This window comes from Pontibacter chitinilyticus, assembly GCF_039748935.1.
Classification (GTDB): Bacteria; Bacteroidota; Bacteroidia; order Cytophagales; family Hymenobacteraceae; genus Pontibacter; species Pontibacter chitinilyticus.
The window spans coordinates 173,015-230,685 of sequence record NZ_JBDIZJ010000004.1 but is presented as its reverse complement, the minus strand read 5'-3'; the positions used below and the strand labels follow the sequence as shown (position 1 = coordinate 230,685).

Here is a 57,671-nt window from a genome sequence, read left to right as displayed (position 1 = left end):
TCTTCTGGGTGGCCCGCATGATCATGGCCGGTTACGAGTTCCGCAACGAGATGCCGTTCCGCAACGTGTACCTGACAGGCATTGTGCGCGACACGCAGGGTCGTAAGATGTCAAAGCAGTTGGGTAACTCGCCAGACCCGCTGGACCTGATCGAGCAGTATGGCGCCGACGGGGTGCGTACGGGCATGCTCTTCAGTTCGCCGGCTGGCAACGACCTGCTGTTTGATGAGAAACTGGTGGAACAGGGCCGTAACTTCAGCAACAAGATATGGAACGCCTTCCGGTTGATAAAAGGATGGGAAGTTGACGAAAACCTGCCTTGCCCGAATGCAACAGCGATCAAGTGGTTTGAGTCGCGCTTTAATGAGGCGTTTGTGCAGCTGGAAGATCATTTCAGTAAGTTCCGTATCTCGGATGCCTTGCTGTCAATTTATAAGTTGGTATGGGATGATTTCTGCTCCAATTACCTGGAAATGATAAAACCTGCTTACCAGCAGCCGGTTGACCAGCAGACGCTGACCGCTACTATCGGTCTGCTGGAGAATGTGCTGAAAGTGCTGCATCCGTTTATGCCGTTCATTACCGAGGAGATCTGGCATGAGTTGAAGGAGCGCAAACCAAAAGAATACCTAATCGTGGCGCCATGGCCCAAAAAAGACAAGTATGATAAGGTAATTGTAGCGGAAATGGAGCGCATGCTCAATGTTGTGGGAGCGATCCGGAACATACGCAACAGCAAGAATATTCCGAACAGCAAGCAACTTGACCTGGCTATTAAGGCTGCAAACGAGGCAAATTACCAACCGTTCCTAGTCATTATTGCCAAACTGGCTAGTGTGGCAAACATTACGTTTGTAACCGAGAACCTGGAAGGTGCCATCAGCTTTGTGGAAGCCGGCGATGAGTTCTTCATCCCGCTGGAAGGCAACATTGACCTGAAGGCAGAGCGGGAGCGCCTGCAGAAAGAGCTGGAGTATACCAAAGGCTTTCTGGTATCGGTGCAGAAGAAGCTGAGCAACGAACGTTTTGTAAGCGGTGCGCCAGAGGCAGTGATCAGCAACGAGCGCAAAAAACAGGCGGATGCGGAGGCAAAGATCTATGCCATTGAGCAGAGCCTTGCATCTTTGTAAGCCATACTATACCTCTAAATGACAAAGCGGCCGCATCTCTGAGGAGCGGCCGCTTTGTCATTTAGAGGTATTTGAAACCTGAATTGCTTCAATATGAGCTAAAAAGACAGCTCATTATCTTGGATACTTGCTTTGTTTCTGAGCTCTTTTTTCAGCGTAAGCTCCGGCTACTGATTAGAGGTTTGCTGCACCAGATCGGCAACCTCCTGCTTTAGCTGCGGCAGGTAATCTGCCAAACCTGCTTTGTTGTTAGCATACCCAATCTGTACCTGTCGGTTATCGATGCGGTACTCTAGTAGCCCCTGCGTTGCTTCTGTCAGATAGTAGAGCTTCAGCGGTGATGTGGCAGTAGACACTGCATAGGTGCGGAAAACAAAGTCGTTGGTGATGCGGTGCTGCGTGGGAGCACGATTATCCAGGTAGCGTTGCGTAACCACGGTATCGAGGTGCACGTTGCTTTGTATCTGGTAAATAGTTTTAATATTCCCCTCCGGAAATTCCCACTTCTCCACCTGGTGGTTCCCGAACCGGCGGTTGCTATAAGTAGCCTGCGACAAATCCATGTGAGCGACTACTGCAAAAAGCTGCAGGTCGTTTTCTACCGTTTGCAACGAGGGAGACGGAGAGCCGCTGTCGCTGATGTAGTACTGGCCATCCTGCTGCAGTTTCGATAGGTTTTGGGCGAGGTCCTGCTGCAGCTGCAAAGAGTCAGGAACTACAAGCAGAAGCAGCGAAGTAAGTAACGGCAGAACAGGATGTAAGAGGAATAGCATAAGTAATGTTGTGGTTTTACTTCCTTTACTCAAAAGTCGTGCTAAAAGCTACAAGCTGGAATTGTCCACTACAGTCCAGTTGATGTTGCCGTTGTTCACGCTATACTTCAGTAGCAGGTAGCCGCCGTTGTGGCCGTCCTCATAATAAGCCAGGGCATAGCGGTCGTTCAGAATACGGCTGTCGCGAATAGCCATCGAACCACCTAGCGTTCCTGAGGCAGGTATTAACTGTCGCTGCTTCCGGTTCAGGTCATTCATCAGGTCTGACTCCGGGTTGCGCAGTCCTTTTTGCTGCAGCTTTTGAATATCACTTTCGCTCAGGGAACCCAGTTCATCAACAAACGCCGCTCCGGCCGGGGGCACCAGGCCCATCGTGTCTGGCGGCAGGGTTATGTCTTCCAGTGAGTCAGCGGTTTGCTGTTCCTGTTCCAAGCGGTTGTCGATTTTCTCCACCTGCCTGTTGGCAATGGCCAGGCGGCTTTTCGCCTCATGCATCTGCAAATAAAAGTAGAGGGCCAGAAACAGGAAAAGGCCGGCTAAGATCCAGGGTAGTATATTTTTCATACTTGTTTTACGTTGCGGATTGATGCTTAATGTAAGTTATACCTGGCCTCCTGCAAAAAGTATGGCCAGCTTATACTATTCTGCAAAAGCCAAAGCCTGCCTCAGAGCGAGGCAGGCTTTGGTTATACTTAGGAAACCAGGCCTGATAGTTAGATGGCCTGCGTGACGTCGAAGTTCTCGAGGTAATCTGCTACGCGGCGCACAAACATGCCGCCCAGCGAGCCATCTACTACCCGGTGGTCGTAGGAGTGCGACAGGAACATGAAGTGGCGAATGCCGATCAGGTCGCCTTCCGGCGTTTCAATCACAGCAGGCTTCTTTTTAATAGCGCCTACGGCCATGATGGCTACCTGCGGCTGCATGATGATGGGCGTACCCATTACGTTACCAAAAGAGCCAACATTTGATACTGTATACGTGCCGCCTGACAGATCATCTGGCGTCAGCTTATTGATGCGGGCGCGGTTGGCCAGGTCATTCACCTTTTTTGTCAGCCCGTTCAGGTTCAGTTGGTCTGCATTCTTGATGTTGGGCACGATCAGGTTGCCACTTGGCAAGGCAACGGCCATCCCGATATTGATGTCTTTGTGGCGGATAATATTGCCTCCGTCTACCGACACGTTAATCATCGGGAAATCTTTGATCGCTTTGGCGATGGCGTCGATGAAGAGGGGCGTAAAGGTCAAGTTCTCGCCTTCGCGCTTTTTATAGTCGTTCTTCCACTTGTTGCGCCAATTCACCAGGTTGGTTACGTCCGCTTCCACAAATGAGGTAACGTGTGGCGAAACGCGCTTGCTCTCCACCATGCGGTCAGCAATCATTTTGCGCATGCGGTCCATCTCGATAATCTCGGCATTGCCACTGTAGGAAGCAGCCGGTTTAGAGGCAGCTGCCTGTGGCTGCGGAGCCGGAGCTGCTGCCGGCGCCTGTACTTGCGGCTGTGATGCTGGCGCACTTGCCTGAGAGGCAGCCGGTTGCTGTGGTGCCTGGCCCCCACGGCCCGCTACATAGGCCAGGATATCTTTCTTGGATACGCGCCCTTCGCTGCCAGTACCGGGCACAAACTCCAGTTCCTGCATCGAAATGCCTTCCTCGCGGGCAATATTGAGTACCAGTGGCGAGTAAAAGCGGCCGGATGCAGGTTGGTCTAATTTAGCAGCTGCTTCGCCAGACGTGGTGGAGGCAGCCTCTTCCTGCTGTGGCGCTACTTCATTTGCAGGAGCGGCAGGTGTTTCGCTGGCGGCCGGAGCGGTACTGCCGGTGTCTTCGCCATTCGTGGAAATGATCGCAATGGGAGCGCCCACAGCTACCACATCGCCTTCTTTTACCAGTATCTCCTTCAGTACGCCACCTTCTATTGCAGGTACTTCTGTGTCCACTTTGTCTGTAGCTACTTCCAGTACCGATTCGTCCTGCTCAATCGTATCACCTACATTCTTGAGCCATTTCAGAATGGTACCTTCCATGATACTCTCGCCCATCTTGGGCATAATCATCTCTACAAGTGCCATATATGTCGTTATTCGTCTATTATTAGCTGCCCTCCTTGCTTAAAGGCAGTGGAGTCGAGGCAGAGGAGGCTGATTTTTCACAACCTTTTGCCCATGTAGCATTCATGCCGACTACTGAACAAAGTTAAGGATTTTAGTCTATTCCTCAACGGTGGCAGGCAAACTTTGGCGGATCAGGTTCAGCACCGCCATGGCCGTATACTCGATATTAAGCAGCCGGTCTTTGTTGAATTGCAGTAGCTTGGCTTCTGTTTTATACTTGTCAGCATACGCTATCCAGATGGTGCCCACCGGTTTATCAGGAGTGCCGCCATCCGGACCGGCAATGCCGCTGGTTGCCACCCCAATGTCGGTGCCGAACTTCTGCCGCACGTTTTCGGCCATCTCCCGCACTGTGGCCTCACTTACGGCACCATGCTGCTGTAGGGTTTCAGGTTTTACGTGCAGCTCCTGCTCCTTTACTGCATTATGGTATGCAATGATGCTGCCCTGGTAGTAGGCAGAACTGCCGGCTACACTTGTGATCTTGTGGGCCAGGTAACCACCCGTACAACTCTCGGCTGTGGCAATGGTCAGGCCGCGTGCCTGCAGCAACTGACCTACGGCTTGCTCCAGTTTTACTTCGCCGTAGGCAAAAATATAGCCCGGAATAATGTGGGGCAGCTTGCCTACTTCGGCCTGCAGCTGTGCATTTAGCGTTTCCGCATCAGTGCCCTGGCCGGTCAGGCGCAGGCGCACGCCGCCCAGGTGAGGCAGGTAAGCCAGTTTCAGGTGCGGGGGCAGGCTGGTTTCCCAGTTTTCCAGTTTAGCGGCAAGTATAGATTCAGCTATACCGAAGGTCTGCACGACTTTGTGCATAATCTCCGGTGTTTGAAAGTGTGCCTTCAGCTTTGGCAAAACACTGTCGGTCATCATGCGCTTCATCTCGAAGGGAACCCCCGGCATGGAAACAAACACTTTGCCATCCTGCTCGAACCACATGCCCGGGGCGGTGCCCAATACGTTGCGAATGGGGGTGCAGGCCTCCGGCAGAAAGGCCTGCTGCCGGTTCAGTTCCGTTATCTCCTGGCTCCGGCGGGCGAAGATTGCCGCTACATCCTCCAGCGAGGGCGCATGCAGTTTCAGGGAAGTATGGAAGTAGTCCGTCAGCACGTTCTTGGTCAGGTCATCTTTGGTAGGGCCCAGGCCACCGGTGAGCAGGATAATATCGGCACGCGTCTTCGCTTCGTCGAGCGCCTGCACAATATGGTCGGGGTTGTCGGAGATGGAGGTGATCTGCTTTACTTTTATACCTACCTTCGTGAGTTCGGTGCCCATCCAGGCGGAGTTGGTATCTACGATCTGCCCGTACAGGATCTCGTCGCCGATGGTGATAATCTCCGCAATAACTGCTTTCATAAATATTTGGTCTGATTTGTGCGTAGGTTACAGAAACTGTTTCAAGTTAAAGATGTTCTGACGATATGAAAAAACAAGTATACGCATATGCGCTGGCCCTTGCCCTGGGTGCCTCTGCCTGTACAGTAGCCGACGTGCAACGCACCATGGACGGCGTTCTGGCCGGTACAACTGCCGGCGGGCCAGTGACGACCAGCGAAGTAGCTTCCGGGCTGAAGCAGGCACTGGAAGTAGGTATAAAAAGCGGTGCCAGCCAGGCCGCCCAAACCGATGGCTATTACCGGAACCCGCTCATCCGCATTCCTTTTCCGGAAGATGTGCAGCGGGTGGAAAACACCCTCCGCAAAGTAGGCCTCGGCAGCGAAGTAGATAAGTTTGTGCTGACACTGAACCGCGGCGCGGAAGATGCTGCCCAGAGTGCTGTTCCTATCTTCCTGAGCGCCATCAAGCAAATGACCATTGCCGATGCCTGGGCCATACTTCGGGGAGATAAAGACGCTGCCACGCAATACCTTAAACGTACTACTTCCCAGCAGCTGTACGATGCTTTTAACCCGGTGATGGTTAAATCGCTGGAGAAAACAAATGCGACCCGCTACTATACTAACATTGTGAGCGAGTACAACAAGATTCCGCTGGTGCAGCAGGTAAACCCCGACCTGGATGATTATGCCACTAAGAAAGCCATTGACGGCTTGTTTACGCTCGTAGCGCAGGAGGAGGCAAACATCCGCGAGAACCCGATAGCGCGCACTACAGAGTTGCTGCGCCGCGTGTTCTCAAAACAAAGCTAGTCCCCAAAGTTACATACTTTTACTAACAGAAGCACCCGCTTTACTCAGAAGTAAAGCGGGTGTTGCTTTTTATGGAACATAAAGGCCTCAACGAAAGTACAATACAGCAAATTTTACCTGACGCGCCATTCTAGTACAGAATAAACACTATGGAAAACAAACGGATCAAGTACACCCCTCTCATCAAGGAAAAAGACCTGGATGCTTTACTTGAGGAGATAGGAGATGCCCGCATTGTAATGTTGGGGGAAGGATCGCATGGCACGTCGGAATATTATACCTGGCGTACAGCCATCTCGCGGCGGCTGATAGAGGAAAAAGGCTTTCAGTTTATTTCGGTGGAGGGCGACTGGCCGGAGTGCTATGCCGTGAACCGCCTGATAAAAGGCTACCCCAACGCAGGCAGTAAGATAGCGGATGTGTTGCAGGTATACCGCCGCTGGCCTACCTGGATGTGGGCCAACTGGGAGGTAGCCGCCCTGGTAGAGTGGATGCGGGAATACAACAACCTGCGCACGATGGCGGATAAAGTAGGCTTCTTCGGGCTGGATGTATACAGCTTGTGGGAGTCGCTGGACCAGATCGTGAAGTACCTGGAGCAGAACGACGGACAAGCGGCCGAGGCTGCCCGTAACGCCATCAATTGCTTTGAGCCCTATAACCGCGACCCCCAGTACTATGCGCAGGCTACTGCTTTTGTTCCTACCGACTGCGAGCAGGAAGTAATTGACATGCTGCAGCGGGTATCCAAACAACGGACCTTTACCGATGACCCGGAGCAGGACTTTAACACGAAGCAAAATGCGCTGGTAGCTACCAATGCCGAGCGCTACTACCGGGCAATGATACAGGGTGGCGCCGGCTCCTGGAATGTGCGCGACAGCCATATGATGGAAACACTGGACCGCCTGTTGGAACTGCACGGGCCAGAGTCAAAAGGGATAGTATGGGAGCATAACACGCACATCGGCGACGCCCGCGCGACCGACATGGCCGACGATGGCATGTTTAACATCGGGCAACTGGCCCGCGAGAAGTATGGGCTGGAGCAAGTGAAGTTAGTTGGTTTTGGTACATACCAGGGTTCCGTTATTGCAGGTAAAGCGTGGGGAGCACCCATGCAGAAGATGGAGGTGCCGCCTGCTCTAAAAGGCAGTTGGGAAGCCCTGTTGCACGACATCAACACCGACGACAAAATTATACTTACCCGGCACCTGCGGGAAATTCCGGAATTGCAGCAGCACATGGGCCATCGTGCTATCGGCGTGGTGTATGATCCCAAGTTCGAAGCATACGGTAACTATGTGCCCACCATTATTCCGGAGCGCTACGATGCCTTTATTTACCTGGATGAAACAGAAGCCGTGCACCCGCTGCACCTGAAAAACCGGGGCAACAAAGAGCCGGACCTGTATCCGTGGAACTATTAGCCCGGTGCCGACAGGCAAAGCTGTTACCGCAGCATGGCCTACATTGCATTACTAAAATAAGGGTTATATTTAGGCCATAAAGTTTCTTTCAATATAACCCCTCGCGTATTTATATGCTGAAATCTTCAGTACGACTCCCGCTGGGCCTGCTATGTGCTGCTTTGCTGCTTGGTAGCTGCCAGCAGAAATTAGCAACAGCAGTAGATCTCACTTCAACGGCAGAAGCAAAAGAGAGCCCGGCAGCAGTTTCCTGGTGGCTGACTACGCCGGATGGCGCCGCACTACTGTCGCAACAAGCCGCCCTCTCCTTTAAGGAACGGGAAAGCACCAATTCTAACATCATAGTAGATGACAGCAAGACTTACCAGACCATGGATGGGTTTGGCTATACTTTAACAGGCGGCAGTGCCCAAGTGCTCCACCAGATGAGCCCGGCTGCCCGGGCAGCTTTGTTGAAAGAGCTATTCGGTACCGGGGAGAAAAGCATTGGTATCAGTTACCTGCGCGTTAGCATTGGCGCTTCAGACCTGAATGACCATGTTTTCTCGTATGACGATCTGCCCGCCGGACAGACTGATTCAAGCATGGCGCACTTCAGCCTCGACCCGGACCGGGAAGCCCTAATTCCGGTGCTGAAGGAGATCCTGGACATTAATCCTGCTATTAAGATACTCGGCTCGCCCTGGTCAGCACCTGTTTGGATGAAAACGAACCATGATACCAGGGGAGGCAGCTTAAAACCTGAATATCAGGAGGCATATGCCCGCTACTTTGTACGGTACATACAGGAGATGAAAGCTGAGGGCATTCCAATAGATGCTGTTACAATACAAAATGAGCCCTTGCACCCGGGTAATAACCCAAGTATGCTGATGCTGCCGGAACAGCAGAAAAGTTTTATCAAGCAAAACCTGGGGCCAGCCTTCAAAGCGGCGAACATCAACACCAAAATTCTGCTCTACGACCATAACCTGGACCGGCCAGATTATCCGATCAGCATCCTGGATGATCCGGAGGCCAGGCAGTATGTGGATGGCTCTGCGTTTCATTTGTATGCCGGCACCATTGACGTGATGTCGCAGGTGCACGATGCGTACCCTGACAAAAAGCTATACTTTACTGAGCAATGGGTTAGCAGCGACCCTGGTACCCTGGAGGCCAATTTAGACTGGCATATCCGGAACCTGATCATTGGCGCGCCCCGCAACTGGAGCAGTACCGTGCTGGAGTGGAACCTGGCGGCAGACCAGAACCAAGAGCCACATACCGATAGAGGCGGCTGTAACATGTGTTTAGGAGCACTTACAATAGCAGGGGAGCAGGTAACGCGTAATCCGGCCTATTACATTATTGCCCAAGCTTCTAAGTTCGTTCGGCCCGGCGCTGTCAGAATTGCTTCTACTATGCCGGAGAGCTTGCCCAATGTGGCTTATAAAACACCCGCCGGAAACAAGGTGCTCATCGTACTGAATGCGAACAAAGCTTCTCAAACCGTTACATTCAGCAATAATGGCCGCTCTGTTAGCGCGGCGCTTCCAGGTGGCGCTGTAGGTACCTTTGTCTGGTAAAAAGTTAATTTCTGAGTTTTATGCATGCAGTATGTGGTGGCAACACGCAGTGGCGCTTTGTCCAAATCTTTCTTTTGTTTATACTTATAGGTAGCGCAGGCTGCAAAGGCGGCAGCGAAGATGATGCGACGGATGTGCCGGAGCCAACGCCATCCACTTCATCGCAGGTAGCCTTCTGGCTAACAAATCCGGATCGGTCTGCTTTGTTTGCCAGGCAAACTGCTGCGCTGAACTTTACAAGTATAAGCAATCAGCACCCGACCATTGTCGTGGATTCTGCAAAGACCTACCAGTCTATAGATGGCTTTGGCTATACTTTAACGGGTGGCAGTGCGTATGTGCTGCATCGGATGAAAGCCGCTGAAAGAGCTGCGGCGCTGCACGAGCTTTTTGCAACAGACGATAAGAATATTGGCGTCAGTTACCTGCGGGTAAGTATAGGAGCCTCCGACCTGAGCAGTTTTGCGTTTACGTATGATGATCTGCCCATCGGCCAAACAGACCCGGAGATGCAACAATTTAGCCTCGAACATGAAGAAACTGATCTGATCCCTGTTCTGAATGAGATATTGGCTATCAACCCCTCCATTAAAATACTTGGCTCTCCCTGGACGGCACCGGAGTGGATGAAGACGAACAACAGCTATGTGGGCGGTCATCTTAAACCCGAATATTATGATGCCTATGCCCGCTACTTTGTAAAGTATATCCAGGGGATGCAGGCGAAGGGAATTCCGATCGATGCTATTACGGTGCAGAATGAACCACTGAATCCGTACAATAACCCAAGCATGGAAATGTCGGCCGCTGAGCAGGCGGATTTTATCAAGTATAGTTTAGGGCCAGCCTTTAAAGCAGCAAATCTGGCTACGAAAATCATTGTTTACGACCATAATGCTGACCGGACAGATTACCCAATCACTATTCTGGAAGATCCGGAAGCAAATAAGTATGTAGATGGCACGGCTTTTCATTTATATGGCGGCAATATCGCTGCTTTATCAGCCGTACATCAGGCATATCCTGATAAAAACATTTATTTCACGGAGCAATGGGTTGGAGCGCCAAGCAACTTTAGCGGCGACCTGGCCTGGCATGTAAATAATTTGATTATTGGTGCTACCCGCAACTGGAGCCGCACCGTGCTGGAGTGGAATCTGGCGGCAGACCAGAACCAGGAGCCGCATACAAACGGAGGGTGCAGCAATTGCCTGCCTGCCGTTACGGTAAACAGCAACGGAACGGTTACCAGGAACACGGCCTATTATATCATAGCCCATGCGTCGAAGTTTGTGCGGCCGGGTTCCATCCGCCTGGACTCAAATGTACCGGCAGGGTTGCAGAATGTAGCGTTTCTAAATCCGCAAGGCCAGAAAGTGCTTATCGTGCTAAACACCAATACTGCTCCCCAAACATTTAATATAAGTTATAGAGGTAAGGCCGTCACCACCACCCTACAGCAAGGTGCTGTGGGAACATACGTGTGGTGAGTCTTTATGAAGAAGTTATAGTGCTGTTGACATAAAAACGGGCTCCGCTAAATCTTAGCGGAGCCCGTTTCTTTTTACAGCTTTAACTGGTTACTTCTCGATCATCTTGAATACCCGCACATAATCGACTTCCATGGCCTGCGGGAATACACTTTCGTCAACTCCTTGTGCACCGCCCCAATCGCCGCCCACGGCGAGGTTCATCAGCAGGTGAAACTTCTTGTCGAAAGGCCACACGGCGTAACCTTTGCCTTCGTTGATGAAGGTCAGCACTAATTGGTCGTCTATGTAGCCCCTGATGGCGTAGGGTGTCCAGTCCATGCGGTAAGTATGAAATTCGGTACTCGCCGTTGGCACTACTTTGCTGTTGCCTTTTTGTGTATTCAGACGATGGTTATAGGCATCAGTATGCACCGTGATGTGTACATTGTTCTGATCGTAGCCCACATGTTCCATGATATCTATTTCACCAGATTTTGGCCAGTCGCCGTAGGCCCAGTCAGTAGGAAGCATCCAGATAGCCGGCCACGTGCCCTTGCCTGTCGGCAGCTTCGCTCTTATTTCAAACCGGCCGTAGAGCCAATCGCCTTTGCCTTTGGTAACTAACCTGGCAGAAGAGTAGTTTTTGCCATTTGTGCTTTCCTTACGGGCGGTGATAGTCAGTTTGCCGTCGGCCACACTGGCGTTTCTGAGGTTGTCGGTGTAGTACTCCAACTCATTGTTGCCCCAGCCGGTTCCGCCTGTGTCATATCCCCATTTTGCCGGATCGGGCTGGCCGGTATAGTCAAACTCATCAGACCAGGTAGGAGTGTTCTCAAACGCCCACTGCTTATCAGCAGGTGCCTGAGGTCTTGGAGCAGGAGTATCCGGTGATGAAGGTTCTTTGCTTCCGGAGCAGGAGGTACCTGCAAGCAAAATGCCTAATGCAATGGTTAACAGCATAGGCTTGCTTTTCTCAGTGGCTTTAAAAAGATAATGCATCATAATGTATCAATTTGGCTTGGCGAGGCCAGTGAATGTAAAAGCCCGGAGCTTCTCACCTCCGGGCTTTGGATTACTTTTCTAATCTGAAATCGTCGAGGAAGAAAATGCCCGGTACGTAGTTGCCTTCGCCACCAACCTGAATTACGATGCGGTTCAGGTCTTTGCGGCTTACAACATCAGCAGCACTGAAATCGAAGGTCAGTTCTACCCAACGGTCTAACTGCGACACCTGCTGCTTGATCTCCACCTGATTTACCCAAGGCTGTGCGGAAGTGCCATCCTGCAGCTTCATTGACACCTGCTTGAGTAGGTTCTTGTTAGCCCAATCTTCGCCAGCGGCCGTGGTGAAGTCGTTGTAGCTTGGTACGTACACCAGCAGCTTGAAGACATGGCGGTTCGTCAGGTCGAAGTTATAGCTGAAGTCGGTGAACATGTTGGCAAACTCATAGTTCTTGCCATCCTGCTTCACATACATGGCTACTTTGGCCGAGGTATTAGGCGCTATCGGCGCAGGGTTGTCATAGTTTTCATTCAACAACAGGGCTTCCTTTTTCCAAGTGATATTGCCGTCCTGATCAAAGTTATCAAAGATATCATCCATCTTAATAGGCCTTGCCACTACTGGCGGCTCGTACCCTTTGCGGGCCAGGCGGTAGAACCAGGCGTTGCCAGGCACTCCTTTTTGTGAACTCATCAGGTACATCTCATCCTCAGACTGGCTTAAAATCTGGTATTTAGAAACACCCACATAATAAGCCAGGAAGCCATTGTTCGAGAGGTTCAGGTACTTTTTGCCGCCCTCTTCTGTAATGCTCCACTTCATGTCAGTTGGCGGTGTATAAGCTACCGTTACGTCAGCATCACCGTTTTTACCGCCCAGGTCAGCTGCGTAGCCGGCATTGGCATACGTGTCGCCGTGGTTGTTATAGGTATAGGTAAAGCCGTCCAGTTTAAACGTCATCTCGTCGTCATACACGCCTACGCCGGCCTTCTCGTTGATGCCTGCTGCCCACCAGTTAGAACTTGGATTGGCAGCCGTTGCGTCTCCAACGCCCAAATGGCCTTTAACGCCGCTTTCTATCACCCATGTTTTGCCATCTTCATCATCTGCTCCACCTGTCAGCATGTTGTAATCGTCTCTGTCGAGCAGGCTTACATCTGTGTTTTCGATGTGGATGGTTTGGGTGTTGGTAGCATAGCCGCCGCTGGTGAAAATCGTCAGCTTAACGGTGTAATCGCCTGCTACGGCGTAGGTGCCACTCACCTGGTTTCCATCTGCAACAGTGCTGTTGCCCAAGTCCCAGATAGCCTTAAAGGAGCCGGGCGTTTGGTTCGTGAAGTTGATAATGTTCGGGTTATCTGCACTTGGCGTTGCTGTAAACTTCACCATCTCGGAAGTGGGCAACGGGCCTAGTGAGGCATCCGGGTCATCGGGGCTACACGCGGTAACCGCACCAGCCAGCAGCGCAACAACCAGGAACTGGTATATTTTTGAAATACGATTCTTAAGTTTCATACTGTTTGGTTTAAGATTAATTATAACCAGGATTTTGTACCAGCTTGGTGTTCGTCAGTTCACCCAGCGGTATAGGTAAGATGTCGTTCACACCGGCTTTGTAGCCCATGGGAGCTAACACGGTAGCGGCTCTGCCTGTACGTACCAGGTCATACCAGCGGTGGCCTTCTGTAGCCAGTTCGAGGCGACGCTCTTTATAGATGTTTTCCAGCGTAGCGGCAACCGGGGCCAGCCCTACGCGGGCACGAACTGCATTCAGAAGTGCTGCCGCACGGTCTAAGTCGGTGCCGGCCTGCACCAGTGCTTCGGCTTCCATCAGGTAAGTGTCCGCCAGGCGGATCTCAATGTAGTCGTTCGGGTAGTTAAGCGGAGCGTCGCCGCCGCCGGTGCTCAACCACTCTGTTTTAGGCGCATACTTCTCAATAAAGTAACCCGTGTCGTCGAAGCTTGGCTCATAAGTGGCCCCCTCGATGCTCTTGATATCCAGCACGGTGGCATCGTAACGCGGGTCACCTTTCAGCGCATTTACCAGGTCAAGCGTAAGCGGGTTAAAGCCCCAGCCGGCCTCATAAATAGGGCCGGAGTAAGCTCTTGGTCCAAACATCTGCACGCCTACATTTCCTTCAAAGTTTGGCCAGCTTCCCCAACCACCATTGGCTACGGATGTATGCACGATTTCCAGAATAGATTCGCTGTTAAACTTATTTGCCGGGCTGAAGATAGAGGCAAAGTCGCTCAGCAGATGGTAGCCATACTGGCTGGTACCTCCCGGAGTTCCATTTACTTCTTTCAACTGATTTGCAGCTTCAGCCCACTTTTTCTCATACAAGTATACCTTGCCAAGCAGCGCTCTGCCTGTACCTTGCGTTATGCGGCCACCTTCGGTAGCAGCCGGAACAGTCATAGGTAGGTCCGGAATGGCCGCTGTCAGGTCTTCTTCGATCTGCGCGTATACTTCCTCCGGCGTGGCTTGTGGCTGATCAAACAGCTCATCCGTTGCCAACGGTTTTGTAAAAAGTGGTACGTTTTTGAAAAGGCGCACCAGGTCGAAATAGTAATAAGCACGTAAAAACTTTGCTTCAGCTGTATACCGTGCTTCGGTCGCGTCATCTAAGCCCGGTATACCTTCTGTGAGTTTAGATAGCAAGGTGTTGGTTCTCGAAACGCCCGTAAAGTTTCGGTTCCAGTATTCTCCCTGCGGCCCAATGGCTGGCGTAAGCGTATACCGGTTCCATGCCTGCCAGGTGCTCATGTCAGAGGGACCACCGCCACCTGCATAGGCGTCATCAGAAGCTGAATTTACAGCGCCAATGTTATGATAGGTGCTGCCCGCCTCCCAACCCAGTGGGTCATAGGCGGCTACCAGGCCGGTGTAGGCTTCTTCCGGATTTTTATAATAATTGGATTCCAGAATAGTGCCTTCCGGATCAACATCCAGGTAGTCATCGCTACAGGAACTGGCAAGTGGTAAACCCAGTGCCAGCAAGGCGATATATATATAATGTTTTCTTTTCATTTTTTATCGATTAACAAATTTAATTAAATACCAAGGTTTACACCCACCATAAAGGAGCGGGCTTGCGGATAAAATGCACGGTCGATGCCGAAGATATTACCACCGATCTCAGGATCGTAGCCGGTATACTTGGTAAAGGTAAGCAGGTTGTTGCTGCTGATGTATATCCGGGCTTTCAGAATAGAAGCTTTGCTGGTAAGCGAAGCTGGCAAAGTATAGCCTATCTGGAACGTCTTGATTCTGAAATAATCGCCATCTTCCAGGTAAAAGTCCGATGGCTTAGAGTAGTTCTGGTTCGGATCGTCATTGGTTAAGCGTGGGTACGAGTTGGTAGAGCCTTCTCCTGTCCAGCGACCAAGCGCTTTGGTTTGCCAGTTTGCATTTGTGATCTCAAGACGACGCAGCCCCTGGAAAATTTTATTTCCGGTTACGCCCTGGCCAAATACCAGCAGGTCGAAGCCTTTCCAGGCAGCGTTCAGCGTAAGGCCGAAGGTCCAGTCTGGCAGCGGCTTGCCGAGCACCATGCGGTCATCGGTAGTGATCTGGCCATCGTCGTTCAGGTCAGCCCATCGGAAATCACCCGGTTGGGCGTTAGGCTGAATCACTTTACCTTCAGAGTTTACATAGCTGCTCACCTCTTCCTGGTTCTGGAAAATGCCATTGGTCTTATAGCCGTAGAATGCACCATATGGTTCTCCTACAATCATACGGTTAAGGGGCGCCTGGAATGTCTGAATGCTGGCGCTGCCACTTTCTGTGAACGTTTTTCCACTTTCAAGGGAAAGAACTTTGTTTTTTACATAAGACGCATTGCCGTTGATACCCAGGCTTAGTTCACCAATTTGTTTATGATAGCCCAACTCCAGCTCTACGCCGCGGTTTTGCATATCTGCAATGTTCGCATAAGGGTTGCCGGTGGAGCCAACATACCCAGGAAGTTGCAATGGACGCAGAATACCTGTTGTTTTTTTATTATACCAGTCAAAGGTCAGGTCGAAGTCGTGCAATACGGTCGCTTCAAAGCCAAAGTCTGTCTGGGTTGTTTCCTCCCACTTCAAACTACGGTTCTCCGGCGCATTCGGGCTGTAGCCAATCGTGTAAATGTCGTTACCGAAGGTATAGTTCCGGTTAGGACCTACTGTAGAGATAAAGCGGAAAGGTGCCGTGTTATCGTTACCTACGACGCCGTAAGAAGCACGGATTTTCAGGAAGTCAACCACGTCGTTCACAGGCCAGAAGTTTTCGCGGGAAGCTACCCAACCCAGTGAAGCAGATGGGAAGTAGCCGTACAGGTTGTTTGCGCCGAAGTGCGAAGAGCCGTCCCGGCGTATAATACCTGTGAACAAGTATTTCTCATCGTAGTTGTAGGTAATACGGCCGAACAGAGAACTAACTGTATGCGCGATGTTGTCATACGAACTAGCCGTTCTGTTAGCTGTTGGCACCGGCAGGTTAAAGGAAGCATCTTCAAAGTTAGTGGCTGGTATATTCGCGTAAGCGATGTCGATGCCGCTGAAAAGACCATCTCTGTAAGCTCCCTGTCCCAGCAACACGGTAAAGTTGTGCTTGTCAATGCTGCGGGTATAAGAGAGGGTGTTTTCGACGTTATAGTCGAGCCCGTTGTTTCTGTTGCGGCTGCGGTTAGTCTGTATACTTCCGCTAGAAGCATTCAGGTAATACACCGGACGGAAGCTCTCGCCGCCCCAGAAAGCCAGTTTGCCGCCCAGCGTAGAACGGAACTTCAGGCCTGTGATCGGCTCGATTTCAGCATAGGCGTTGCCCACAATGTTGTCAGACCAGCCATAGTTGCCCAACTGTGTCTGAATGTAAGCCAGCGGGTTAGTCATCTCTTGTCCTACTCGTGTCGAGATGCCGTATGGATATCCCTGTGCGTTTCTGATAACAGGCTGTTTGTTATAGACGCTTTCCGGATCTTCCAGAATAGCAGGGTCCGTAATCAGCACCGGGGTAGTCGGATCCAGGTTGATGGCAGAGCTAAGCGGACCACCAAATTCACTGTTGGTGTTCAGACCACCCTGGCTTCTGATGTGTGAGTAACCCAGGCTTTGCCCGATGGTAAGCCACTTGGTTGCCTTGTGCGTAGAGTTCAGGCGAAAGTTGTAGCGCTTGTAATTGGATATCTCCGAGGCTACAATGCCTTCCTGGTCTAAATAGCCGAACGAAGCATAGAACGTAGATTTATCGTTACCGCCGCTCAGGCTGATTTCATGATCCTGAATGTGGGCGTTGTCGTTAAATATATACTTCTGCCAGTCTGTTCCTTCTCCCAACGACTGCGGGTCCGCGAACTTGATCGGGTCGCCGTCAGCTACGGAAGCCTCATTCGAGAGGGTAGCATATTGTGTTGCGTTCAGCAGGTCCAGCTTTCTGGTAGGCGCCTGCGTGCCATAGTAGCCATTATAGTTTACATGTATCTGGCCTTCTTTTCCTCTTTTAGTCGTTACCAGAATTACGCCGGTTGCTGCCCGGGCACCGTAAATAGCTGCCGAGGCCGCATCCTTCAGTACTTCGATGGACTCAATATCGGACTGATTCAGGTAGTCGATGCCGCCGTTTACCACCACGCCGTCTACCACGTAGAGCGGATCGTTGTTGTTCAGGGTAGTGATACCGCGCACACGCACCGTAGAGGCTGCACCCGGCGCACCTGAATTGGCAGCAATGGATACACCGGAGGTTCTGCCCTGCAATGCCTGCTCTACACGGGTGATCTGCTGGTTGTCCAGGTCTTTGCTGGTTACCTGGCTGATGGCTCCGGTTACGACGCTTTTCTTTTGCGTACCATAGCCTACTACCACCACTTCTTCCAGTGCCTTGGCATCAGTCTGTAATGTGATATTAATTGTAGAGCGGTTATTTACAGGTATCTCCTGTGTTAGGAAGCCAATGTAAGAGACAACCAGTGTGCCTCCTTCGTCTGGTACTGTAATGGAATAGCTGCCATCTACACCGGTGATTGCGCCAGTGGTGGTGCCTTTCAGGGCAACGCTTGCTCCAATTAGCGGCTCCCCCTGCTCAGAGGTAACCTTACCTGTTACTGTCGTAGCAAACCTGCTAACGACAGGGGTAGGAAGAGGAGTTGCCCGCGCAACTGTACTAACACCGGCAACGGCTATGGTACAGTTAATAGCTAAGTAAACGAGTTTCTTCATGTTTAATAGTAAGATTGATGTTAAGAATGTGTAAGTGAAAAAGCCTGCCAGGTTAAAAGCAAGTATAGTTTTCAATAGTATGGCAGGTTGAGGGAAATAGCGAAGTATTCTTGTTGAGAGGGGGGGCTTGCGGAACAACGTTTCCTGCTATTCCACATGCAGCGTATAGGCTCTTGCTCTTTTTATGCTGTTTATCAAATTAAACCTGAATGAAGAATTTATTGACAAGTATAGTGCTTTGGTTAGTGTGGCATTATATTTTAAATAAGCAAGTAATCACTGTTTTAAGAGGTTAAAGCTACGCAATAATCCCCAAAGAAATCAAAGTAGCAACATAAAATTCTTCCCTTTCTGTCGGAAAATGTAAGTAAGCCCTTACTATACTACCCAGGTAAAATTTAGATGCAGCTATTTTATTAAACAATAAAAAATTATTCTTTTGGCAGTTTTAATTCTGGTGTGGATGCCTGACTTTTAAGTGCTACGGATAAGCGTAGCACACAACCGTAAGTTGTAGCCAAAGCGCCATTGCGCAACTGCTTTCGTTAAATGTATTTGGCTGTAGGTATACCGCATCAAGCCATTTTGCTTGGTAGCGGTACTGGCCATTCGGCCGGATTGCCTAGGAGTACGGAGGCTGTAAGCTGTAAAGCAAAAAAAGCAGGAGCTGTTGATGAGGAACGGGCCTGCTATCCGCGCCATACTAAAAAGCTGATATAACAGCAGTAGAGGAGCACAAACAGGGCGCCGCTCCAACGGCCGATCGTATTTTTTTGCTTACCCAGCGGCAAAACAAGTATAAGGATCGTGCTGGCCAGGATCATCATCACAATGTCGGAGTTGCTAACCAGGTCGAAGGGGAGGGGCCGGATGAGGGCACTTACACCCAGTATCCACAGCAGGTTGAAGATGTTGGAGCCTACTACATTTCCGACTGCGATATCGGTGTTGTTGCGGCGGGCAGCCACCACCGAAGTGACCAGTTCAGGCAATGAGGTGCCCAGTGCCACCACCGTCAGGCCCATAAAGGACTCACTCATCCCCAGCGAAGCACCCAGGTATAAGGCACCGTCTACCACCCATTTGCCGCCCAGAAACAAGCCTACAACACCTACCCCAATCAACAGCACAGCTTTACTCAACGGCATAAAAGCAACACTATTCTCTGGTGGTGCCTTATCGTGGTTCGTTTTAGAGATGTTGTAGATATACGCCATAAACAGGACAAAGAAAAACAGCAGAATGGCACCGTCAGGGCGGCTGATGTAAAGCTGCTCTTTTGCGTCGAAGAGGGTTGCATTAGCCAGAAATCCCACCAGCAGGGTAGCAATCAGCGAGAAAGGGATCTCAGACAGGATAGTGTTACGCTTGATGGGCAGCGGACAGATCAACGCCGTAATGCCAAGTATAAGCAGCAGGTTGGCCACGTTGCTGCCAAATACGTTCCCGATGGCCAGCTCCGACTGCCCTTGTATGCTGGATAGAATGTTAATGATCAGCTCCGGCAAAGAAGTGCCAAACGATACGATCGTCAGGCCTACCACCATTTCAGACAGGCCAAAGCGACTGGCAATAGCAGAGGCACCGCTAACGAGCACATCGGCCCCTTTGATCAAAAATACAAATCCAACTATAAACAGCAGGTACAACAGCATGGCTAATGTTTGAAGGCGTGAACAAGTATGGGCGCAGCACCGCTGCATGGTAAAAAGAATGGCTGCCCACAGTCAGACCTGAGCAGCCATTTATACTTGGTTGGGCAAGGCCGGTTACTTCATGTTGTGGTACACCGCCTGTACATCGTCATCTTCCTCAAAGCGCTCAATCAGCCCCATTACCTCTTCTTCCTGCTCTTCGCTTAGCTCCGTTGTGGTGGTAGGAATCCGCTGCAGGTCGGCGCTGATCACTTCCAGGCCTTTCTCTTCCAGCGCTTTTTGCATCGCTCCGAAATCAGTAAAAGCAGTTTCAATGATGATTTCGCCTTCATGCTCATAAATATCCTGAGCGCCGGCGTCGATCAGGTCCAATTCCAGTTCCTCTACATCCTGGCCTTCTGCTGAGATCTTGAAGATACCCCGGCGGTCGAACATAAAATCCAGCGAGCCGGTTTTGCCCAGCGAGCCGCCGCCTTTGGAAAAGTGCATGCGCACATTGGCTACGGTACGGTTCAGGTTATCGGTGGCACACTCGATCACAACAGCAATGCCGTGGGGGCCGTAGCCCTCGTAAACGATCTCCTCGTAATCTTTCTCCTCTTTGGATGAGGCACGTTTGATGGCTGCTTCAATGCGGTCTTTGGGCATGTTTACGCCCTTGGCATTCTGGATGGCGGTACGCAGGCGGGAGTTGGTCTCCGGGCTTGGGCCGCTTTCCTTCACAGCCATTACTATTTCTTTGCCCAGGCGCGTAAAAGCCTTAGACATCTTATCCCAACGTTTAAATTTACGGGCTTTTCTAAATTCAAATGCGCGTCCCATAGTGTCTGAATATTAAGTATACTACAAAGTTAGGCAGCTTACGTGTAAAATGGTAATTGTTTGCTTATTTGTTACCTCTTGCCAAGGAATTGATACACCGCCCGCATAAATCTCAACCCATCAATCTCTTTTGGTGAGTGTGCTCTCAGGAGGCAGTCTGTCCGTTCCAGTATGGAATTTCTCTTCTCCTGATCACCAGCAGCTGCCTTTAACGCTCTACCCGGCCACAGTAAGTATGAGCACCACAATTTAGCCGTTATCCTTTGCGGGGCTGCGGATGAAAATCAGTAATGTGGAGGTGGTGGTCGCAAAAGCTATACTCGTGCGCAATGTTGGAGCCCACGATGATGAGTCTGTCTTTTCTGTTCTGCGCCACATGTTCCTGGTACCAGGCCACACCTTCCGCATCCAGGTTTGTAGTCGGCTCGTCGAGCAGCAGGAGGGAGCTGTCGGAGTATAAGGCAAGGCCCAGCTTCAGACGCTGCTTCATACCCGATGAGAAGTCTTTGACATACTTGTTGCGGGCGCGTTGCAGCCCCATCCGTTCTATTAGCTGCTGCTGCGAGAGTTGGTGGCGCAGAGGCTTAAAGCGCGTATGGAAGTCCAGCATTTCTGCCAGGGTAAACTCTTCTACCAACTCCAGGTAAGGGGCTGTAAGCGAAAGGTGCTGGTATACTACATCAGCATTAATGATCTTGCTGCCGCTAGTATAAGTGATGGTGCCTTCGCTATGCAGGTTGTAACCCGCCAAAACAGTAAGTAGCGTTGATTTTCCGGAGCCGTTATGGCCCAGTACAGCATAGGAGGTGTCCGGCTCAAACGTATAGGTCAGGTTCCGGAAAATCCACTCGTAGTTATAGCGTTTACCTAAATTGCTTAGGTTAAGCTGCATCTTTAGAAAAATAACTTCGGATGATGCCACGGCCTGCATTGCGCAGGAAATTGGTTACCTCGTCGCGCTCACGGCTTGGCGGCAGCTCCAGTTCTATGGTGTCCAGCGCTTGCGTGTTGTTAAGGCCGCTCATAAAAAGGATGCGGTAAATCTGCTGGATCTCGTTTATCTGTTCACTCACAAAGCCTCTGCGGCGCATGCCTACCGAGTTGATGCCGGCATAAGAAAGCGGCTCGCGGGCAGCCTTTACAAACGGAGGCACATCTTTGAGCACTTTAGAACCGCCTGAAATAAAGGCATGTGCTCCGATCTTTACAAACTGGTGTACCGCACTGGTAGCGCTCACAATGGCATAGTCACCGATCTCCACGTGTCCTGCCATTTGCACAGCATTGCCAATAATACAGCTGTTGCCAACCAGGCAATCGTGTGCTACGTGGGCATAGGCCATAATCAGGCAGTTGCTGCCGATCACAGTCTTCATTTTATCAATAGTGCCCCGGCTTACAGTCACAAACTCCCGGATAACGGTATTGTCGCCAATATAAGTGGTGGTAACCTCGCCGGCGAACTTCAGGTCCTGTGGCACCGAAGATACCACAGCACCCGGAAATATCTTGCAGTTGCGGCCGATGCGGGCACCTTCCATGATCACGGCATTAGAGCCGATCCAGGTACCTTCGCCTATCTCCACATTCTTATGAATGGTAACAAACGGCTCTACAACAACATTCTGAGCGATCTTCGCCTCCGGGTGGATGTATGCTAATGGCTGATTCATGCGTCTTTTCTCACTATACTTGCTGACATCTCCGCTTCCATTACCAGTTGCCCGGCTACAAAAGCCTGGCCGCTCATTTTGGCAATGCCGCGCTTTATAGGAGCCAGCAGTTCACATTTAAAGATAATGGTATCGCCAGGAACCACTTTGCGCTTAAAGCGGCACTTGTCGATGCCCAGGAAATAAGTCCAGTAGTCCTCTGGTTTTTCTACTGTATTCAGCACCAGTATGCCCCCCGTCTGTGCCATAGCTTCTATCTGGATCACGCCTGGCAACACCGGGTTGCCAGGGAAGTGCCCCTGAAAGAAAGGCTCGTTCATCGTGATATTTTTCACGCCGGTCACGGTTGTCTCATCCAGGTGAATGATTTTATCAATAAGCAGGAAGGGATAGCGGTGCGGCAGCGTGGCAGCTATCTGGTTGATATCCATCACTGGCTTCTTCTTCGGATCGTAGGTAGGCACGTTCTTTATCGCAGCTTCCTGGATCAGCTTTTTGATCTTTTTAGCAAAAGCTACGTTGGCTGCATGCCCGGGGCGCGCCGCCAGTATCTGCCCTTTAATAGGCCGGCCGATCAGGGCCAGGTCGCCGATCAGGTCGAGCAGCTTGTGGCGGGCCGGCTCATTTTTAAAGCGCAACTCGGTATTGTTCAGCACGCCCTCGGCTTTCACCTCCACTTTTGGCTTCTGCAGCAGCTCCGACAGGTGTGATAATTCTTCGTCCTGCACCACGCGGTCCACGATCACGATCGCGTTGTCCAGGTCGCCCCCTTTGATCAGGTTCTGCTTGTACAGTGCCTCCAGTTCATGCAGGAATACGAACGTACGGGAAGAGGCGATCTCGTCTACAAACTGGCTGATGTGGGTAATGGAAGCATGTTGGCTGCCCAGCACCGGCGAGTTGTAGTCTACCATGGCTGTCAGGCGGTAATCATCCAGCGGTAGTGCGGCAATCTCCACACCCCGGCTTTCGTCTATGTAGCTGATGCCTTTGGGAATCTCGAAGTAGTTGCGCAAGGCGTTCTGCTCCTGCAGCCCCACACTTTGCAATGCTCTCACAAATTCAATGGAGGAACCGTCCATGATAGGAGGTTCGGGGCCATCAAGTTCAATCAACACATTATCCAGCTGCAGGCCTACGAGTGCGGCCAGTGTGTGTTCTACGGTATTCACGCGGGCGCCATTCTGCTCCAGCGTAGTGCCCCGCGACAGGTCGACCACGTTGTCTGCGTCGGCTGCGACTACAGGCTGCCCTGGCAGGTCGATGCGCTGAAACTTATACCCATGATTGGCAGGAGCAGGCTTAAACGTCATGTTTGAAGCTACTCCGGTGTGCAACCCGATGCCCGAAATGGTTACCGGAGCCTTGATGGTATGCTGTTTATCGTTCATTCACGTATCTGTAGTCTCGTATCAGGAGCGTGCGCATGCACAACAAGGGTGGCTGCCTGCAGCAGCCAGTTGCGCAGCCCTTTGCACCTGCAAACTTAAGATTTTATATGAGGTGTTGCTATTTTTTTTAAGGAAGGTTTCCGGGGAGCTCTGGCCTCTTAAGCTTTCGTCTTCAGGAGCTCCAGTTCACGCTGCAATTCGGGCAGCTTCCGGAAAACGGTCATAGCGCGCAGGTTCTGTTTATAATCAAACGCCGGTGACCCTTGGATAATGGTGCCGCTTTCTTTCACAGATTTAGAAACACCCGATTGTGCACCCACCGTCGTTTTGTCGGCCAGGCTGATGTGACCGACAATACCTACCTGCCCGGCAATAACACAGTGGTTGCCCAGTTTGGCGGAGCCGGAGATGCCGGTCTGTGCGGCAATAACAGTGTTCTGGCCTACTTCTACGTTATGCGCTATCTGTACTAGGTTATCCACTTTGCTGCCTTGCCGGATGATAGTCGAGCCCATAGTTGCGCAATCGATGGTGGTGTTGGCACCAATTCTGACATCGTCTTCCAGCACCACGTTGCCAATCTGGGGAATAGACTTATAGCTGCCGTCCGGCTGTGGCGCAAAGCCAAAGCCATCGCTGCCCAGCACAGCGCCGGCATGAATGGTGCAGTTGCTGCCTACTACCGTATTGGCGTAGAGCTTCGCCCCGGCAAAAATGGTAGTGTTATCGCCGATTTGCACATTATCTCCTACATACACTTGCGGAAAAAGGCGCACATTATCTCCTATCCGGCAGTTCTGGCCAATATAGGAAAAGGCACCGCGGTAATGGCCCTCGCCGATCTGGCTGCCTGCGCCCAGGTAAGCCGGTTCTTCTACCCCTACTTTGGAGGCGATCAGGGCCGTCTGATAATACTGAAGTAAAACAGAAAAGCTGGTATACGGGTCCTCTACCCGGATAAGGGTAGCAGCAACCGGCTTTTTAAGCTCCAGCTTATCCGATACAATAACAGCACTGGCAAGCGAAGTATAAAGAAAATGTTCGTACTTCGGGTTAGATAAGAAAGCAAGTGCTCCTTCCTGGGCTTCGTCTATTTTGGCTAATGTGCTAACCCTGACAGAATTGTCGCCTTCTACCGTGCCCTGCAGCAGGTCCGCTATCTGTTGAACAGTAAATTCCATTTTGTAAAATTAGAGCAAAAACTTAAAAGTGCTAATGCTTTAGAAGTGCAAACTTAACAAAAACTTCCCATCTGGTATAGTATGGCGCCTATACTTTAAAGGTAAATCGGGTAGGGAAAGGACCGCTGCTGCCCGCAAATTTTAATGCTGTCGGAGTTGCTTTGTTGCTTCTGGCAGATCTTTCGGCAAGTATAGCCAGCCGCCCAAGTATACCGGCACAGAGGCGTAGCGGCGTAAATGACAGCTAAAAATTGCTGACAACTTAGTGTGGGTTAACGAAAGCAGTCGATTATCCATGTGCAAGCTAAAGCAGGGCCGTAGCCAATAAATCTGGTAAGGCGAGGCTACAGGTGCGCTACTTCTTTGGGGTAGCACACAAAGTACTTTTCTACTTTGTTGCTCAATGCCCGGATATTGGGTAGGTCCGACGCCTCGGCCACATCAACTACATAACCGGTTTTAGTGAGGATGTCAATGGATTCGCCTTCTACCTGGTAGGCATTGTTGCTGATCTTGCCGGAGATCATTAGGTATTTTACTTCCTCTTCCGAAATCTTGTAATGCTCCTGCACCAATTCGCTGATGCCCAGTAGCAATTCTTCTTCAATAGGTTTGCTGGAAATAACCACTTTAAACAGGCGGCGGTTCAGGATATTGGTCGCCAGGTACGATAGTATAAAATCAGGGTGCGATGCCCATAGTTTGATGCCGCTCCACATATCATGGTCATCCAGTCCGACAAAGCGCTCCAGAATGCTGTTATCGCGCTCAAAGTCCGCCATCGTCAGGTCTGATGACAGAAAGAACTTCAGGTTTGGGCTGGCGGGTACATCTACGCCCTGCTGCAGCAACTGGCGCGCTCGTTGCACCACCCGCAGCACCATGTTCTCGGCGCTGATCACGGTTTTATGCAGGTATACCTGCCAGTACATCAGGCGGCGGCTCACCAGGAAGTTCTCAATACTATAAATGGCTTTTTCCTCCACTACCAGCTTGTCGTTGGCTACATCCAACATCTTAATAATGCGGTCGGCGCCAATTTTGCCCTCGTATACACCGGTATAAAAGCTGTCGCGGTTCAGGTAGTCCAGGCGGTCCACATCCAGCTGGCTGGACACCAGTTGGTGAAAGAATTTCCGTTCGTAGGTGCCTTTAAAAATTCTGATGGCCAGGCTCAGTTTACCACCCATTGCCTCGTTCAGCATGTGCATGATGTGCAGCGATAGACTCTCGTGGTGCACATTTTTGAAGATGGCTGTTTCTAAGGCATGCGAGAACGGGCCGTGGCCAATGTCGTGCAGCAGAATGGCGATAAGCGACGCCTCCAGCTCGTTATTAAAAATTTCGTTATTTTTACTTTTTAATGTTTGCAGTGCCGTGTCCATCAGGTGCATGGCACCCAGCGCATGATGAAAGCGGGTGTGCAACGCCCCCGGATATACCATTTCTGTTAGCCCCAGCTGCTTAATGCGGCGCAGGCGCTGGAAATAGGGGTGTTCGATGATATCGAAAATCAGGTCGGATGGGACCGTTATAAAACCGTAGACAGGGTCGTTAAAAATCTTTTTCTTATTCACTAAACGTAGCTGTTGCTTGTGAAATGGCTAAATTGACAGATTGTTTCTTTCGGCTGATGCTGTTTTGCTGTTTACTGCGTTCTAATAGGGCAGGTGCTGTACTTAACCCGCGCAAATGCCTTTTCCGTACGTTTTAAGTATAACCCTTAACAAGTTAGCGATCTATCAAATCAATCAAATAAAACTATGCAAAGATACAGTATTTTATGGGCCGATGATGAAATAGACCTCCTCAAGCCACACATTCTTTTTCTGGAGGACCGGGGCTATGACATTACGCCTGTAAACAGCGGCGCCGATGCTATTGAGAAGTTTCAGGAGCAGAGCTTCGATATTGTTTTCCTGGATGAGAACATGCCCGGCATCAGCGGCCTGGAAACTTTAAACGAACTGAAGTCCATACGCCCGGCGGTGCCCGTGATCATGATCACCAAAAGCGAGGAAGAGCATATCATGGAGGAGGCCATCGGCTCCCGGATCACCGACTACCTCATTAAACCTCTTAACCCAAGCCAAATCCTGCTATCGGTTAAAAAGGTGCTGGATAACAAGCGCCTGGTAAGTGAGCGGACCAACATGAGCTACCAGCGCGACTTCCGGCAGCTGGGCATGGCCTTTGGCGAGCGTCTAAGCGCGCTGGAGTGGGCCGACATCTATAAAAAGCTGGTATACTGGGAGCTGGAGATTGACGAGACAGAAAATAAAAGTATGGCTGACGTGATCAACATGCAGAAGGACGAGGCCAACTCGAATTTCGCCAAGTTTATCATGGACAACTATGAAGACTGGATCAACAAGGAAGACGACGAAGCACCGCTCATGTCGCACCAGTTGTTTAAGGAGCGCGTATTCCCCATCATGAAGGAGTCTGACAGGCCCGTATACTTTCTGCTGATCGATAACCTGCGCTACGATCAATGGAAGGTGCTGGAGCCGCTGATCTCCGATTACTTCACTGTAGACTCGGAGGAGATGTTCTACTCCATCCTGCCGACCACCACGGCTTACGCCCGCAATGCCATTTTTTCAGGTATGTTGCCCACAGAGATTACCAAAAAATACCCGAACCTGTGGGTGGCTGATGAGGATGAGGAGGGTAAGAACCTGCACGAACCCGAGTTTCTGGATATACAGCTGCAGCAAAACAAGATTACTGCCAAGCACAGCTATCACAAAATCACTAATGTGGCCGCCGGCCGCGACCTGCTCAGCAAGTTCAGTAACCTGGACAGCAACAAGCTGAATGTGATCGTGTACAACTTCGTGGACATGCTCTCGCACGCCCGCACCGACAGTAACATGGTGCGCGAACTGGCGCCGGACGAATCAGCTTACCGTTCCATCACCAAATCGTGGTTCCTGCACTCGCCACTGTTCGATACGCTGCGGATGATCGCAGAAAAGAAAGGGCGCCTCATCATCACCACCGACCACGGTACCATCCGGGTAAAGCGGCCGTTCAAGATCATCGGCGACCGTAACACCAATACCAACCTGCGCTACAAGCACGGCAAAAACCTGGGTTACACCGACAAAGATGTTTTCACGGTGAAAAAGCCGGAACGATTTTTCTTGCCAAAAGCGAACGTTTCCACTACGTTTGTGTTTGCGATTGAAGATTACTTTTTCGCTTATCCGAACAACTATAACTACTACGTCAATTACTACAAGGACACGTTTCAGCATGGAGGCGTTTCGTTGGAAGAAGTGATCATACCATTTATAACGCTTACACCCAAGAATGCTTGATACAGGAGTTCAAAAAGCAAGTATAAAGATGTCGTCGTTGGCTGACCTGCCGGCGGCGGCTTCTGTGCTTTTAGACGCGGCGGCACAAGCGTCCATACTTCTTTTTGAAGGACCCATGGGCGCAGGCAAAACTACCCTGATCAAGGAGCTTTGCCGCCAGATGGGCGTGCAGGAAAATGTGAGCAGCCCCACTTTTGCGCTGGTCAACGAGTATGCCGGAGAAGGCGGCAAACCCATATATCATTTTGATTTTTACAGGATAAACGAGGAGCGGGAAGCACTGGACATCGGCGCGCTGGAGTATTTTGACTCAGGCAGGCTGTGCCTGATCGAATGGCCTTCGCTTATCCCGAACTTACTGCCGGAGCATTACCTGCTTGTGCAGTTGCAGCCTGATGCAGGTGGCGAGGAGCGCACCATGACCATAAAACAAGTATAGAATGACGGAAAAACTCGCCGAGAGCTTTGCGAAGATAGCTACCAGCCATGCGCTTTACCCAAAAGAGTCCATGCTGGCCGTAGAGGAGCGCCGCCGTAGTTTATTTATCGGTGTGCCCAAAGAGTCGTCGTTTCAGGAGAACCGCATTGGCCTGACGCCCGATGCGGTTAAACAGCTTACAGATCATGGCCATGATATCTGGATAGAAGCCGGCGCCGGAAGTCCCTCAAAGTACTCGGATCATGAGTATTCGGAAGCCGGGGCGCGGATCGTATACCTCACCAAGGAAGTATACGAAGCAGACATTATCCTTAAAATTGCGCCGCCTACTTACGATGAGATCAATTACCTGCGCCCGGGTCAGACGCTGATCTCCGCACTGCAGTTCGGGAATCTTACCTCCGATTATATCAATGCCCTGCTCAGCAAAAAGATCAATGCCTTGTCTTTTGAGTTGATCCGCGACCAATCGGGGGCAAAGCCCGTTGTGAGGGCCATGAGCGAGATTGCCGGCAGCACCGTGATGCTGATAGCCGCAGAGTACCTGAGTAGCAGCAGCGACGGCAAAGGCGTAATATTAGGAGGTATTACAGGGGTGCCGCCCAGCAAAGTAGTGATACTGGGTGCGGGCACAGTGGCTGAACATGCCGCCCGTGCTGCCCTGGGCTTAGGTGCCGAAGTAAAGGTGTTTGATAACCACATATACAAGTTGCGCCGCCTGAAGCACAACATCGGTACGCAACTCTTTACTTCTACACTGGATAAAACAGTACTGAATAACGAGATAAAGCAGGCGGATGTGGTAATTGGCGCCTTAGTTGCCGATGAGGACCGTATTCCGTGTATGGTAGAGGAGCAGGTCGTGTCTGATATGAACCCCGGGTCTGTTATTATAGATGTATGTATTGACCAGGGAGGCTGCTTTGAAACGTCGGAGGTAACTTCTCATAGCCGTCCTATTTACCGCAAGTATGATATCATTCACTATTGCGTACCCAATATTCCCTCCAGGGTGCCACGCACAGCCTCGCAGGCGCTCAGCAACATCTTCACCCCAATTTTTACAGAGATATCCAAGTATGGCGGCATCAACGAGGTGCTGTTTATGAATGAGCATTACCGCTCCGGCGTCTACATCTACAAGGGCAGCTTGACCAACTCTCATATCGCCAAGCGGTTCGGCATGCGCTACAAAGAGCTTGGCTTAATGATTGCGGTGCGTAACTAAACGGTATGAGAGCGGCAGTTCTGAGCCTGCTGCTCTCATACATACTTTTGAACGCCGGCATTTGCTTGTTGAAACTGCTCATTTTCTTTAAGGCTCTTTTACAGGCCTTACGTCCGGAATAGGTTGGCAAAGCTGTCTTACCGTTATTTATAGTATAGTATACTATAGTCATTCATCATTAGCATTAAAGCGCGGCTCCCCTAATTAGTTGTTTAGTTGTATATGCAGCTACTGCTAACACCTCTATTTTGGCAAAGGATGGTTTGAAGGAAATGTCTGATTGCCATACTTGTGGTGAAAGGAGGGAGGAACCGCGTTTAGGTTCCTGAACCAGCCAGAAGTGAAAAATAGTATTGGAGCAACCTTCTTGTGGAGAAGGAGTAAACGTGCCTTTGCAGGAAAGGCCAGTTGGTAGCAACACCAAGTGGTTTACCACAAGGATTGCGGAACCATGCACACTTGAACAGCAGTAGAGGTCGTTTGATAAGCAGCATCACAGTACAGTATGTAATTGCTTAGCTTAAAAGAAAGGATTAAAAGCGCTATAAAAAGCCTTTTCTGAACCACCAGGGCTGTTCTGTGTTATTTTACTAATAAATTTAACGTAGCCTACATACCTTTCAGAGCATCTTACGTAACTATTCACAAACATCTCCGAATATATATTAAATGCGATGTATATAGCGGTAATGCCCAAGCTCTAATATCCCTAACTATTCAAGAACACCCGAAATGAAGATTAATTTATTGTACGCTCTTTGTTTACTATTCATGTTTTCCTGTAGGTCTGCAAAAGACTTAGCTTATTTCAAAGACCTACCCGATAATGCAGTGTATTCTGAAAAAATAAGTAATGAAACTGAACCAAAGATTCAGCCTGACGACTTATTGAATATCACAGTAAGTAGTTTAAATCCGGAAGCGAATGCATTGTTTAATAAAGGTGTCTTAATCACCCCTTCAAGTACAAGTACTGGTGTTTCAAGCAGCAGGGCCGGCGAAGAAGGTTATTTAGTAGATAAAGACGGTAACATTGAGTTCCCGGTGCTGGGGAAAGTGAACGTAGGAGGGCTTACAAAGCAGCAGGCGAAAGCGAAGTTAATGGCTGAACTTCAGAACTATTTAAAAGATCCGTCCGTTAATATCCGCTTTATTAATTTCAGAGTAACAGTGATAGGCGAAGTAAAAAACCCGTCCACTTTTACAATTCCTTCTGAAAAGATAAATGTGTTGGAGGCGCTAGGGTTAGCCGGTGATATGACATCGTATGGTAAAAGAGAAAATGTATTGTTGATACGGGAGGAGAATGGAGTACGCAAACTAGCCCGGCTTGATTTAAACTCAAAAGAGGTGTTGAACTCTCCATACTTTTATCTTCAGCAAAATGATGTAGTGTATGTGGAGCCAAACAAGATCAGAACCATTCAGGCGACAACCAATACCCGTAACATCTCACTTTTATTATCAGTTATTTCAGTGACAACACTCATTATATCAAGATTGTATAGGTAATTCCATTTGCTATGAATAATAAAGACATGCTTCAGCTACAGCCAGAGCAAATAAATTTGAAAGGGATTCTACAGAAGTATCTGAGATATTGGTATTTGTTTGTGGCGTGTGTTGTGCTATGTGTAGGTATTGCTTACCTATACTTACGTTATACAACGCCTGAATATTTGATAAGCAGTACTTTGCTCATTAAAGACGATACAAGAGGCCCTGAATTAGCAGGTAACACGATTGATAATGACTTTGATATTTTCAGATCTTCTAAGAACATGAATAATGAAATAGAAGTACTGAGATCAAAAAGCCTGATGCAGCGTGTATTAACGGAGCTTTCTTTAAATACAAGCTATTTGATTGAGGGCGAGGTGAAATACTCAGAAATATATGGTAAAGATGTGCCTGTGAAAGTAATTATCGGGAACCTTACCAAGAAAGCTTATGAAAAAGAGCTAACACTGTATCTAAATGGTAAAAACAGCTTTAAGCTACAGGATGGAGAGGATATAAAAACTTACCAGTTCGGACAGGAGATAAACAAACCTTATGGTTCTTTTACTGTGGTAGAGGTGCCAGGTGTTGAAGATAAGTACAAGAAGATTACGCTCAATTTTAAAAACATTGAGAAGTTAGCGGACTCTTATAGAGGGCGTCTTTTGATTGCTCCTACAAATAAAGATGCCAGCGTTCTGTCCATCACATTAACTGACGCCCTCCCTCAAAGAGGCGTAGATGTTGTGAATAAGCTTATAGAAGATTATAACAAGGAGGCAATGGAGGATAAAAACTCTGTAGCTTCCAGTACCATTAAATTCGTTAACGGACGCCTGGAGTATTTAACAGCTGAATTGACAGATGTTGAAAAAAGTGTTGAACGTTACAAGCGTAAAAACGACGTGACGAATGTAACGTCAGAGGCGCAAATATACCTTCAGAAAGAGAGTGAATATAACAGACAGCTTGCTGAGTGGGGAATACAGTTAGATGTACTGAAATCAATTGAAGACTACCTGCGCAAAAACGGAGATCAATATGAGTTGGTGCCTAGTACGCTGAGTATCAATGATCCAACGCTTCAAGGGCTGATTTCACAGTTTAATACTTTACAATTGGAGCGTACCCGTATGCTCCGAACGCTACAGCCTAGCAACCCACTGGTGCTTAATACAAATGAGCAGCTTAAGAATTTAAAAGAAAACATTCTTGAGAACCTGCAAAATATTAAGAACAGCTTAGAAATTACGCGTAAAAACCTGCAAGCTAGTTCTTCTCAGTTCCAGTCTAAAATACAGCAGGTGCCTGTTATGGAGCGGGAGTTGCTGGAGATTAACCGCCAGCAAAGTATAAAAGAAGGGTTATACCTGTATCTGTTACAGAAGCGGGAAGAATCAGCGATGTCGCTGGTAGCTACGGTGGCTAACTCTCGTGTGATTGATTCTGCTGTAGCAGGTGATGATCCTGTAAAACCTAGAAAAGCATTGGTATACCTGCTCGCCCTGCTTCTAGGAATGGGAATGCCTTTTGCCTTTATCTTTATAAAGGATGCGCTAAATGATAAAGTACAGAATTTAGGAGATATTGAGAAAGCCACTAATACCCCTATTTTAGGTGAAATTGTGCATCGTAAAACACAAGATGCATTGGTTGTAACTTCGAATAGTCGCTCTCCTATAGCAGAACAATTCAGGCTTATACGTGCTAACCTGCAATTTGCTACCCTTGGGCAGGAAACCAAAGTAATTATGGTTTCATCTAGTATGGGGGGAGAAGGCAAAACCTTTTTTAGCTTAAATCTTGGTGCCAGTCTGGTTCAAGCCGGTAAGCGGGTAGTGATTCTGGATTTTGATTTTAGGAAACCAGCACTGTTTCAGCGTTTGGGATTACCTGATGAGAATGAAGGTATAACGAATTACCTTCTTTCAAATTCTGTTTCAGTACATGACATAATAATGCCATCTCAGGTGATTCCAGACCTGTTCTTAATAGGATCAGGCCCACTACCTGAAAACCCATCCGAATTGATGCTGCTACCTAAGGCAGGTAGGCTGCTAGATGAGTTGAAGCAAATATTTGATTATATCATCATTGATACATCGCCTGTAGGCCAAGTTGCTGACGCACTAGCACTAGCTCCTTATGCTGATGCCAATATCTATATTGTAAGGAACAATTATACTTACAAGTCTCAGTTAGATATCATTAATGATCTTTACAGTAAGAAAAAGCTTAGTCAGCCAATGATCGTTGTTAACGACGCTCAAAAAGAAGACGGCTATACTTATGGCTATGGTTACAATCAGGGAAATAGCAGCTGGAAAAGTAAAACGAAACAGGAAAGTTAAGGCTTTTCACTTCCCTGTTATTTCACTGCCCCAATTTTAAAAATACTTAAAGACGCACATAATGCAGGTTTGAGCACTGCATTATGTGTATCTCTTCACTCTACATGTTTGCTAATAACTTTTTGTATTATTTTTTATAAATGAAGACTCAAAAGCTTAAGGAGAAGGCCGTAAGTGGGATATTCTGGAATTTTGTTCAGCTAGGAGTAAATAAGTTTTTTGGCTTTGCTATCAAGCTGGTGCTTGCCAAATTGCTTTTTCCAGAACAGTTTGGATTGGTCGGAATGGCGGCGGTGTTTACAAGTTTTGTGCAGGTGTTCAACGATTTAGGGATTGGATCTGCGCTTGTACAGCGAAAAGAAGATAAATTAAGGGAAGCACATTACCATACCGCATTCTGGACAGGAGTAGTCTGGTCTGTTGCGATTTACCTGATTATAGCTTTTGCCGTTGCCCCATTGGCAGCTATTTTTTACCACCAACCTATGCTGCGCAGTATTATACCAGTGCTGAGCATCGGCGTCCTTTCCAGCCCCGTTAATTTAGTACACAGGGCTCAGCTTACAAAGCGGATGGACTTTAAAAAGCTGGCGTTTATCAGCAATGCTTCCACGGCTTTTTCAGGTGTATTAGCGCTGGGGTTAGCTTATATGGGTGCTGGCGTTTGGGCGTTGGTTTTTAACTCAGTAGCTACGTTTCTGGTAGCGATGCCTTTATTCTTCAGAGCAACGCATTGGACGCCCAAACTAATTTGGGAGAAGCAAGCTTTCAAAGATGTGTTTGGGTTTGGTGTATATAGCACCGGAACCAACTTTGTGAATACACTTGTCGCCAACATTGACTATTTATTAATTGGTAAACTGTTAAGTGCTACAGCGCTTGGGGTCTATACTTTGGCTTTTGTGCTTACAGATACATTTAGAGATCAGCTGACCACGCTTATCAACAAGGTAATGTTTCCGATTTATGGGCAGAAGCAGGATGATCTTGTCTCTTTGAAAAAATACTATTTGCAGGTGGTGAGATACAATAGTATGGTTATTTACCCTATTATGGTGTTTTTGATCGTGCTTGGCAGACCGCTCATACTACATGTATATGGTGCAAAATGGGGTGCCTCTGTCATGCCTTTGAAACTACTGGCAGCTTCAGTTATGATTCACTTGTTAGCTAACAGCCACTTAACATTAATCAGGGGGCTAGGGCATGCTAAACTCGGTATGAATATGCAGTTTTTAAAAGCTTCTATATACGTCCCGACTATTTCTTTGGGAATTTACCAGTTTGGTATTGTAGGAGCAGCCTGGGCCTATGTGTTTAATAAGGTTATAGAAGTTATAATAGCTCAATATTATCTGAAGAGGTTTATAGATGTGCGGTTTATAGATTTATTCACTAGTATGAAAGCTCCTCTGTCAGCAACTTTGGTGTCCTTGCTGGTATCCTTACTCCTCTACGATATGGGAGTACACTATATCCTTTGTGCCCTAGCCTTGGGGTTAAGTTATGCCGTTGTAATATGGATTTTTATGAAATCAGAAATCCTTGTTCAACTGAAGCATTTTAAAATTATTAAAGAAAAAGAAGTATCCGTTTCTTGATCAAAGACTACAGCTCTAAAAGCTATACTTACTTTTAGAGTACGATATAACTTCCAGACCTAATTAATCTAAATTGAACAGCAGACTTTTAGCCTTTTTTCTAATAAGATCAGAAGCGCTTAAGGGTTTAAGGTGAAAAAATAATCAAATTATAATATCAATGCCGAGGTTAGTATCAGTTATAATTCCGTGTTTTAATGGCGAACACTTTGTAGGAAGAGCCATCAATAGTGCCTTGTCTCAATCTTACAAAGACATTGAATTGTTGCTAGTAGATAATAATTCAACCGACAATACCTTTGCTGTCCTAAAAGAATTTGAAAAGAGCCATCCGGATAAAATCACGGTGTATTCAGAAAAGAAAAAAGGTGCTTGTGCTGCTCGAAATCTTGGGCTATCGATGGCAAAAGGAGACTGGATTCAGTTTCTGGATGCAGATGATGAACTACTGCCCTTAAAAATAGAGCAGCAAATGGCCGTTGTAGAAAGTAAAAACCCGGATATAGTTATTGGCGATTATACTATATTTCACTCAGTAACTCAGAAACGTTACGCCGACAGAATAGCAGAAGATGACCCTTGGCTTGGCCTTATAAACTCTAAGCTTGGCAGAACCAGTGCAAATATTTGGAGAAAGGAAAGCTTGCTTAAAGTGAATGGGTGGAATGAGGAACTAAGTTCATCGCAGGAGTATGACCTAATGTTTAGAGTGTTTAAGTTGAATGCGAAAGTTGAAATTACGCATCAAATCCAAACATCTATATTTGCACAGCCAGATTCGATTACCAAAACTGATAACCTAGAAAAACGGCTTAAAATCTATCTAAACAGATATAATTTACGCCGAGATATCTATGAGTTCCTACGTGAGCATAATCAACTCACTCCTGTGTACAAGAAGAATATTTTAGTCTATTTATACTACTACCTGCTTCTGATTAGTGAATTAGACATGCCTTTTTTTAAAGCGCATGTTAAAAGGTATGATTTCAACGAAATCAACGCTCTTACTAAATTTGATATGTTGATAAAGTTCATTCGACATAGCTCAAAAAGGAAGTATGGGCTTTCGAACATTTTTCTAAAATTGACAGAATGGCAAGTGTTCGTGTTTAAAAACATTCATTTACTCCGGTATTAATGCCAGTCATAGCTGCTACAATTGTTACTTAATTTAGAGTAAGCAGAAATGAATTGAAGTGTTAAATGCTTCAGCTTTATTGTCTTATTACGAACATGCACTTACTAAGAAGCTATCCAATAACTACCAGGATGAATTTCAGACAGATAATGTCTGACTCTGCTTTTGAATTTGCCTTTAAAAAATAACAGAGCAAAACTAAAGTTTTGTAATTAAGTAACACCACTTATCCTGCTTTTATCAAACACCCTGTATGATTTCTAACAGATTTATCTCAATAATAATACCTACTTACCACGATTGGGACAGATTATCACTTTGTATTGATGCACTAGCTAAACAAGAATATCCAAAGGAACTGTTTGAAGTGATTATTGTGAACAATGATCCCAATGACCCGGTACCGCAGGAATATAGCTTGCCAGAAAATTTTAAGATTGTTCATGAAAGTGCTCCAGGATCATACGCTGCAAGAAATAGAGCGATAAGTATAGCAAGAGGTGAGATTTATGGATTTACAGATTCAGATTGTATACCATATCCTACCTGGATTAAAAATGCAGTTCAGATATTTGATACCAAGAGCATTGACCGAATAGCAGGCCATATAGAATTGTTCTACCAGGATGATGCAGATAGATCTTGGGTAGAATTATATGAAAGTGTTTACAGCTTTAATCAAAAAAGAGCAGTGAATGTGCTTAAGGGTGCTGTAACAGCTAACCTATTTGTTAAGAAGGAGTTATTTGAAAAAGTAGGTGTTTTCGATTGTGAGAAAAAGTCAGGAGAGGATATCGGGTGGAACAGAAGGGCGAACGAGTATGGCTATAGCTTGATGTATGCTGAAAATGTAATAATAAGGCATCCGGCAAGAAGTACTTTTAAAGCTTTTAAGAAAAAGAAGCTTAGAGTTTTTGGAGGAATTAAAAAGTTTAGAACAGATTGGCTGAGTATTATAAAGAATTTTCTTTACCTGCCTTTCCTTTTTTATATGACTGTTATCTACAATACCTTCCTGCTCTTTAAGAATGAGAAGAGGCTTACCTTTATAGAAAAATTAAAAGTTACAGGTGTAAATACTTACTTGTTTTTTATTTACGCAGTTGAGTTCTTCCGATTGATGTTTGGAGGAGAAAGAGTTAGATAGAAGCTTATGAGAATCTTGAAAATTGTTAATGGCAATGATAAAGGAGGCGTTTTTACCTGTGAAAAGCAGTTTATAGAAGAACTAAGACAAAGAGGAGCGGTAGTAGATGTTATAATTTTAGGCGAAGGAAATAGTGCTGATGAGTATCAGAAAATAAGCAGCAGTTCTTTTAAGTTACCTGCACTGGAAGCTTCATATGGCGGTCCGATTTTCAGTATACTATCTTCTATCCTTGTTACGTATCGCTATGGTGTGAAATACAGCCGTGTGATTGAGAATCAGATTAGTGCTAGTACCAAGTATAATGCTATAATTTACAGAAGGCCATTATTTATGCACTTTGCTGGTCAGCTGGCAAAGAGATTAAAAACAAAAGTCTTATGGCACCTGCCAAATGTTGCCAGAACAACCTTTTCTAAAAACTATTACAATGCTTTCTGTAAAAGGTATGGCATTGTTCAGGTTGCAAACAGCTTTTTTACCAAATCAAGTTTGGGAAGGCAGTGTAAGTATGTGGTGTACCCAGGTTTTGATAACAAGCGTGTAGAGAAGAGTGCACCTGTCTTTCGGGATAACTTGGATCTGGGCAGCGATACACCCGTGTATGGCTTAGCTGCAAGGATGCATGAAGATAAAGCACAGGATCTTGTTGTCGAAGCGTTTGTGAATTCAGACGTCAGTAGGAATGGTGGGCACCTGCTAATTGCAGGAGAGCCATTAGACTCTGACTTTGCTTTGAAGGTACAGGAAAAAGCGGGCTCTTTATTTAATAAGCAAGTCCATTTTTTAGGTAATATCACTAGCATGCCCGAGTTCTATTCAAGTGTTGATGTTGTTATCAATGGGCGTAGAAATGTAGAGCCTTTCGGTATAACAATAGCTGAGGCTATGGGAGCAGGAAAACCAGTAATTGCGTATAAGTTGGGTGGCCCTTCTGAAATGATTGTAGATGGTGCCAATGGCTGGTTGGTAGACAAAGCTACTGCCTTAAGCTATCAACAAGCATTCAACTTATCTATTTCAAAGAAGAATACCTGGCCTGAAATGGGGCGCATTGCAAAAGAGAACTCGTATAAGTTTACAGTTGAAAAGAATGTTGACACGCTGTTAGAGATTATTAATACCTGAACAGTAAAGAGCTGAAAAAAAATGCTAACTCAAGCGCAATATAGAGTTAGCATGTAGTCTTTCTGCTGAATAAATCAACTTCTTTCCACTACTGTTTATACTTTATAACATAGCAGAAACATGTTTTAATATAATCGAATTTGTGTTGGATAGCTTCTTCTGTTTACCAGCAAGATTTCCTTTAAATTATGTTTTTATAGCTTAAACAGGTTAACGGAATATTTCTAAAGACTCACTTAATTTGCCATCAGAATAACGCAATCTAAAGACTAGCTGTTCTTTTCTACTTTTCAGTAACCAGATATATAATTCTTCTAACAGTTGTTCTGATAAAGTAGATAGGTGACTTCCTAAATTTATTTGTTATGATAAATAGAACTAATCGATTAAATGCTTTATACATCTTAGTTCTGCTGGTAGGCTATATTATTATGAGCTTTTTGCCCGATATTATGGGAGGAGCAAATAGTAGGCTTTTCACAGTTCCTTTTAGAGGAGTCGTGCTCCTTTGGTCATTATACATTCTTTTTAGAGGTACAATGTGGAAAGGGCATCAGACATTTCCTGCCCTCCAGTGGGTATTCTTTTTTACTTTCTGGGCACTTTACGTGTTCAGAATGGTTTATGATCTCTATTATGTCGGCATTAAGGCTACTGTTTTTCCAAATACTTCAGACTATTTGCTAAATGCTGTAGGCGTATGTATCATCCCTGCCGCTGCAATAAGATATGCAGATAACGTTGATTATGCATGGGTGTTAAAGTGGTTTTTTAGATTACTCATGCTTGCGTTACTTACTTCGCTCTTCCTGAATCTCTCAAACCCGCTCAACGAAGAAGTAACACACAATGGACAGTACAATGGTAGTTCAGCCATGAATACAATCTCTTATGGCCATTATGGAGTTACCTTTGCTTTGCTATCGATGTTCTTGTTCACCAGGAGCGAGGGATTATATAAAAAGCTATTTTATATTGCTTGCTTTTTCTTCGGCATATTCATTATGTATTTAGCAGGAAGTAGAAGTCCCTTAGTTGCTTTATTATTTTGCTTGTTGTTTTTTCAGATCAATAATACAGGTATTGTTAAAGGGTTATTGTTTATTATGCTCCTAACAGTACCGCTTATCATATTTAGCGACCAGATTATTGAGCTCCTGTCAGGCTTCGGAGGAAGCTTTATCAACAGGGTTCTATCTACGATCAACAATGGTAACTCATCAGGCAGAGATCTTTTATATGCGGAAGCAATCAAAGAAATTTTAGATTCACCTATAATAGGAACTTCTTTTCTACTGCAAGAGGGAGTAGGTGCCGGCTTTTACCCTCATAATATGATCTTAGAATCATTTATGGCAACAGGTTTTATTGGCGGTTTAATTTTAATCAGATGGATACTACAAGGTTTGTTTACTTCCTATCGGCTGATTTCTTCATCTAATCCGAATGCTTGGGTAAGTGTTTTGTTTCTGCAGTACCTAATCTATGCTATGTTCTCACAAGCTATTTATAATAACGCTTCCTTCTGGTACTACTCTATTTTAATATTGAGTGTAACTTACACAACAGCTAAACAAAATATAACAGAGCTTTACAGATCGCGGGCTGTAGTTCATCAACAACTAGCTTAACTATTGCAAAATATGAATCAAAAAAAAGCTTTACATATTAACAGCTACTTTTTAACCAACCGAATTCATTACAACTTTTTCAAGGGAGTTACTGCATATAGACCTGATAACTTTTTAATTCCAGTCTATAAACATTTCAAAGAAGATCATATTGAAGGAATGGATATAGATTATGTATTCTCTGGAATAGATAAAAAAATCTTTTTTACCAAAATATTCAAGGTCTTAGGCCTTTTTTATAAAAAGAAGCTAGATAGAGATGTTGATTATATACATGCCCATACATTAATAAGCGATGGAATTCCAGCTTATATTCTGAGCCGCTTGCTCAAGAAAAAGTATGTCGTAACCATCCGAAGCACTGATGTTGATTTCTTTATAGCAGGTAGTTCTGTTTTCCGGATAATAGCTAAAAGAATACTTGCTGATGCAAGTATGGTTTTCTTAGTATCACCACCACATCAAAAGCGCATAGATGCTTTATACCCAGGTTTGGTAAGTAATAAGCTTTTTTTTCTGCCTAATGGGATCGATAAATTTTGGTTGGAAAATATCTACGATAGAAGTTCTCAGCAAAAGACATTTGAGACGGTAAACATCCTTTTTGTAGGGCAGATTATTACGCGAAAAAAGCTTGATGTCTTAATTGAGTTTATTAGTAAATACAATGATAAACGATATAACCTGACCATAGTAGGAAAGAATACTTTAGAATTAGATTTCGCTGAAATTTCTAAACATATCAAGGAAGGGAATTCTATCAATTACTTGGGGGAAATAAGAGATCCGAACAGACTTTTACAAGTATACAGAGAGAATGATATTTTCGTGCTCCTTTCTTATTCAGAAACATTCGGCGTCGTTTATATAGAAGCCCTATCACAAGGATTGCCTATTGTTTATACTCGGAATGATGGTGTGGATGGCTATTTTGAAGAAGGGGAAGTAGGTTATTCTTGTGATTATAATTCATTAGATGAGTTAAAGCAAAGAATAGATGCTATTTTACCTCAGTACAATAAGATGAGTATGAACGCGACAGAAAGAGCAAAAAACTTTGACTGGCAGCAACTTATTGAAAAGTACATCACAAACGTTAATTCCACATTGAGTAAATAACCTTCCTAAATAGAATATCAGAGTCTTCAACATACTCCAACGGCCAGAGATTTAATTGGCCGTTAGGAACTACCCACAGCCTCCTTCTGTAGTGAAGCTCTCCTGCAAATCATCGGCGCTGTTAAAGCACCCGGGCTTTCTACGATGCGGGTGCTATTGTGAACAACTCTAGCTGGCACGACAGATTAATTATCTACGCAGGATAAATTAACTTTCCTTATCCTTTTCAGCAGGCACCGCACTTCTCACTTCTATTGTCTGATTAGGCTTTGTAAGCCACGCTCCCCGCTTGTTCACCTACTAGTAATTACTACTCTGCTATTTTGATGAAAGCAGGTTTGTGAGCAGGCATTAGGATGTCTTTTATAAATATCAGCGGCGATTCTGCCATCTTTTCTTTTGTCTTCTTCTAAAAGTGTAAGTCATGCTTGCCTGTCTTCAGGCTTGATGTATAAACTGCTCATGCAATTTTAATAACGCATTCATTAGCCCAGTTCTTTTGCTACCAAAAGAAACTGTTAGCATGTGGTATACATCAAAGGTAATCCTGCGAAGAGGTGGTAGAAGCCACTAACCTTCTTCAGTTAAATTCCTGAAAAGGCAACAATTCGCATACATACTATTTATGGCTTTCATAATCTACATCCACATTCAGGCATCACTTTCAACAGAGATTAACTTTTAACTCCAAAAGCCAAGCTTATAGTATGGTTGCTATAATATTGCAGTAACAGTTATATTTTAAAGTATAACTAAATTTATAAATGTATATAAACTTAAAACTTTACTTTTTGTGATCTTATTAAGGTGGTGGTAAAGTTTTAAAGGTTTATAGCTTACGTGTATAGTTGCACTTAAAATGTGGTGTTTTTGGAGCTTATGAAATGCTGAGGTTAGTTTTTAGAAGAGTAAAAAGATTTTTCGTCTGATTTCTATGTTGCGTTATGTTATAGTTTTATTTATAAGTTGCTTAAAATCAGTGTATAATATTTGATTTTTGATTTATTTTGATATTTTTATTATTATGGATGCGTTTTCATACTTCATTTATTACGAAGCAGTGCATTGTTGCAAATATTGGACTACGTTTTAATTTTTAATAAGTTATATGAAATTTTAAATAATAGTTAAACTAAGTATTGTAGATATGGTTTTTTTATTTAGTTTTGGCTCAAGTAAAATATAAACGTTTTAAAACTATAACAATTATGAGAAATCAACTTTTAGCCGATGCTTGTTTCTCCCTTGTTAGTGCAAATGAACCGATGCTCTTAAAAAGCTGCAGTTGCAGTAGTTATGAGACCAGGTTAATCACGTTTGGGAAATTAGAGAGCCGGGATAGACAGTTCCGCAACAATCAGTTAGGCGCAAGGATGCTTGCTGATAGTAGTACAAGACAGGTTTTAATCAGTTAGACGGAAGCCGTAGAGGTATGAGGTTTAACAAAACGCCGATTGGTAAGGATAGTCCTGCCTGGTATACTATGTCTAAAATTGGAATGCAGCTGGTTTCAAGCGCTTCCAGGTTCAATCAACAAGCATCATCATCAAGAATAATGAAAAGAAATCTACTTCTCCTATTTGCTTTATTGCTTTTATCACTACAGTCCTTCGCCCAGGTGGCCGGCTCGTCTTTTGAAATGTATGTGATGAGTTACCGCTTTGGTCCGCGTTCACTGGACTACTTCCAAAGCATGAACATCGAAGTTACGAATTATTTTAGTCATAGCTCCATTGAGCAGACGCTGAACGTCAACAAAGTAGATGAGACCAAAGTACGACAGGCACTAGCAAAACTGTTTCCCTACAGCACCAGCGGAGGCAAGCTGATCTTAAACTGGGAGCGTGATGGAGTTTTCAAAGCCTTGCGAGATTATCCCAACACTGACAGCCGCTACAAGTATGCCGAAGGCGAATGGCGCAGGCTCATCAGCATTGTACGTGATATGCGTCCGAACGTGAAGATCGGCATCTACGGCATCACCTTCAAAGGCTGGAAGCAGAGCACAGTAGGGTACTACAACCCACAAGGCAAGTATGATGCACTGCTTTCACTGGTGGACTTTTTGGCTCCTTCTGTTTACATCCAGTTTGCAGATGAGGAGGTGGGCCATGAGCGTAACCTGCAGTATATCCGCGACAACATGGATGCGGCGCTTGATTATGGCAAAAGACTAAACAAGCCTGTGTACCCTTTCCTGTGGGGCAGAATCCATGACACCAACCCGACTTATGGATATGAACTGATCCAGATCGATGTGTTTGCTCAGTATGTAAAACTCCTTTCTACTTACTCCTACAATGGCTACAAGGCCAAGGGTTTCTACTGGTGGGAGTCAGGTGACAAGACAGCTAACCTGAGCCAGGTAAATGGCATCAACAACTGGGCAAAGGGCATGGTGACCAACTATGACACCTATGATGCCCTGATGGTGAAGTATGCAGCGGCAGTGGTAAAAACTCTTGCTGAAACAACTACTACTGAGCCTGCTCCAGCACCAGAACCTGCTCCAGAACCAGCACCAGCACCAGCTCCAGAGCCTACACCTACTCCTGAACCTACCCCTGAGCCTACTCCTGCTCCAGCACCCGCACCAACGCCTGAAGCTTACAGCTTTACATTGGTAAATGCCGACACCGACACCGACATTCAGACGCTCGCCAGCGGTGCCACCATTAACCTTGCCACTTTGCCTACCAAAAACCTTAACATCCGCTACAATGCCGCTTCAGGTATGCGAAGTGTGGCCCTGTCGCTGAGTGGTGCAAAGACCAAGAACGTGGTAGAATCGGGAGCCCCTTATGCAATGTTTGGAGATCAAAGTGGTGACTACTACGCCTGGGTTCCTGCGCTAGGCAGTTACACGCTTAAAGCAACGCCATACGCAGGTTTAAAAGCCACAGGAACTGCCGGAACTTCTACTACTATTACCTTCTCTGTGGTAAATGCAGCACCAGCGCCTGCTCCGGCACCAGCGCCTGCTCCGGCACCAGCGCCTGCTCCGGCACCAGCGCCTGCTCCGGCACCAGCACCTGCTCCGTCACCAGCACCTGCTCCTGAAATAACGAGCTACACATTATTTGATGCGAGCACAGGTAAAGAGCTTCAGACACTTACAAATGGGACAGTCCTGAATCTTGCTGCCCTTCCTACAACTTATTTGAATGTTCGTGCTAATACAAATACAGCTGTAGGTAGCGTCGTATTAGCGCTGAATGGTGCACAAAGTAAAAACGCTGTAGAGTCTATTGCTCCTTATGATTTGATGGGTGATAATGGTAGCTGGAGTCCAGTTGTAGGTAGCTATACGCTCAAGTCAACACCATACTCAGCTTCAAAAGCTACTGGTACAGCAGGATCTTCGCTTACTATTTCTTTTACAGTAGTAAAAGAAACACCAATGCCAGAATCTTTGCCGGCACCTGAGTCTACTAGTTTCACATTGGTAAATGCCGACACCGACACCGACATTCAGACGCTCGCCAGCGGTGCCACCATTAACCTTGCCACTTTGCCTACCAAAAACCTTAACATCCGCTACAATGCCGCTTCAGGTATGCGAAGTGTGGCCCTGTCGCTGAGTGGTGCAAAGACCAAGAACGTGGTAGAATCGGGAGCCCCTTATGCAATGTTTGGAGATCAAAGTGGTGACTACTACGCCTGGGTTCCTGCGCTAGGCAGTTACACGCTTAAAGCAACGCCATACGCAGGTTTAAAAGCCACAGGAACTGCCGGAACTTCTACTACTATTACCTTCTCTGTGGTGAATAACACTAGTGCAACTATAGCGGCGACTTCGATTACCAGTAAGGCAACTGCGGTTGGTGCAACAGAGCAAACTAGCCTTTCAGCTGATGTACTTACTGTCTATCCAGTTCCTGCTACAACCGAGCTTAACGTTGAACTAGGACACGAAGCTGATAAAACTGATGTAAGCATTATGCTACAGAACCTTAGCGGACAGGTAATGCTAACAAAGAAAATGAGCGCGGTAGCTGCTGAGCGTAAAGCGAAGTTAGATGTAAAAGGAATGAAGCCTGGAATATATCTGCTGTCCGTAAGCTCCTCTACCTGGCACACAACTAAACGTGTTGTTATCAAATAATCTGATAATACTCTTTTTCTACAAGTATACTTTTAGTATTCAAAACAAAGGAGCCAGGCTGTACAGCCTGGCTCCTTTGTTTTGAATAAACTTTTATGCAATCCTTATAAAGTAAACATGTTGTCCTCTTATTGCTTTTTTAGAAAATCCGCATGCCGCTTCTTTGCTGAGATTCTTGTTGCTATAATTCAAATGCAATTTTAGATCATACAGCCTTCGTAAGCTTTGCAAAGCTTACGAAGGCTGTATTTGCAACTGTATTACTTATAGCAGGGTAAAATCTGCAATTTTGCTCCATTCCACAGTAATTTACGCGGGCTTTGCTCTCAAACTTTGGAGTGCTGGGTTAGCTAATATAAGCTTATCTGGCTCCTGTAGAGTCGTTTAATTTAAGGGGTAGGCGTTCAACGTTACGATGAGTTTTCGCTCGTATTAATTGCATATTAGCCCTGCTGAGAGTGATATAGCGCATCTATTTAGAAGCCATAACGTGTTACGTAGCACATAAGTGCTTTATTTTAAGGCATATAATTTGTTTTAATGTTGATCTGTCTAGTAAAATACTACTATAAGTATAGTAGTAACAGAAGACAAAGCCCTGTGTGTGTAAGAATTCTACAATATGAGGAATTCTTACACACACAGGGCTTTGTCTTCTACACAGCTCTAAAGGAGGATAGTTTATAAACTGCTAGTTTTTAGATCATTACATTTTGAATTGTTTTTGGCACAATTATAATAGTGCACTTCCACAATTCAACTAGAAAGGGTTTAACATTAAGTTATACGCCACTTCTTAAAGGAAGTTTCAGATTTGAGTGAAAAAAAATTCAATAAGATTTTGAATCTGACCAAGAAGAACAAACTATATGAATATTCAAATTTTGTCAAAAAACGCATAAAACAACCAACTAAATACTTAATAGAACAATAACAAATACAATAACAAATTATGAGAAATCAACTTTTAGCCGATGCTTGTTTCTCCCTTGTTAGTGCAAATGAGCTACTTTGCTCAGGTACCTACTGCATCACCAGCCACAGGTGTTTAAGAATGCAGCCAGAGATACACGGGAACTTAGAAATGCAAAATGATAAAGCCTGGAAAGCGGGCTCAATCAACATACCAGTAAGTTTATGAGTGTTGTCGCAATACCTGCCGGTAAGACAAATCTTATTAAGCAGGAAAAGACTCAGGTTCAACAACAACTGGTTTTAAGCGCTTCCAGGTTCAATCAACAAGCATCATCATCAAGAATAATGAAAAGAAATCTATTTCTCCTATTTGCTTTATTGCTTTTATCACTACAGTCCTTCGCCCAGGTGGCCGGCTCGTCTTTTGAAATGTACGTGATTAAATATCGTTTTGGTCCGCGTTCACTGGACTACTTCCAAAGCAAGAACATCGAAGTTACGAATTATTTAAGTCATAGCTCTATTGAGCAGACGCTGAACGTCAATAAAGTAGATGAGACCAAAGTACGACAGGCGCTAGCAAAGCTGTTTCCCTACAGCACCAGCGGAGGCAAACTGATCTTAAACTGGGAGCGGCCTGGTGTTTTCAAAGCCTTGCGAGATTATCCCAACACTGACAGCCGCTACAAGTATGCTGAAGGCGAATGGCGCAGGCTCATCAGCATTGTACGCGACATGCGTCCGAACGTGAAGATCGGCATCTATGGCATCACCTTCAAAGGCTGGAAGGATAGCACAGTAGGGTACTACAACCCACAAGGCAAGTATGATGCACTGCTTTCACTGGTGGACTTTTTGGCTCCTTCTGTTTACATCCAGTTTGCAGATGAGGAGGTGGGCCATGAGCGTAACCTGCAGTATATCCGCGACAACATGGATGCGGCACTTGACTGCGGTAGAAGACTAAACAAGCCTGTGTACCCTTTTCTGTGGAGCAGAATCCATGATACGAATCAAACCTATGGATATGAACTGATCCAGACCGATGTGTTTGCTCAATACGTAAAGCTCCTTTCTACTTACTCCTACAATGGCTACAAGGCCAAAGGTTTCTACTGGTGGGAGTCAGGTGACAAGACAGCTAACCTGAGCCAGGTAAATGGCATCAACAACTGGGCGAAAGGTATGGTGACCAACTATGACACCTATGATGCCCTGATGGTGAAGTATGCAGCGGCAGTGGTAAAAACTCTTTCCGGATCAACCACTACTACTGAGCCAGAACCAGCACCCGCGCCTACACCAACAACGGATGGCAATAGTTTTACGCTGGTAAATGCAGATACAGATACTGATATTAAAACACTTACCAGCGGTGCTACAATCAACTTAGCCGCGTTGCCAACTAAGCACCTGAATATTCGTTACAACTCGGGCTCTTCTGCAGGAAGTATTGTCTTTAGATTGAGCGGTGCGCAAAGTAAAAGCAGAACTGAATCAGGAGCACCTTATGCTTTAGCTGGTGACTCAAACGGAGATTATTACAGCTGGACACCTGCTGTAGGTAGCTACACACTCAAAGCTACTCCTTATTCCTTAAAAGGCGGCAGTGGTACCGCAGGTACAACGCTTTCTGTTAACTTCACAGTAGTAAGTAACACAAGCAGCAGTATTGGGGTAACATCAATTGCCAGCAACGCAACGGCCATTAGCTCAACAAGCGAAAGCAGCCTTTCAACTGATGTGCTCACTGTTTATCCCGTTCCAGCAACGATCGTGCTTTATGTAGATTTAGGACAGGAAACAGGCGAAGGCGATGTCACTCTTGAACTGAAAGACTTTAATGGTAAAACGGTGTTGACGCAAAAGCAAAACACAACAACTAGCGGACGTAAAGCTGAGATAGATATAAGCGGGGTACAGGAAGGAGTATATATCCTTGTTGTAACGTCTTCAACCGGCCGCGCAACTAAACGCGTTGTTATAGACAGATAGTAGATAGCAACACCTGTGAGAACTTATTTTTTCCTAATAGTTAGAACAAAAAAGGCCGGCGATTTCGCCGGCCTTTTTTGTTCTAACTATTAAAAGCTCCTGATACTTCTGCTTGGCTCCTGTTTTTAAAAGCATTGAATCTGCTTCTTTCTAATATGTTTCAAATTCAAAATATGCAGCATTAAGATAATTAGTCAGAGTTTAAATATTTGTAGATTACTAATTCGGGCTTGTATTACTTTAAATAAAAGTAAACAAGGCAAGAACTTTTAGCATTGGTTTACAAGCCAAACAATAGGTTCCGGAGCTCTAAAGCAAAATACAAAATATAGTTTTTAAAATTGGTGCAATTCTTGGGAAGCAGATTTATGCTATAAGATTATGATCTAGCTGGAGAAGTATTAAAGAACGCAAAAGGTGAATTGTGTATCAATTTCCACAAATTGTAGAGATTGATACACAATTCGCCTTTTGCCTCTACAGGCGCTTTAAAACGAACATGCTTTTAAATGTCTATACTTAAACAAGTTATAGCAGAGCAGGTTCTTGGCATGGTTATGTCAATATGCTTTAAAGTAACTAGAGGTAATAAGCACTCATAGTTAGTGTATTACTTTCTTCTTATGTATTTATACCCTGAACCAGAACTAAATGTTTCATTTTTTCTGTCTAATTAATTTGAATAAAATCAGTTCAGGGTAAAATCATAACATAAGATAGATTATCTCTAGAACTACCATTGCGCAATGAAGAAAATGTTTAAAGACGAATCAATAAATACCTAGTAAAACTATAACAATTATGAGAAAGCAACTTTTAGCCGATGCTTGTTTCTCCCTTGTTAGTGCAAATGAGCCGATGCTCATGAAAAGCAGCAGCGAATCTTGCCTGTGGCTTGGCTTACTTGGGAGTAGTAGATTTCAGGATAGAAGAGCCAATGATGACGGCTTAAGCAACAAACGCATTACTGGTAGAGCTTACAAGCCATAACTGTTCTTTGCCAGTAGCTCATAGCTAAGATTATAGCTCATTAGCTAAGCTACTTCCACCTAACAGAGAGCTTTATAAAAAACAGCAGTTGGTAGTTTTGTGCTGTTGCATATCAAATCATTAAGCATCAATTATTGTCAAGAATGAAAAAAAATTTATTTATCTTATTTGCATTATTACTTCTATCAATTCAATCCTTCGCTCAGGTATCCGGCTCATCATTTGAGATGTATGTGATGAACTACCGCTTTGGGCCCCGCTCACTGGACTATTTTCAAAGTAAAAACATTGAAGTAACTAACTTCTTAGCTGAAAATGCGATAGCCCAGGATTGGAATAATGAAAAAGTAGATGCTGCTAAGGTGCGACGGACCCTACGGGATTTGTTCCCTAGTACAAATAGTGGCGGCAAAATAGTAGTTGATTGGGAGAGAAAAGGTGTATTTAAGGCTTTACGAGATTATCCGGCCACAGATAGTCGCTATAAAAATGCTGAAGCAGAGTGGCGAAAACTCATCGGTATAATTAGGGATACACGGCCAAACGTAAAAATAGGTATCTATGGCATTCCTTTTAAAGCATGGAAAAAGAGTACTGTTGGCTATTATAACCCAAAAGGTAAGTATGATAAGCTACTCTCTCTTGTAGACTTTCTGGCGCCTACTTTATACATACAGTTTGCGGATGAAGAAGTAGGACATGCCCGAAACATTGAATACATGCAGAATATTCTGGATTCAGCGCTTGATTATGGCAAAAGGCTTCACAAGCCGGTTTATCCCTTCCTGTGGGGCAGAATCCATGACACAAATCCTATTTATGGGTATGAATTGATTCAGATTAATGTGTTCGCACAATATGTGAAGTTTATTTCTACTCATACTTATAATGGCTACAAAGCTAAAGGGTTTTATTGGTGGGAAGCAATTGACAAAGGTAAGAACCTGAGTAAGGTACGAGGCTTAAGAAATTGGGCCAGAGGCATGGTCAATAACTATGATTCCTATGATGCGCTGATGGTAAAGTATGCTGCAGCTGTAGTAAAAACACTTGCTGATAAAGCCGATACTCAGAACACTGAGGATGCTAAGTCAAGTGATACGAAAGCAGCAAGCTACACCTTGTTTGATGCCAAGACCGGAAAAGATATTCAAACCTTATCAAACGGTGCGACCTTAGATCTTGCGAACTTACCAACCAAGAACTTAAACATTCGATACAACACCAGTTCTAAGATTGGCAGCGTTAAGTTCTCGTTAAATGGCGAGCAAAATAAGGACGTAACAGAATCCTTTGCTCCTTACGAGATCATGGGAGATAAGGGTAGCTGGACCCCTACCACTGGCAATTATACGCTGCGTGCTACTCCTTACTCCAGCGATCAAGGCAAAGGCAAAGCTGGTTCTTCGCTTACCGTAAAATTTAAGGTGGTGAATACTGGAGTAGTAGCTGAGTCGAAACAACAGGGTAATACATTCACACTGGTAAATGCTGTTACTAACAAAGACATTCAAACGCTTCCAAACGGGGCTACTATTAACCTGGCCGCTCTGCCGACAAAAAACCTGAATATTCGTTTTAATCCAAGTTCAAGTGTCGGGAGTGTAGTGCTTGCCATGAGTGGTAGGCAGAGTATGAAAGTAACTGAATCAGGGGCACCTTATACTTTCGAAGATGAAAATGGCAACTATAAGAATTGGTCGTTTGCTACCGGTAATTACACAGTTAAAGCTACCCCATATTCAGAGAACGGAGGGCGTGGCAGAGCATCTTCCTCTACCACAATTAAATTCACTGTAGTAAATAATCCTAATAGTAGTATTGGTGTAACTTCTCTCGCCAGCAATGCAGTAGCAAGCAGTGCCACAAGCGAGAATAGCCTTTCCTCAGATGAGCTCACCGTCTATCCTGTACCAGCAATCACTGTTCTTCATGTAGAACTGGGAAAGGAAACAGCAGAAGGGGCAGCCACTGTTGAGCTAAAGAATTTTGATGGTAAGGCCGTGTTAACTAAAAAAGTAAATACAACTACTGATGGGCGTAAAGTAGAGTTTGACTTAAGCGGCATAAAGAAAGGAATGTATGTCCTTTCTGTTACTTCCTCAGCTGGGCGCACGACTAAACGTGTAGTGGTTGAGTAAGCGCTGCTGAAATTTTAATCAAACATAACCTACCATTAGCAGTATACAGGAGCAAAAAGCGCAGATAGTTATATCTGCGCTTTTTGCTCCTGTATACTTTGTTTTTAATAGCGTTAGTAATTCAAAGAATTGACAATGCGTTAAGATTATGTATACCTATTTTAATTAAATCTTTTATAGCATGTTATTTGGTGATTAAGTTTCAAAGGCTAACAACTGAGTACAGGATAGCTTATGCCGCTACAGTTGTTTCAAAAATTATACTTCTGCCTTACCTGGTAAACCTATTTGAAAGTGTTCTGAAGTATAGTTCTGTGCAGCCTTATCAACTTTTAACCACCTAGTGTTCGCTTTAGGTATGTTTTTATTTTAAAATGAAAAGAAATTTGTATCTCCTGTTTATCGGGTTGCTTTTATCCGCACAGGCTATTGGTCAGGGGACTGACTCTCCATTTAAAATATATGTCATAAGGTATCGCTTTGGACCTAAATCGCTGGCCTATTTTGACAAAAAAGACATTGAAGTAACCAACTTTTTAGCTGAAAATGCCATTAGCCAGGATAACAACCCTTACAAAGTAGATGTTGCTAAGGTACAAAAAGCTGTTACCAGAATGTTTCCCAATAAAGACAGCGGTGGTAAATTGTTGATCGACTGGGAAAAAAGAGGGGTATTTAAAGCCTTGCGGGACTATCCTGTAACTGACAGCAAGTACAAAATTGCTGAAGCAGAGTGGCAAAAACTCATTGGGCTTATCAGAAAAATGCGGCCACGGGTGGAAATAGGCATTTACGGCATTCCTTTTAGAGCATGGCCTAGCTGGACTGTTGAAAAGTATAACCCAGATAAAAAATACGATAGCTTTCTCTCCTTAGTAGATTTTCTGGCACCGTCATTATACCTGGCTTTTGCAGATGAAGAAGTAGGGCGTGAGCGGAACTTGCAGTACATTCGTGATAATTTAGACGTTGCACTGGACTATGGAAAACGGCTTCAAAAACCAGTTTACCCTTTCTTTTGGCATCGAATCCATGACTACAATAAAACGTATGGCTATGAATTAATGCAGATTGATGTTTTTGCACAATATATTAAGTTCATTTCCTCATACTCATATAAGGGGTATAAGGCAAGCGGCGTCTACTGGTGGGAAGCTATAAACAAGAAACATAATTTAAGTAAAGTTAATGGAGTAGGGGGCTGGGCAAAAGGCTCGGTAAGCGACTTTGATTCTTATGATGCTTTGATGGTGCAATATGCTGCTGCAGTGGTAAAGGAGCTGAAACAATAAGCGAACTTACCTGCTTTATCTGAAAACAATTCTGAAGTAACACAAGCATTTATATTATAGAAAAGCGGATCATAAGATGATATGATCAAGAACACCAATATGTTTGTATTAACATCTAACTAGCTGTTCTAAAGCAAAGCAGGCCTATACATCCAAAGTTATTTAGATGTAATCCTGTTCAGATGAGGTGGTATAATGCTCTTGGAGTCAGATCATCTCACTAGTACCTTAAATTTTTTAGTATGTATTGCTATATTCAAGAATAACTAAATTAGTGTGCTTACGTTGAAACGTGCATTGTAATTTCTTATGTGATAAGAGCCTATTGTTTATCCCTTTGTTCTGATATTTACCTGGCTCTTAAAGTATAAAACATATAAAAACCGCGAATAGAAAAGAGAAATATGATAATGCGTGAAAATCCCTCTGGAGTCCAGAAACAAATAATAATTGATATAGTGGCCGGAGCTCGACCTAACTTTATGAAAGTAGCTCCTATCATTGAAGCAATCAAAAAAGCGAAAAACGCAGGAAGTAACATTTGTTACAGACTTATACATACGGGGCAGCATTATGATAAAAAGATGTCAGGAGACTTCTTTGAGCAGCTGGGAATACCTGAACCAGATGTGAACTTAGAAGCTGGTGGAGGCTCACAAGCTGAACAAACAGCTGCTATTATGGTGCGATTTGAAAAAGAATTGCAGGAACATCGACCTAATTTGGTTCTAGTGGTGGGAGACGTTACCTCTACGATGGCTTGCGCTATCACTGCACAGAAGCTGCATATTCCTGTTGCTCATGTTGAGGCTGGTATTCGTTCTGGAGACTGGACAATGCCAGAGGAAATAAACAGATTAGTGACTGATAGTATCACTAACTTTTTCTTTACAACATCAGAAAACGCGAACCAAAATTTACGGAGTTCTGGTATAGGCGAAGATCGCATTTTTTTTGTGGGAAATACCATGATTGATACGCTTCTAAAGCAAATGCCAAACTTTGTACCACCTGCATTCTGGCGTGAGCTAAACCTCCAAAAGAAAAAGTACCTGGTAATGACGTTGCACCGGCCATCTAATGTTGATGATCCAGCGCAATTGAGGAGTTTACTTGATGTTTTAGAAAACAGTACGCAGGAATTACCCATTATTTTTCCTGTGCATCCACGCACACGGGCTAACCTGGAGCGATTTGGAATAGAGCTTAACCACGTAAAAATGGTTGATCCTATGGGGTATCTACAATTCAACTACTTGGTGCAGCATTCTATGGGAGTGATTACTGATTCAGGTGGCATAACGGAAGAAACAACGGTAATGGGCGTTCCTTGTATGACTTTACGTACTTCTACTGAAAGACCGGAAACCTGCACAATTGGTACAAACGAGCTCTTGGGTACATCACCTGAAGCTCTCAAAAATGCATTACAAGTATTATTATCAGGAGCTTGGAAAAAAGGTAATATTCCAGCCCTTTGGGATGGGAACGCTGCCAAACGTATTGTCAACAGTTTGTTAGAGCTAAATTTAGCAGGCTAAGACAAAGTTCATGTTAGGATAGCTTATACTATAAGTATAGCAGCAAGCCACATTCATAACCGGATGTTAATTTATTAGCCTGCCTTCTAAAAAGTAAAACTAGAGCTATAAAGTAAAGTTTCAGCTTATTAGCAGAGTTTATTAACATGCCAGTAGCAATACAGGTATTAAGTAAATTTATGGAAGAACAAATGGCTTATACATGCTAACCTAATGAACGTAATTGCGTAACAATCTTAGTCTTATATTAAAACATCTATATAAATAGGTTCATTAAGTCTTTCAAATGAAAATCGTTTACTTCTATCAATATTTTGCTACCCCGAAGGGCTCCTGGGGCACCCGTGTGTATGAGTTTGCCCGGGAATGGGTAAAGCAGGGGCATGAGGTAACTGTGGTGACCAGTATATACAGTAAATCAGATCTGACCGCAAAAAAGTTTATAGAGGACCAGTACTTCGAGGGCATTCACGTAAAGGTGCTTAACATTCTCATTGATAACAAGCAGTCGTTTTACAAGCGGATCTGGACGTTTATACAGTACAGCTTAATGTCGTCGTATTATGCGCTAACGTTAAAAGCGGATGTTGTCATTGCATCTTCAGGGCCCATAACGGTGGGGATACCAGGACTTGTGGCCCGCTACCTACGAGGGCGTAAACTGGTGTTTGAAACACGGGACCTGTGGCCGGAAGGAGCGATTGAACTCGGAATTATCAACAATAAATTAGTAAAGAAATTAAGCTATTGGTTCGAAAAACAGTGTTACAAAGCGTCATCATACATCGTGACCTTGTCGCCAGGTATGACAAAGGACATTAAACGACGCTTTCACATCAGTAAAGTAGATGATGTAACGAATGCGGCGAATATACCACTTTTCTCTACACCAGCGCCTTTCCCAAATAGTGTGGTAGAGCCTTATAATTATGCGATATATACCGGTAATATAGGCATGGTAAATAATTCTTACTGGCTGTTCGAGGCGGCAAAGTCTCTTCAGAAAATGGGTAGGGCCGACATCGCCATACTATTAATAGGAGAGGGACAGCAGCGGGAAGAACTGGAGGAAAAGGCAAAACGCGAAGGTGTAACTAACTTTATCAGGCTCGACTTGATGCCTAAAGATAAGTTGGTGGGGTATATTCAAAAAGCATTGGTGTCATTAGTACCATTAAAAGGTACTCCGGTGCTGGATACATCATCGCCAAACAAGTTCTTCGAATCTCTTGCTGCTGGTGTGCCTGTTATTCAGAATACGCAGGGCTGGATGAAAGACTTTTTAAATGAGCACCAGGTAGGGCTTACGCTTAACCCAAATGATCCGGATGAATTAGCAAAAGCATTGATTTGGATGAAAGACCACCGGGATGAGATGCAGCATATGGGTACGAACGCGCATAAGGTAGCTAAGCGCTTTTTTGATAAAGATTATCTTGCAGATAAAATGCTGAAGATCTTGCAGGAGGTGCATGCATCAAAGTAATATTTAAAGGAACACCTGGCAGAGGTATTCCACTGGCGTAGCTGTTCGGGCCTTAAGACTAAGACCCCCATACTGGCACTTGTAAAAGCAGACTACCTTTATCTTATTTTGTTGCTCCAGGGAACGAGCGGTACATAATAAACCCTGTGACAGTAAACTTTAAGTGCAGAAAAAGAGGCCAGGCTGAGCAGGTTTAAAGCAGGGCGAAGTATAACTAACCCTAGGCCACTTTTTTGTAGTAGCTGCTTTGCTTGAAAGAGCTGCTGCCCAAAGTAAAAAATAACAGTTTATGCCTTTAATAAGTATAGTTATTGGAGAGGCTTCAATGTACTGCTTGCTCTCTTTTTGGGTAAAATAAAATGCTGATTTGGTTCTCCAGCTTTCTTAAAAATACGTTTTACTAAACAAATTTATGAGTTTGCCATTACCAGCAAATTGTTAAAGAATTTATAATATCGATTAGTGATACCTATATAAGCTTCAGGCGTATATACTGTTACTCAAAACGATTTTGTAGAATATGTGTAATTTAGAATAAATAAAATATAATATTATGGGTATGCAAATATCTTTACCTACTACTAAAGCCCTTACTAACCGCTTAGCTCTTAAGGTGTTCAAAGAATATAATATAAAGCTTAAAAAGTGTCTTATCGTGCATCCTGGTGACATGGCTTCAGAGCTTGTGAAGGAACCAGGCCTGTCCGACTTTTACTCTGTGGATTTTTGGGACAGCGCAAGCCAGAAAGATTTAGCCGATACACTTGTAGCCAATAAATACGATATCGTTCTGCTTGATCCCAGTTCTACAAAGTCCTTGGATAAAGTGCAGCTCAAGCATATTAATAACTTAAGGGTTAACCAGATTTCTGTGTATAACCTGGCTTCTTTTCACGAGAACTTTACAAAACGCATCCCGCTGGCCCATTTTAAATCATGGCTTATCAACAGCGATATGTTCTTTGTCAATTCCCGCTCGATGTTTATGTTCCAGAAGCGGATGATTGACCTGCTCGTGAGTATGATGCTGGCTCCGTTTGCCTTACTAATGGTGTTGTTAGGTGTTATTCTTATCAAGTCTACATCCAGAGGCCCTGCTTTCTTTGTGCAGAAAAGAGTAGGTATGAAAGGCCGCACATTTAAAATATACAAGCTGCGTACAATGTATGACAGGCCAGAAAAAACAAACGACGGGCACACGGTTAAAAACGACGCCCGTATTACACCCATAGGCCACATATTACGAAAAACCAAAATAGACGAGTTGCCGCAGCTTCTTAACATTTTGAGCGGCGATATGAGCCTCATTGGCCCACGACCAGAGAAAGAAGATATTGTGGCTACCTTGATTGATGATGCGCCATACTATAACCTGCGACATTCTATACGGCCGGGCGTAACAGGCTGGGCACAGGTAAACTACCCTACAGCTACCCCAGAGCAGAACCTGCTGAAGCTGGAATATGATCTTTTTTATGTAAAGAACGCCTCGCTGGCGCTGGACTTTAAAATTATTCTGCAAACTATCCGCGTAGTACTCACGCTTGATAGTTTATAGATCGAAAACAAAATACTTGCCTAAACAGCAGGTAACAGGTTTAAGACATAAGCGCCTGTAGAAGCAATATTGTTTCTACAGGCGCTTATATTTATAGCTGATCTAACGGGCAATCCCTCCATACACCTGTCTGTAGATACTGTATAGTAACACCTTAAACTATTTTTTGCAGAACTCGCGTGCGTACCTCCCCAAAACCAATGCTGATGCCGTTACGCTCCCCGTAGCAGCGAACTACTACCGTATCGGCTTCCTTGGTGTGCAGCATCTGGTTCCGCTCCGTGGCCATAGTGGGCGAGGCGCTAGGAGGTGGTAGGGCTGGCAGGGCAGTATAGGCATTTTCACTGCTTGGTATGAGCCTGCTGCCAGGTAAGTGGCTGCCGATGCTGCTTTGCGAAGTCAGGCTCTTATATAGATTAGAAGAAGTATACTTGTATGGGATGGAACACAGGCTGTTTTCTAATTCAT

At 45.5% G+C, this 57,671-nt stretch carries 40 protein-coding genes (2 of these 40 running past the window's edge); 24 read left to right on the top strand and 16 right to left on the bottom strand.

All coding sequences use genetic code 11. The features are described 5' to 3' along the window. A protein-coding gene (locus tag ABDW72_RS09120) for a valine--tRNA ligase (protein ID WP_347158236.1) crosses the window boundary here: on the top strand, positions 1-1,130 show its 3' end. It extends 1,507 nt beyond the left edge of the window; the window shows 1,130 of its 2,637 coding nt (coding positions 1,508-2,637); the start codon falls outside the window, past its left edge; its stop codon occupies positions 1,128-1,130. 167 nt (positions 1,131-1,297) lie between these two features. Here the strand turns inward: ABDW72_RS09120 and ABDW72_RS09115 are convergent, their stop codons facing one another. From ABDW72_RS09115 to ABDW72_RS09100, 4 genes are all read right to left on the bottom strand, one after another. Next, a complete protein-coding gene (locus ABDW72_RS09115; protein ID WP_347158235.1) occupies positions 1,298-1,903 on the bottom strand; it encodes a hypothetical protein in 606 nt (201 codons plus the stop codon). Positions 1,904-1,951: 48 nt separating this feature from the next. Beyond that, positions 1,952-2,467, bottom strand: coding sequence for a hypothetical protein (locus tag ABDW72_RS09110; protein ID WP_347158234.1), 516 nt, complete (start codon positions 2,465-2,467; stop codon positions 1,952-1,954). A 149-nt stretch (positions 2,468-2,616) separates the two neighbouring features. Further along, entirely contained in the window at positions 2,617-3,978 is a 1,362-nt protein-coding gene (locus tag ABDW72_RS09105) for a dihydrolipoamide acetyltransferase family protein (RefSeq protein ID WP_347158233.1), read from the bottom strand. Between the two features lie 138 nt (positions 3,979-4,116). Continuing rightward, on the bottom strand, positions 4,117-5,376 hold the full coding sequence (locus tag ABDW72_RS09100; RefSeq protein WP_347158232.1) for a competence/damage-inducible protein A: 1,260 nt from the start codon (positions 5,374-5,376) through the stop codon (positions 4,117-4,119). Positions 5,377-5,441: 65 nt separating this feature from the next. On the opposite strand from ABDW72_RS09100, the gene ABDW72_RS09095 reads away from it, so the two are divergent. The 4 genes from ABDW72_RS09095 (at position 5,442) to ABDW72_RS09080 (ending at position 10,658) form a co-directional block, all read left to right on the top strand. Continuing rightward, positions 5,442-6,170, top strand: a complete 729-nt coding sequence (locus ABDW72_RS09095) for a DUF4197 domain-containing protein (RefSeq protein ID WP_347158231.1) — start codon at positions 5,442-5,444, stop codon at positions 6,168-6,170. A gap of 149 nt (positions 6,171-6,319) precedes the next feature. Further along, on the top strand, positions 6,320-7,600 hold the full coding sequence (locus ABDW72_RS09090; protein ID WP_347158230.1) for an erythromycin esterase family protein: 1,281 nt from the start codon (positions 6,320-6,322) through the stop codon (positions 7,598-7,600). Positions 7,601-7,713: 113 nt separating this feature from the next. Then, positions 7,714-9,168: a glycoside hydrolase family 30 protein gene (locus tag ABDW72_RS09085; RefSeq protein ID WP_347158229.1), complete on the top strand. Its 1,455-nt coding sequence runs from the start codon at positions 7,714-7,716 to the stop codon at positions 9,166-9,168. Between the two features lie 20 nt (positions 9,169-9,188). After that, positions 9,189-10,658: a glycoside hydrolase family 30 protein gene (locus ABDW72_RS09080; RefSeq protein ID WP_347158228.1), complete on the top strand. Its 1,470-nt coding sequence runs from the start codon at positions 9,189-9,191 to the stop codon at positions 10,656-10,658. Positions 10,659-10,748: 90 nt separating this feature from the next. Here ABDW72_RS09080 and ABDW72_RS09075 read toward each other — a convergent pair whose 3' ends face one another. From ABDW72_RS09075 to ABDW72_RS09025, 11 genes are all read right to left on the bottom strand, one after another. Continuing rightward, the gene (locus ABDW72_RS09075; RefSeq protein WP_347158227.1) at positions 10,749-11,642 is read right to left on the bottom strand and encodes a glycoside hydrolase family 16 protein; all 894 of its coding nucleotides are present in this window, start codon (positions 11,640-11,642) and stop codon (positions 10,749-10,751) included. Between the two features lie 70 nt (positions 11,643-11,712). Then, positions 11,713-13,158, bottom strand: coding sequence for a PKD domain-containing protein (locus ABDW72_RS09070; RefSeq protein ID WP_347158226.1), 1,446 nt, complete (start codon positions 13,156-13,158; stop codon positions 11,713-11,715). Positions 13,159-13,174: 16 nt separating this feature from the next. Beyond that, complete coding sequence (locus ABDW72_RS09065) at positions 13,175-14,674, bottom strand: RagB/SusD family nutrient uptake outer membrane protein (RefSeq protein WP_347158225.1); 1,500 nt, start codon at positions 14,672-14,674, stop codon at positions 13,175-13,177. Positions 14,675-14,697: 23 nt separating this feature from the next. Further along, entirely contained in the window at positions 14,698-17,847 is a 3,150-nt protein-coding gene (locus tag ABDW72_RS09060) for a SusC/RagA family TonB-linked outer membrane protein (RefSeq protein WP_347158224.1), read from the bottom strand. A 689-nt stretch (positions 17,848-18,536) separates the two neighbouring features. Continuing rightward, positions 18,537-19,502 (bottom strand): calcium/sodium antiporter, encoded by a 966-nt coding sequence (locus tag ABDW72_RS09055; RefSeq protein ID WP_347158223.1) that lies wholly within the window; start codon positions 19,500-19,502, stop codon positions 18,537-18,539. 114 nt (positions 19,503-19,616) lie between these two features. Beyond that, positions 19,617-20,324, bottom strand: a complete 708-nt coding sequence (locus tag ABDW72_RS09050; RefSeq protein WP_347158222.1) for a YebC/PmpR family DNA-binding transcriptional regulator — start codon at positions 20,322-20,324, stop codon at positions 19,617-19,619. A gap of 256 nt (positions 20,325-20,580) precedes the next feature. After that, positions 20,581-21,216: an ABC transporter ATP-binding protein gene (locus ABDW72_RS09045; RefSeq protein ID WP_347158221.1), complete on the bottom strand. Its 636-nt coding sequence runs from the start codon at positions 21,214-21,216 to the stop codon at positions 20,581-20,583. After that, the gene (gene lpxA, locus ABDW72_RS09040; protein ID WP_347158220.1) at positions 21,206-21,997 is read right to left on the bottom strand and encodes an acyl-ACP--UDP-N-acetylglucosamine O-acyltransferase; all 792 of its coding nucleotides are present in this window, start codon (positions 21,995-21,997) and stop codon (positions 21,206-21,208) included. Before lpxA ends, ABDW72_RS09045 begins: the two co-directional genes overlap by 11 nt. Continuing rightward, complete coding sequence (locus tag ABDW72_RS09035; RefSeq protein ID WP_347158219.1) at positions 21,994-23,388, bottom strand: bifunctional UDP-3-O-[3-hydroxymyristoyl] N-acetylglucosamine deacetylase/3-hydroxyacyl-ACP dehydratase; 1,395 nt, start codon at positions 23,386-23,388, stop codon at positions 21,994-21,996. The genes lpxA and ABDW72_RS09035 overlap by 4 nt, the downstream gene beginning before the upstream one ends. A 158-nt stretch (positions 23,389-23,546) precedes the next feature. Continuing rightward, positions 23,547-24,569: a UDP-3-O-(3-hydroxymyristoyl)glucosamine N-acyltransferase gene (lpxD, locus tag ABDW72_RS09030; protein ID WP_347158218.1), complete on the bottom strand. Its 1,023-nt coding sequence runs from the start codon at positions 24,567-24,569 to the stop codon at positions 23,547-23,549. 344 nt (positions 24,570-24,913) lie between these two features. Then, positions 24,914-26,146: an HD domain-containing protein gene (locus ABDW72_RS09025; RefSeq protein ID WP_347158217.1), complete on the bottom strand. Its 1,233-nt coding sequence runs from the start codon at positions 26,144-26,146 to the stop codon at positions 24,914-24,916. Between the two features lie 186 nt (positions 26,147-26,332). On the opposite strand from ABDW72_RS09025, the gene porX reads away from it, so the two are divergent. The 19 genes from porX to ABDW72_RS08930 all read left to right on the top strand — a co-directional run bounded on the left by porX (position 26,333) and on the right by ABDW72_RS08930 (position 57,203). Further along, complete coding sequence (gene porX / locus ABDW72_RS09020; RefSeq protein ID WP_347158216.1) at positions 26,333-27,895, top strand: T9SS response regulator signal transducer PorX; 1,563 nt, start codon at positions 26,333-26,335, stop codon at positions 27,893-27,895. Next, on the top strand, positions 27,888-28,334 hold the full coding sequence (gene tsaE / locus ABDW72_RS09015; RefSeq protein WP_347158215.1) for a tRNA (adenosine(37)-N6)-threonylcarbamoyltransferase complex ATPase subunit type 1 TsaE: 447 nt from the start codon (positions 27,888-27,890) through the stop codon (positions 28,332-28,334). The genes porX and tsaE overlap by 8 nt, the downstream gene beginning before the upstream one ends. Before the next feature lies 1 nt (position 28,335). Continuing rightward, a complete protein-coding gene (locus tag ABDW72_RS09010) occupies positions 28,336-29,562 on the top strand; it encodes an alanine dehydrogenase (protein WP_347158214.1) in 1,227 nt (408 codons plus the stop codon). Between the two features lie 732 nt (positions 29,563-30,294). Continuing rightward, positions 30,295-31,074, top strand: coding sequence for a polysaccharide biosynthesis/export family protein (locus ABDW72_RS09005; protein ID WP_347158213.1), 780 nt, complete (start codon positions 30,295-30,297; stop codon positions 31,072-31,074). An 11-nt stretch (positions 31,075-31,085) separates the two neighbouring features. Beyond that, positions 31,086-33,413, top strand: a complete 2,328-nt coding sequence (locus ABDW72_RS09000; RefSeq protein ID WP_347158212.1) for a GumC family protein — start codon at positions 31,086-31,088, stop codon at positions 33,411-33,413. 140 nt (positions 33,414-33,553) lie between these two features. Then, the gene (locus tag ABDW72_RS08995) at positions 33,554-35,014 is read left to right on the top strand and encodes a lipopolysaccharide biosynthesis protein (RefSeq protein ID WP_347158211.1); all 1,461 of its coding nucleotides are present in this window, start codon (positions 33,554-33,556) and stop codon (positions 35,012-35,014) included. Between the two features lie 160 nt (positions 35,015-35,174). After that, positions 35,175-36,155, top strand: coding sequence for a glycosyltransferase family 2 protein (locus ABDW72_RS08990; RefSeq protein ID WP_347158210.1), 981 nt, complete (start codon positions 35,175-35,177; stop codon positions 36,153-36,155). A gap of 253 nt (positions 36,156-36,408) precedes the next feature. After that, entirely contained in the window at positions 36,409-37,302 is an 894-nt protein-coding gene (locus ABDW72_RS08985) for a glycosyltransferase family 2 protein (RefSeq protein WP_347158209.1), read from the top strand. Positions 37,303-37,308: 6 nt separating this feature from the next. Continuing rightward, positions 37,309-38,430 (top strand): glycosyltransferase family 4 protein, encoded by a 1,122-nt coding sequence (locus ABDW72_RS08980; protein ID WP_347158208.1) that lies wholly within the window; start codon positions 37,309-37,311, stop codon positions 38,428-38,430. A gap of 365 nt (positions 38,431-38,795) precedes the next feature. Continuing rightward, entirely contained in the window at positions 38,796-40,061 is a 1,266-nt protein-coding gene (locus ABDW72_RS08975) for an O-antigen ligase family protein (protein WP_347158207.1), read from the top strand. Positions 40,062-40,073: 12 nt separating this feature from the next. Beyond that, positions 40,074-41,180, top strand: coding sequence for a glycosyltransferase family 4 protein (locus tag ABDW72_RS08970; protein WP_347158206.1), 1,107 nt, complete (start codon positions 40,074-40,076; stop codon positions 41,178-41,180). Between the two features lie 1,555 nt (positions 41,181-42,735). Beyond that, complete coding sequence (locus ABDW72_RS08965; RefSeq protein ID WP_347158205.1) at positions 42,736-45,285, top strand: T9SS type A sorting domain-containing protein; 2,550 nt, start codon at positions 42,736-42,738, stop codon at positions 45,283-45,285. A 1,260-nt stretch (positions 45,286-46,545) separates the two neighbouring features. Further along, positions 46,546-48,195 carry a T9SS type A sorting domain-containing protein gene (locus ABDW72_RS08960; RefSeq protein ID WP_347158204.1) on the top strand — a complete coding sequence of 550 codons (1,650 nt, stop codon included), beginning with the start codon at positions 46,546-46,548 and terminating at the stop codon, positions 48,193-48,195. Between the two features lie 801 nt (positions 48,196-48,996). Continuing rightward, entirely contained in the window at positions 48,997-49,185 is a 189-nt protein-coding gene (locus tag ABDW72_RS08955) for a hypothetical protein (protein WP_347158203.1), read from the top strand. A gap of 143 nt (positions 49,186-49,328) precedes the next feature. Further along, positions 49,329-51,326, top strand: a complete 1,998-nt coding sequence (locus ABDW72_RS08950; RefSeq protein ID WP_347158202.1) for a T9SS type A sorting domain-containing protein — start codon at positions 49,329-49,331, stop codon at positions 51,324-51,326. A 374-nt stretch (positions 51,327-51,700) separates the two neighbouring features. Next, positions 51,701-52,618 carry a hypothetical protein gene (locus ABDW72_RS08945; RefSeq protein ID WP_347158201.1) on the top strand — a complete coding sequence of 306 codons (918 nt, stop codon included), beginning with the start codon at positions 51,701-51,703 and terminating at the stop codon, positions 52,616-52,618. A gap of 410 nt (positions 52,619-53,028) precedes the next feature. Further along, positions 53,029-54,159, top strand: coding sequence for a non-hydrolyzing UDP-N-acetylglucosamine 2-epimerase (gene wecB / locus ABDW72_RS08940; protein WP_347158200.1), 1,131 nt, complete (start codon positions 53,029-53,031; stop codon positions 54,157-54,159). Between the two features lie 286 nt (positions 54,160-54,445). Beyond that, positions 54,446-55,645, top strand: coding sequence for a glycosyltransferase family 4 protein (locus tag ABDW72_RS08935; RefSeq protein ID WP_347158199.1), 1,200 nt, complete (start codon positions 54,446-54,448; stop codon positions 55,643-55,645). Between the two features lie 670 nt (positions 55,646-56,315). Next, positions 56,316-57,203, top strand: a complete 888-nt coding sequence (locus tag ABDW72_RS08930; protein WP_347158198.1) for a sugar transferase — start codon at positions 56,316-56,318, stop codon at positions 57,201-57,203. 154 nt (positions 57,204-57,357) lie between these two features. Here the strand turns inward: ABDW72_RS08930 and ABDW72_RS08925 are convergent, their stop codons facing one another. Beyond that, on the bottom strand, positions 57,358-57,671 hold the 3' end of the coding sequence (locus ABDW72_RS08925) for a fumarylacetoacetate hydrolase family protein (RefSeq protein ID WP_347158197.1). It continues 901 nt past the right edge of the window; 314 of the gene's 1,215 nt are visible here — the last part of the coding sequence; the start codon falls outside the window, past its right edge; its stop codon occupies positions 57,358-57,360.

Excerpts from the sequence above, each read along its gene's own strand:
- ABDW72_RS09095 (WP_347158231.1), top strand. The coding sequence starts at position 5,442 with ATGAAAAAACAAGTATACGCATATGCGCTGGCCCTTGCCCTGGGTGCC.
- ABDW72_RS09045 (WP_347158221.1), bottom strand. The coding sequence starts at position 21,216 with ATGCAGCTTAACCTAAGCAATTTAGGTAAACGCTATAACTACGAGTGG.
- ABDW72_RS08980 (WP_347158208.1), top strand. The coding sequence starts at position 37,309 with ATGAGAATCTTGAAAATTGTTAATGGCAATGATAAAGGAGGCGTTTTT.
- ABDW72_RS08985 (WP_347158209.1), top strand. The coding sequence starts at position 36,409 with ATGATTTCTAACAGATTTATCTCAATAATAATACCTACTTACCACGAT.
- ABDW72_RS08975 (WP_347158207.1), top strand. The coding sequence starts at position 38,796 with ATGATAAATAGAACTAATCGATTAAATGCTTTATACATCTTAGTTCTG.
- ABDW72_RS09060 (WP_347158224.1), bottom strand. The coding sequence starts at position 17,847 with ATGAAGAAACTCGTTTACTTAGCTATTAACTGTACCATAGCCGTTGCC.
- ABDW72_RS09105 (WP_347158233.1), bottom strand. The coding sequence starts at position 3,978 with ATGGCACTTGTAGAGATGATTATGCCCAAGATGGGCGAGAGTATCATG.
- ABDW72_RS09080 (WP_347158228.1), top strand. The coding sequence starts at position 9,189 with ATGCATGCAGTATGTGGTGGCAACACGCAGTGGCGCTTTGTCCAAATC.
- tsaE (WP_347158215.1), top strand. The coding sequence starts at position 27,888 with ATGCTTGATACAGGAGTTCAAAAAGCAAGTATAAAGATGTCGTCGTTG.
- ABDW72_RS09110 (WP_347158234.1), bottom strand. The coding sequence starts at position 2,467 with ATGAAAAATATACTACCCTGGATCTTAGCCGGCCTTTTCCTGTTTCTG.
- ABDW72_RS09115 (WP_347158235.1), bottom strand. The coding sequence starts at position 1,903 with ATGCTATTCCTCTTACATCCTGTTCTGCCGTTACTTACTTCGCTGCTT.
- ABDW72_RS08930 (WP_347158198.1), top strand. The coding sequence starts at position 56,316 with ATGGCTTCAGAGCTTGTGAAGGAACCAGGCCTGTCCGACTTTTACTCT.
- ABDW72_RS08990 (WP_347158210.1), top strand. The coding sequence starts at position 35,175 with ATGCCGAGGTTAGTATCAGTTATAATTCCGTGTTTTAATGGCGAACAC.
- ABDW72_RS09065 (WP_347158225.1), bottom strand. The coding sequence starts at position 14,674 with ATGAAAAGAAAACATTATATATATATCGCCTTGCTGGCACTGGGTTTA.
- ABDW72_RS09035 (WP_347158219.1), bottom strand. The coding sequence starts at position 23,388 with ATGAACGATAAACAGCATACCATCAAGGCTCCGGTAACCATTTCGGGC.
- ABDW72_RS09090 (WP_347158230.1), top strand. The coding sequence starts at position 6,320 with ATGGAAAACAAACGGATCAAGTACACCCCTCTCATCAAGGAAAAAGAC.
- ABDW72_RS08950 (WP_347158202.1), top strand. The coding sequence starts at position 49,329 with ATGAAAAAAAATTTATTTATCTTATTTGCATTATTACTTCTATCAATT.
- ABDW72_RS09055 (WP_347158223.1), bottom strand. The coding sequence starts at position 19,502 with ATGCTGTTGTACCTGCTGTTTATAGTTGGATTTGTATTTTTGATCAAA.
- ABDW72_RS09085 (WP_347158229.1), top strand. The coding sequence starts at position 7,714 with ATGCTGAAATCTTCAGTACGACTCCCGCTGGGCCTGCTATGTGCTGCT.
- ABDW72_RS08960 (WP_347158204.1), top strand. The coding sequence starts at position 46,546 with ATGAAAAGAAATCTATTTCTCCTATTTGCTTTATTGCTTTTATCACTA.
- ABDW72_RS08995 (WP_347158211.1), top strand. The coding sequence starts at position 33,554 with ATGAAGACTCAAAAGCTTAAGGAGAAGGCCGTAAGTGGGATATTCTGG.
- ABDW72_RS09050 (WP_347158222.1), bottom strand. The coding sequence starts at position 20,324 with ATGGGACGCGCATTTGAATTTAGAAAAGCCCGTAAATTTAAACGTTGG.
- ABDW72_RS09010 (WP_347158214.1), top strand. The coding sequence starts at position 28,336 with ATGACGGAAAAACTCGCCGAGAGCTTTGCGAAGATAGCTACCAGCCAT.
- porX (WP_347158216.1), top strand. The coding sequence starts at position 26,333 with ATGCAAAGATACAGTATTTTATGGGCCGATGATGAAATAGACCTCCTC.
- ABDW72_RS09075 (WP_347158227.1), bottom strand. The coding sequence starts at position 11,642 with ATGATGCATTATCTTTTTAAAGCCACTGAGAAAAGCAAGCCTATGCTG.
- wecB (WP_347158200.1), top strand. The coding sequence starts at position 53,029 with ATGCGTGAAAATCCCTCTGGAGTCCAGAAACAAATAATAATTGATATA.
- lpxA (WP_347158220.1), bottom strand. The coding sequence starts at position 21,997 with ATGAATCAGCCATTAGCATACATCCACCCGGAGGCGAAGATCGCTCAG.
- ABDW72_RS09000 (WP_347158212.1), top strand. The coding sequence starts at position 31,086 with ATGAATAATAAAGACATGCTTCAGCTACAGCCAGAGCAAATAAATTTG.
- ABDW72_RS08945 (WP_347158201.1), top strand. The coding sequence starts at position 51,701 with ATGAAAAGAAATTTGTATCTCCTGTTTATCGGGTTGCTTTTATCCGCA.
- ABDW72_RS08965 (WP_347158205.1), top strand. The coding sequence starts at position 42,736 with ATGAAAAGAAATCTACTTCTCCTATTTGCTTTATTGCTTTTATCACTA.
- ABDW72_RS09070 (WP_347158226.1), bottom strand. The coding sequence starts at position 13,158 with ATGAAACTTAAGAATCGTATTTCAAAAATATACCAGTTCCTGGTTGTT.
- ABDW72_RS08935 (WP_347158199.1), top strand. The coding sequence starts at position 54,446 with ATGAAAATCGTTTACTTCTATCAATATTTTGCTACCCCGAAGGGCTCC.
- ABDW72_RS09005 (WP_347158213.1), top strand. The coding sequence starts at position 30,295 with ATGAAGATTAATTTATTGTACGCTCTTTGTTTACTATTCATGTTTTCC.
- ABDW72_RS09100 (WP_347158232.1), bottom strand. The coding sequence starts at position 5,376 with ATGAAAGCAGTTATTGCGGAGATTATCACCATCGGCGACGAGATCCTG.
- ABDW72_RS08955 (WP_347158203.1), top strand. The coding sequence starts at position 48,997 with ATGAGAAAGCAACTTTTAGCCGATGCTTGTTTCTCCCTTGTTAGTGCA.
- lpxD (WP_347158218.1), bottom strand. The coding sequence starts at position 24,569 with ATGGAATTTACTGTTCAACAGATAGCGGACCTGCTGCAGGGCACGGTA.
- ABDW72_RS08970 (WP_347158206.1), top strand. The coding sequence starts at position 40,074 with ATGAATCAAAAAAAAGCTTTACATATTAACAGCTACTTTTTAACCAAC.